Below are 57,671 nucleotides of genomic sequence, written 5' to 3' on the forward strand. Positions count from 1 at the left end.
GAATAATTGTCGTTATAACCGCCTTGATTATAATTGTTATTATTTGCTTTTGGTGCAGAGGCTGAATTATTCCATCCGCCTTGGTTTTGAGCATCATATCCGCCAGCTTGTGCATTACGGCTACCAAGCATTTGTAATACGTCGCCTTGAATTTCTGTTGTGTAACGATCTTGACCATTTTGATCTTGCCATTTACGTGTTCTTAAACGACCTTCAACATAAACTTGTGAACCCTTACGTAAATATTGTCCCACTACTTCGGCTTGACGACGGAAGAATACGATACGGTGCCATTCTGTATTTTCACGGCGTTCGCCTGTATTTTTATCAGTCCAGCTTTCTGTTGTTGCCACGCTGATATTTGCAACGGCATCTCCATTTGGCATGGTACGCATATCAGGATCATTTCCTAAATTTCCCACAATAATCACTTTATTTACACTTGCCATAACTTTCCTCATATTCAAAAATTAACTATGTTCTAAACTTAGAACTTTGTGTTATTTTGCCTGAAATTATAAAAAAGATCATCTAATAAAACTGATATTTTGTACAGTTATCTAAATTATGCGATAATGCTCGAAAATCAGAAATATTTCTCTTTTTATATTTCCTAGCTTAGAAGGGATTTATGCAATATATCGACATTCGTGGTGCAAGAACGCACAATCTTAAAAATATCAATTTAACCTTACCAAGAGATAAATTTATCGTTATTACAGGGCTATCAGGCTCGGGCAAATCGTCCTTGGCATTTGATACCCTTTATGCAGAAGGGCAACGTCGTTATGTTGAATCCCTTTCTGCTTATGCTCGTCAATTTTTATCCTTAATGGAAAAGCCTGATGTGGATCATATTGAAGGGCTATCTCCAGCAATTTCTATTGAGCAAAAATCAACCTCTCACAACCCTCGTTCAACTGTAGGTACAATAACAGAAATTCACGATTATTTGCGATTGTTATTTGCTCGTGTAGGTCAGCCTCGTTGTCCTGATCATGATGTACCATTAGAAGCTCAAACTATTTCACAAATGGTAGATCGTGTGCTTGAAGAGCCAGAAGGCAAACGGTTAATGTTACTTGCTCCAGTCGTGAAAGATCGTAAAGGGGAACACGTAAAACTTTTAGAGAATCTGACTGCTAACGGCTATATTCGTGCAAGAATTGATGGAGAAATATGTGATTTGTCCGATCCACCAAAATTAGAATTACAGAAAAAACATACCATTGAGGTAGTGGTTGATCGGTTTAAAGTCCGTCCTGATGTGGGAACACGTTTGGCTGAATCCTTTGAAACAGCCTTAGATCTTTCTGGATCAACAGCAGTTATTGCCGATATGGACAATCTAAATGCAGAAGAACTCATGTTTTCTGCAAGTTTTGCTTGCCCTTATTGTGGTTATTCAATTACTGAATTAGAACCTCGCTTATTTTCATTTAATAATCCCGCAGGAGCTTGTCCTACTTGTGATGGTTTAGGCGTTCAACAATACTTTGATGAACGTAAGGTCATCCAAAATGGGGAAATCTCTCTTGCCAATGGAGCAATTAAAGGCTGGGATAAACGCAGTTTTTACTATTTTGGTTTATTAAAATCAGTTGCAAAACATTATAAATTTGATATTGAAACACCATTTTGTGATCTACCGAAAAAGATTCAGCATATTATTTTAAATGGCTCGGATGAAGATATTGAGTTTTTATATACGAACGATAGGGGCGATATAGTTAAACGTATTCATCCTTTCGAAGGTATTCTAAATAACATGGCTCGTCGTTATAAAGAAACAGAATCAAATGCGGTGCGGGAAGAATTGGCAAAATATATTAATAATCGCTCTTGTACCGATTGCCAAGGTTCCCGTTTACGTCGAGAGGCCCGTTATGTCTTTATTGACGATACCAACTTACCGATGATTGCAGAGAAAAGTATTGGTGAAGCGCTCGCATTTTTCGAAGAATTAAATCTAACAGGGCAACGAGCAAAAATTGCGGAAAAAGTCCTGAAAGAAATTAAAGAACGTCTGCAATTCTTAGTGAATGTAGGGCTAAATTATCTTTCTCTCTCTCGTTCAGCTGAAACATTATCGGGTGGTGAAGCACAGCGTATCCGTTTAGCGAGCCAAATTGGTGCGGGATTAGTTGGAGTGATGTATGTATTGGATGAACCATCAATTGGGCTTCATCAACGTGATAATGAGCGATTGCTCGATACATTATTACACCTCAGAAATTTAGGTAATACAGTGATTGTGGTTGAACACGATGAAGATGCGATTCGTGCTGCAGACCATATTGTCGATATTGGACCGGGAGCAGGTGTTCACGGTGGACAAGTAATTGCACAAGGTACGGCAGAAGAAATTATGCAATGTGAGGAATCACTTACAGGAAAATTCCTCTCTCAAAAAGAGAGAATTGAGATTCCAAAACAACGTGTTCCTTACGATGAAACTAAATTACTTACCCTAACAGGTGCAAGCGGTAACAATTTAAAAAATGTGAATTTAACCATTCCTGTTGGACTTTTTACATGTATTACTGGAGTATCTGGTTCAGGTAAATCTACCCTTATCAATGATACGTTATTCCCACTTGCACAAAATGTATTAAATCGTGCTGAAAATAGCGATGTTGCACCTTATAAGAGTATTAATGGGCTAGCCCATTTTGACAAGGTAATTGAAATCAACCAAAGCCCGATTGGCCGTACACCTCGCTCAAATCCTGCAACTTATACGGGATTATTTACACCGATTCGTGAATTATTTGCGGGAACACAAGAAGCAAGAGCAAGAGGCTATAATGTTGGTCGATTCAGCTTTAATGTGAAAGGTGGACGTTGTGAGGCGTGCCAAGGCGATGGGGTTATTAAGGTTGAAATGCACTTTTTACCGGATGTTTATGTACCTTGTGATCACTGTAAAGGCAAACGCTATAATCGTGAAACCTTAGAAATTCGCTATAAAGGGAAAACAATTCATCAAGTCTTAGAGATGACCGTAGAAGAAGCTCGCGAATTTTTTGATGCGATCCCTGCACTAGCAAGAAAATTGCAAACATTGATTGACGTTGGATTGTCTTATATTCGACTTGGGCAATCATCTACAACCCTTTCGGGCGGTGAAGCACAGCGTATTAAACTGGCTACGGAGTTGTCTAAACGAGATACAGGTAAAACTTTGTATATTTTAGATGAACCGACAACGGGGCTACATTTTGCGGATATTAAACAATTACTTAAAGTGTTACATCGTTTACGTGATCAAGGTAATACTATTGTTGTGATTGAACATAATTTAGATGTAATTAAAACTGCTGATTGGATTGTTGATTTAGGACCAGAAGGTGGCTCTGGTGGTGGGCAAATTATTGCAACAGGCACACCAGAACAAATTGCTCAAGATAAGAAATCACATACGGCAAGATTTTTAAAACAAATTCTCAAATAAAAACTGAATAAAAATATATTTATGAAAATTAATGTAACTTACCAAAATTCACAAAATATAATAACAGAGTGTGATTATTCATTAACTCAACTAGGCTTTATCAAACATATGGTTACAGCAGGTCAGCATAATGAACCTTTTTTTACAAAATTAATAAGACTACCTGGATTATATTTAACATATATTCATTATATGAAGAAATCTGCATTTTATAATGAAAATCGTTTTTCAGAACCTGATATTTCTTTTTCAGATCCAACTCAAAAATCGCAGTTCTCAAATTTAGCGGGCAGAGCGATAGCTGATTTTCTATCAAAAAAAATAGACAATAGTTCTTTTACGGTAAACTATGAAGCAGCTATGAGAATACAAAAAATGCCTATAAAATGCTCCAGACCAGATCTTTTAGCCTTTAGAAGAACTGATGATGGAAAATTTGAACAATTTGCTCTAGAGGCGAAAGGTTTTTGTAGGCAATCTATATCAGATAAAAAAATGCTAGAACATAAAAAACAAGCAAGCTCTGGTAGTATTCCTGTCGACTTTTCTGTAGCTAGTATCTCATATAATTTATATAACAGTGTAAAATGTAAATACTACGATCCAAAGGAAAATGAATCTGTTTTTGATTCTAAATTATTTCGTATGTTAACTAAGAGTTATTACAATAACATTTTTAAAAATATAAGAAAATATAAACAGCATTTCTATAAAAAGATTAACAATGAAAATTTTTATTGCATAAATATGCTAGATCTTTATAAAAAGATATATCAGGTATACCCGTTACATTCATCTTTACTTTGTTTATTTCGGGAAAGACACTTTTTCTTAATTGTACCAGAAAGATTAGAAGAGTATGCAGAAGGTATGAAAGAGCCGTTATCTACGCTTAAAGGGTTAGATGAAATATATGATAATGAGGGAATCTATATTGATAATGATAGAATAGGTTTAGCTATAGGATAAAAGGAAGACAGCTATGGAATATCAATTTACACACAGTATGCACGGTGTTATTGCAAAATGCTCAATGGATCATGAGGCCTTTGCTCGTTGGTTAAATATTGAAGTTATCGATGATCTAAATTTACTGAATGCTGTATTCGAAGAACTTGAGCTATGTAAAAAATCTTCATTACATGAAACTATTTTTGAAGGCTCAGAATATTCACTGTATATGACCTCGGAGGAAGTTGTTGCAAAAGCAAATAATCTCGAAATTAGCTCCGATGAATTAGATCAAATTGAAGAAGGATTTAATTTCTATAACGAAGAAAGCATCGCTTTTTGTGGCTTAGAAGACTTCGAACAATTTTTACTTGCCTACAAAAAGTTTATTAAAACTTATCATTGATCATATTTAATAAAATATTACACCATACAACCATTTGAATTTATTAATTTATTGAGTTAGATCGCATTTTTATAAGGATAAGTTTGCTAGAATCATCTCAGTTCATTTTTTAAATTTAAACTTTAGCGAGGTTGTATGACTGATATTGCACTGACGGTTAGCCTTCTATCACTAGTTGCTGTTTTAGGACTATGGTTGGGGCAAATTAAAATAAGAGGCGTGAGTTTAGGTATTGGTGGCGTGTTATTTGGGGGAATTATTATTGCCCATTTTATGACACAATATGGTATCGAGCTTGATCCTCATACCTTACACTTTATCCAAGAATTTGGACTGATTCTGTTTGTTTACACTATTGGTATTCAAGTTGGGCCAGGGTTCTTTTCTTCCCTTAAACAATCTGGTCTCAAATTGAATGGGTTTGCTCTTATCTCTGTTGCTATTAGCGGTATTCTTGTCATTTTATTAAATAAATTCTTTGATGTCCCTCTTCCGGCTATTCTAGGCGTTTTTTCTGGTGCAGTAACTAATACGCCATCACTGGGTGCAGGACAACAAATTCTTGAGGAGTTAGGTAGCGACACAACAGTAATGGGGATGGGATATGCGATTGCTTACCCATTTGGGATTATTGGTATTCTACTTTCTATGTGGCTCATTCGCGTTATCTTTAAAATTAGTGTTGATAAAGAGTCTGAAGATTTTGATAACAATAGCACTCATAAAAAGGAAGGATTAACTACATTAAGTGTTCGTGTAAGTAATCCTAATTTGAATGGTTTATTGCTGAGTGAATTGCCTGATTTCGATCGACACGATGTAGTCTACTCTCGCTTAAAAAGAGGAGAAGACCTTTTTGTACCAAAAGTGGATACTCAAATTCAATTAGGAGATGTACTACATCTTGTTGGTGAAAGCCCTGCTCTGAGAAAGATGCTTTTAATTATTGGTGAAGAAACAAATATTTCGCTTTCTACTAAAGGAACCTTATATCGAACCGAACGTGCCGTAGTAACGAATGAAAATGTTTTTGGTAAGAAAATTCGTCAGTTAATGTTAAAAGGGAAATATGATGTTGTAATTACCCGTCTGAATCGTGCTGGGATTGATTTAATTCCTACTGGAGAGATGACATTACAATTTGGAGATGTATTACATCTAGTAGGTCATCAAGAAGATATTGATACCGTCATGTCAATTATAGGTAATGCACAACATAAACTCCAACAAGTTCAAATGTTACCTATCTTTATCGGAATTGGATTAGGGGTATTACTTGGTTCTATTCCAATTTTTGTACCAGGGTTCCCTGTCGCATTAAAACTTGGTTTAGCAGGTGGCCCGCTTGTTGTTGCATTAATCCTTGCTCGTATTGGTAGCTTTGGAAAACTCTATTGGTTTATGCCACCAAGTGCAAACCTTGCATTGCGAGAAATTGGTATCGTATTATTCCTTTCCGTGGTAGGCTGGAAAGCAGGTGGTAATTTCTTTGATACGCTACTCAGTAATGACGGTTTATCATGGATTGGCTATGGTGCATTAATTACCTTTATTCCACTCATGGTTACAGGGATTGTTGCCCGTATCTATGGTAAATTAAACTACCTCACTATTTGTGGATTATTAGCAGGTTCAATGACAGATCCTCCCGCTTTAGCATTTGCTAATGCAATCAAAGAAGGAAGTGGAGCATCAGCTTTATCTTATGCAACTGTTTATCCTTTAGTAATGTTTTGTCGAATTATTTTGCCACAACTACTAGCTATTTTATTATGGACAGCTAGTTAGTAATTTAAGTAGATAAACTGATGTTAGATAGAAAAAGCTTATCTTATAAGATAAGCTTTTTCCTTTTATGATTTCAAATCATTAGCTTGTTGTAAAAGATTACGGCTCTCTCTCAAAAACTGCTCAGAATATTCACCAAACCATTGATGAACTTGTTCAAAAGCATCAATAAACCCTTGTTTATCATTATTTTTAAAGAAAGCTAAACATTGGTCAAAATTTTCTTGTAATGATTCTGCCACAGCTAAATTTTCTGGCTTATCCGAAATAATATCAGCATATAACCTAGCATCTTGAGCAAATAATCGCCCTATCATCGCTAACTCTAAACGATAAATAGGGGATGATAATGCCAATAATTGTTCAAGTTTCACTGGTTGTTGGGATAAATGAACTCCAGAAACAAAGGTAGAAAAATGGCGTAAAGCTTGAATGTAGGTCATTGCATTATCATGCTCTTTGGCATCAATCTCTTCTATTCTCGCCCCCCAAATTTGAATTTGATCTAATAGCCATTGATAGCGATCTTTAAATCTTCCGTGACAACAAGCGGTCACTTGCTTCGCAAAACTTGCAATATCTGGTCCGAACATCGGATGCAAGCCTACTACTGCTCCATTATGAATTTCTAGCATTTTAGCCAATGGTTCTGCTTTAACTGAGGTTAAATCCGCTAAAATCATATTTTCTGTTAAATAGGGTTGTAATGATTCTATAACAGATAGTGTTTTTGCAATTGGCACCGAAATTAGAACAAGATCCGCACCGTTGATAATACTATCTGCCTGTTGCCAATCATCTTGATCGAGCGATTCAACCTGATAGCCTGAGCGAGTAAAATAACCGGTAAAAAGTTGACCTAATTTACCTTTTCCGCCAACAATAACAATTTTATTGATAGCAGAATTGATAGTTTTAAACCCGTGCTTATTTTCGCTAATATAAGATTCTCGCATCACACGACGTAGAATATCTTCGACTAAATCAGCTGGTATTCCTTTTTTTTCTGCTTCTGCTCTACGAGCTTTAATCATTGTAGTTTCACGATCGGGAGCATAAATTGGTAGCCCGTATTGCTGTTTTATCTTTCCAACTTCTGCAACAAGTGATAAACGTTTTTCCAATAAATCTATTAGTTGTTTATCAACAAGATCGATTTGTTCTCTAATTGGCTCTAATGGATTCATCATTTTTTCTTTCACTCATTTGATAGATTTAACATTTCAGTCATTTTGTTCTTCACTTGCTCAACCGTAATTTTATCCATTAAATTAGCTGTTTTAGCTTTAGTTGCCCAAGGTAATTCTTGCCACGGTTTGCCATATTCTTGTAATATCGCCTCTTCATACACCGAAATCACATCGTTAATATGATGATAAGGACCTGTCCTTTTGGGGTTTTGCACCGCATATAGTCCTAAAACCTTAGCACCTTGTGTCGTTGCAATATGAGCTGGCCCAGAATCGGAAGAAATGACTAAATTTGCATAGGACATCAATACTGCCAACTGTTTTAATGAGGTTTTACCAGCTAAATTCAATGTACTTGGAACAGCTTGATGAATCGTATCTGCGACTTGCATTTCATATTCTGAAGGCGAACCGCACAATATAACCTGTAAATTATGCTGTTCTGCGAATTGAGCGATTTTTATATAATTTTGAGGTGACCAATCTCGTTTCACACTACTGGAACAGGCTGCAATAACCAATAGTGGCTTATCTTTTTCAATAAATTGATCAATATACTGCCTATCCTCTTCTGATAAAGCTAATTGCCATTGAGGGTTTAAATCAGTCACACCTATGGCTTTAGCAAATAGCATTAATCCATCTAATACGTGGTAAGTTGTGGTCTTTTCAACCTGTGCATTGGTAAAGAGCCATTGACCCTCTTTAGCTCTTTCTCGATTAAACCCAATTTTTTTCTTAGCTTTAATACCAACGGATAGCAAAGAGGCTCGAATCGCTAATTGCATATTTAATAAGACATCGAACCGCTTGTTACGCAATTGCTTCCATAATGCAAAAATACCTTTAATACCTGATTTTTTATCGTAGGGAATTAAAATCACATTTGGAATACCTTCAATCAACATTGCCTCTACTTTACCTATAATCCAAGTAATTTCAGCATTAGGATATTTTTTTTGAATAGCTTGTACGACTGCTAAAGTATGACAAACATCACCAATTGCAGATAGACGTAAAATACAAATAGAGTATGGCTGATTTTTCATTATGAAACCCTATATGATGATTATAAACACTTAGCAGGCTTTGGAAGCCCTGCAATTTTGGTTGCTTGCTTTGCAGGCCCTTCTGGGAATAGACGTTGTAAATAACGACTATTGCCTTTTTCTACTCCAAATTTTTGAGCTAATGCTTTCACTAACATTCTAATTGCAGGCGAGGTTTTATATTCCTGATAAAAATCTCGCACAAAATACACTATTTCCCATTGAGCTTCTGTTAATTCAAGCCCATCTTTTTGAGCAATGGCGATAGCCACATCTTCAGACCAATCATCAAGATTCTTTAAATATCCAAATTCATCTGTTGGAATTTGTTGATCATTTACTTCAATAAAATTATTCATACTACAAACAAAAATGCCACATTAACTGTGGCATTTTCAGACTCCTAAAAAATTAATCGTCGCTACCTAATACTCCAAAGATTTGTAAGAAGCTAAGGAATAAATTATAAAGCGATACATATAAATCAACTGTCGCACGAATGTAATTTGTTTCACCACCGTGAATAATATTACTTGTCGCAAGTAAAATTGCACCACTAGAAAACACAATAAACAATGCACTAATTGCCAAACTTAAAGCTGGAATCGTTAAGAAAATATTTGCGATTACACCAACAATTAATACAACAAATAACGCAATCATCATGCCTGATAAGAAAGACATATCTTTTTTAGTGGTAAGTACATAAGCAGAACAAGCAAAAAATACAGCCGCAGTTGATCCTAATGCAAGCCCTATCACATCACCTAATCCATGGCTCACATAAGCATTTAAAATTGGACCTAATGTGTAGCCTAAGAATCCAGTCAATGCAAATACACTCACTAAACCCACACCACTATTTGCTGTTGCATTTGTTAAGAACAGTAGTCCATAAAAACCAACTAACATTCCCCACCAAGGTAAAGGTGGTAGATTTAATGACATTGATGCCATTGCAACTACAGCAGAAAACGCTAACGTTAACGCTAATAAAAAGTAAGTATTACGTAATACTTTGTGGGTACTAAGTAGCGACTCACTACGTGCACTCGTTACTAAACGATCTTGCATAAAAACTCCTTAAAGTTTATGTTTTTAATAAAAATTTTTTCCTAAGTTAGCGATAAAATAAAATAAAGTCAATGAGATAGTATACAAGTCAAATAACAAAATTTATGTTCATGTATACATTAGTGTTTTATTTTGTGACAGAGTTCACAAAATGCCAACTAAAGGAACATGTTTTTTATTAAGAAATAGATAAAACTTTATTATTTCATCAATTAATATACAAATTATTCTATTATTTTATTTTTAAACTGCTACAATAGTACAAAAGCACAAGTTAAACTCTCAAGGAGATTATATGAGCAAACAACCATCTATTTTTGGTGGAGCTGCAATCATCGCCAGTGTATGTATTGGAGCAGGAATGTTAGGACTACCTACTTCAGGAGCAGGGGCTTGGACTATCTGGTCTACTATTGCTATAACTTTAACTATGATTGTAATGACTCTATCTGGTTGGTTGTTATTAGAGGCTTATAAACATTACGACACACGTGCATCATTCAATACTGCCACCAAAAATCTATTAGGAAGTGGTGCGAATATCATTAATAATATTTCTGTTTACTTTGCTGGTGGGATATTACTTTATGCTTATACCACTGCATCTGGCGGGATATTGTCAGGTTTAACTGAATCATTCTTTACTTTAGATTCTCGTTATTGGTCTGTTTTGTTTGTGTTGGTCTTTTCATTCCTAGTATGGCATTCAACAAGGATTGTAGATAGAGTTTCCGTCTTACTTGTTATTTTTATGGCGTTAACCTTTATCTTTAGTACCTTTGGATTAACAGCAAATATTGATATAAATACCTTATTCGACACAACAAGTCTTGGCAGTAATGATACAAATTACGGTATTTATGCGATGGGTTTACTCCCTGTAGCCCTTACCTCTTTTGGCTATCATCACTCAGTTGCTACCATGCGTGCTTATTATGGGGAAGAGCGTAAAGCAAAACTCGCTATTTTAGGTGGAACTGTGATTGCTCTAGTTATCTACTTATTATGGGTACTCTCCATTTTTGGTAACTTACCTCGTGATCAATTTGCACCAATTATTGCTCAAGATGGAAATCTTGATGTGCTATTAGCTGCATTAAATAACGTTATTGAATCTGAATCGGTTAAACATACTTTGAATGCCTTTTCTATCGCGGCTATTTTATCTTCATTTATCGGTGTAGGTTTAGGTGTATTTGATTTCTTAGCTGATGTATTCAAATTTGATAACACAAAATCAGGTCGAGCAAAATCATGGGCTGTAACATTTTTACCACCATTGGTATTGTCAGTATTATTTCCGCTAGGATTCTTAAAAGCTATCGGTTATGCAGGTGCTGCAGCCACAATTTGGACTTGTATTATTCCAGGTTTGTTAGCTTATAAATCCCGTAAATTACCTAATGGAGAAAATGGATTCAAAGTAGCGGGCGGTATGTTTACCATTGTATTAGTGATTGTATTTGGAGTTGTCACTGCACTGTTCCACTTCCTTGCAATGTTTAATATGCTTCCAGTATTTAAAGGGTAACTAACAATAAGAAAATAAGGCATAGTAAAATTTTACTATGCCTTTTATTTTGTAAAAATATATTAGAAAGTGACCGCTTACTAAAGCTTACTTATTTAGAGAATGTTGCCCATACAGGCGCATGATCAGATGGTTTTTCCATTGCTCTAATTTCTAAATCAATGCCTGTTTCAACACAATATTGTGCTAATGGGTTTGATGCTAGAACTAAATCAATGCGTAATCCTCGGTTATCATTAAAGCCTTTTGAGCGGTAATCAAACCATGAGAATTTATCGCTTGCTTCTGGATTCATTGCACGGAATGTATCAACTAAGCCATAGCTGTGTAAACGTCCTAGCCATTCACGCTCTTCAGGTAAAAATGAACATTTTCCTTCTCTTAACCAACGTTTGCGATTAGGTTCGCCAATCCCAATATCTAAATCTGTTGGGCTAATATTCATATCACCCATAATTACAATCGGGTTTTCAGGTTGTAATTCGGTTTCTAAATAGTGTTGTAAATCAGCATAGAATTTTTCTTTAGCTGGGAATTTTGTTTCGTGGCTACGATTTTCACCTTGTGGAAAATAGCCATTTAATACGGTTAGTACACCAAAAGGTGTTTCAATATCTGCCATAATCATACGTTTTTGAGCATCAGCATCATCCGTAGGAAAGCCTTTACGCACAGCAAGAGGTTTTTCTTTGGTGAGTAAAGCGACACCATAGTGCCCTTTTTGTCCGTGATGAAAAACGTGGTAGCCCAAATGATCAACTAAACTGTACGGGAAATCTTCATCAGATACTTTAATTTCTTGTAACCCAATGACTTCAGGTTGATGCTTTTCAATAATTGCCTCAAGTTGGTGAGGTCTTGCTCTCAGTCCATTGATATTAAAAGAAATAAATTTCATAGTTTGTCCTTTATAAATAACAAACCGCCTAATACAAGCGGTCTGATTAGTGAAATAATTTACTCAATTGCTTTAAATGCGATCACACCATTTTCAAAATATTCTTGCTGATCTTCATCTTGTACAATAGGCATTGTCGGAATTTCTTCCTTATCAAAAGCAATATCACCTTCAATTCCTTCAATAACAGCACCGTGTTTTATCCCTTTAAAATCAAAAAGTTTTGGATCGCACAGATGTGAAGGTGTAACATTTTGCAATGCACTGAACATTGTTTCAATTCTACCCGGATATTGTCTATCCCAAACCTGTAGCATCTCTTTCACAACTTGGCGTTGTAGGTTCGGTTGTGAGCCACATAAGTTACACGGAATGATAGGGAATCTTTTAGCCACCGCATATTTTTCAATATCTTTTTCTTTACAGTAAGCAAGCGGTCGGATCACGATTTGTTTTCCATCATCACTCATTAATTTTGGTGGCATACTTTTTAATTTTCCACCATAGAACATATTTAAAAATAGTGTTTCGAGCATATCATCTCGGTGATGTCCAAGTGCAATTTTAGTTGCACCTAGCTCTGTAGCGGTACGATATAAAATACCACGACGTAAACGAGAACAAAGCGAGCAAGTCGTTTTTCCTTCTGGAATCTTCTCTTTAACAATACCGTAAGTATTTTCTTCTACAATTTTATATTCTACGCCGATACTATCTAGATATTCAGGCAAAATATGCTCAGGGAAACCCGGTTGTTTTTGATCGAGATTGACTGCAACAATATCAAAATGAATAGGGGCATTAATTCTTAAATTTAATAAAATATCGAGTAAGGTGTAGCTATCTTTCCCACCTGAAAGGCAAACCATAACTTTATCGCCTTCTTCAATCATATTAAAATCAGCAATTGCATTACCGACATTGCGACGTAATCTTTTTTGTAATTTATTAAAATTATAAGTCTGTTTTTTGTCTTTTTGCGTGTGTTGTGACGAGTCTTGATTCATAATGTAAAATCAGTAATGTATAAAATATCGGAAAGTTCGACATAGTAAACTTTTCCCTGTTTTTTTCAAGTTTAAAAGAAGATTAGGATAGAATAATGGATAAACAACGAATTATCGTTGGAATCAGTGGTGCAAGTGGATTTCAATATGGTTTCAAAACTCTTCAACTCTTAAAAGAAATTCCACACATTGAAACTCACCTTGTGATGTCTAAGGGAGCAGAACTCACTCGTCAATATGAAACAGATATTCAAGCAGAGCAATTGACTGCATTAGCTGATGTTATTCATCCCATCCAAAATCTTGGTGCAAGTATTGCCAGTGGATCATTTAAAACCCTTGGTATGATCGTTGCCCCTTGTTCAATGCGAACCTTAGCCTCTATCGCCCATGGAATGAGTGATAACTTATTAACTCGAGCGGCTGATGTGGTGCTTAAAGAAAGGCGTAAGCTTTTATTGATGGTGCGTGAAACACCATTGCACCTTGTCCATTTAGAAAATATGCAAAAAGTTACACAAATGGGCGGAATTATTTTTCCGCCAGTGCCTGCGCTTTATCACCAGCCTAAAAGCGTTGATGAAATTGTTACCCATAGCGTGAGTAGGGCTTTAGATATGTTTGGTATTGATATTGATATTCCACGTTGGGATGGGAAAAAAGGGAAATAATGCAAGCTATACCAGAAATTATTCGAGATTTTATTCATTCACAACACGTTGTGAGTCTAGCATGCTATTATGAAGAATCTATTTGGTGTGCGAATTGTTTTTATGCCTTTGATGAGAACAACAACCGATTAATTATTCTTACAAAAGAAACTACCCAACACGGTCGATTAATGCAATTAAATCCGCGTATTGCAGGCACGATTGCCAAGCAAACCGAGAAAATTACTGAGATTGAAGGGATTCAATTTCTAGCCGAGGCATATTGTTTAACAGATTCTCTAGCAAAAGAAAATGCCCTTGAAATTTATCTTCAAAGGCATCCAATTGCTAAACTTATTCCAAGTAATGTGTGGGAAATTAAATTTACCGAAATTAAGCACACAAACAATAAATTTGCTTTTGCGAATAAGACGTTATGGCGTAAATAATATTCCACTATTCATATGATAAATACTATCAAACATTTTTAGACCACTTAATCTATGAGTAATGACAACTAGCGTTTTATTCTGACAATGTTCAAAAATAACCTTTAAGATTTGTTGCTCTGTATCACGATCTAATCCTTCTGTCGGCTCATCTAATAAAACTAATTCTGCCGAATTGAGTAGTATACGAGCAACGCCTAGTCTACGTTGTTCGCCTCCAGAAAGTGGACGACCACCATCACCAAGCCAAAGATCTAATCCTTCCTTTTCATTCGCTAAATAACTAAGCCCCACTTTACTGAGTACTGTCTGTAATTCATCTTCTGTTGCTTCAGCATTGCCTATCAATAAATTCTCTCTCAGAGTATTACTAAAAATATGAACCCTTTGGGTTAAGGTCACAATATGTTGACGAAGAACGTCTTCTGGATAGTCTTGAATATTGCAAGAATTTAATACAATCTGGCCGCTTGTAGGATCATAATTACGCACTAGTAACTGAAAAATCGTTGATTTGCCACTGCCCGTTTTACCTAAAATTGCTATTTTTTGACCTGCTAAAATTTTAAAAGAGATATCATTTAAAACTGTTTCTTCTCGATTAGGATAAGAAAATTGAACATGCTTAAATGATATAAGCGGTTGGTTATTGGCAATATTTTGCCATTGTTGCTTACCCTCAAATTTAACTAAAGGTGCTTGTTCTGTAATATCGGTTAAACGTTCTGCCGCAGCAATAACCTGACCTAAGTGTAAGAATGCTGTACCAATCGGCATTAAAACTTCTAATGAGGCTAATACACAAAATACAACTAAAGCAATTAATGCACCTTGGTATTCAACATTTGGTAGAGTGACTGCTGTTGCTAAAAGATAAAGAACAATCACGATAAGAAAACCATTAGCCGCAATCAATATTGTGTTTGATAATCCTGCCAACTGGCGTTCTTTTCGTTGAGTTGATATCCACTGACGCTCCGTTTCCTGTAATTTTGAACTTGCTTTATCTAATATACCAAACAGCAGAAACTCAGCATTAAGCTCTATCCATTCAATAAATTGACTACGATAATCTGCTCTGAATTGGATGACTTTTTTACCTAACGTTCTACCCAAATGATAAAAAATAAACGGTAATAACAAGAGTAATACTACTAGAATGCCACAAATAGTCCATGCCAATAGTGATGAAATAAAAGATAGCCCAATCCCCATAAATGCAATGACCATTATCGCACTCACAAAAGGAGAGATTAAGTTTAGATAAAGCGTATCCAATGTATCAACATCGGCCACAAGGCGATTTAACAATTCACTATGACGATACTGAGCTAACTTTGATGGAGTTAATGGAACTAATTTCTGAAAAACGGTAACACGAAGACTAGCAAGTACTCGAAATGTAGCATCGTGCGTAACTAATCGCTCAATATATCGAGAAACTGTTCTTCCTATTGCTAATCCCCTTACACCCGATGAAGGATAGAAGAAATTAAATAAAATACTTGAACCAGCTAAAAAAGCCGCAGATAAAAACCATCCTGATAAACTTAATAGACCAATACTCGCAGTTAAGCTGGTTATAGCCAATACAATACCTAAGATTAATTGGCCTAAATGATGACGATATAACGAAAGAAAAGGAAAAAGAGAACGCATTTTAATTACCTAATAATTCTGCAAAAAAACCTTGAGATTCAAGATCACTAAATTTACCTTGTTGAACAATCTGTCCTTGTTTCATCACCCATATTTCATCACTCTGTCTTAAATCTTCAATACGGTGAGTAATCATTAATGTTGCTCTTTCTTCACTTAATTTTTGGAGGGCTTGAATAACTTGTTGTTCAGATTCACCATCTAAGCTTGCAGTAGGCTCGTCAAGTAATAACAATTCGTAAGGTCTTAATAATGCTCGAGCAATTGCAATACGTTGTGCTTGTCCTCCTGATATTCCCATATTGGCATCTTGTATTTCAGTATCTAAACCTAATCGATATACAAACTCATCCGCTTTAGATTGGTGTAATGCCTCAATAATTTCTGATTCAGAAATCTGCTCCGTACCTAATAAAATATTTTCACGCAAGGATCCTTTAATTAATTGTGGATTTTGTCCAACCCACGCTAGTTTTCCTCGCCATTGTGCAATATTCAAATCACGCAATTCAATACCATTGATTTTGATGCTTCCTTGGTAATCAAGGAATCCTAATAACATATTCATCAATGAAGTTTTACCTGCTCCACTTTGTCCAACTAAAGCAATATGTTGATGTGACTCGATTTTAAATGTTAAAGGTTGAGTCAATACCTTACCTTCTGGCGATAAAATAATACAATTCTCTGCAACAATATGAATAGGCCCATTTGGCATAGTTATTTGCCCAGAACACTGTAAAGCAATTTTTTTACTCAAAAATTGTTCCACACTATCTGCAGCACCAATAGCTGCTGCTTTATCATGATAATAAACACCTAACTCCCGCAGTGGCTGATAAAACTCTGGTGCTAACATCAAGCAGAAAAAACCAATAAATAACGTAACACCCGTATCATAATCACCAAAATCTAACTGTCCCAGATAAACAAATCCAAAATACACAGCAGTAACAGCAATAGATATTGCCGCAAAAAACTCTAACACCGCTGAAGATAAAAATGCCATTTTAAGTACATCCATCGTACTCAAGCGAAACTCTTCTGTGCGTTGGTAAATATGATCTGTTTGTCGTTTGGATTGTCCAAATAAACGAATTGTGTCTAAACCTTTTAAATGATCTAAAAACTGTCCACTTAGACGAGATAATACCCCAATATTTTTTTGGTTGGCTTCAGTGGCTTTAAAACCAACCAATGCCATAAAAATAGGTAACATAGGTAAAGTAAAAAAGAGGATAAGCCCTGCAGCCCAGTTTAATGGAAAGACAAAACAGAGAATAATAAGCGGTATGATTAGAGATAAAAATTGCTGAGGTAAGTATCGAGCGTAAAAATTGTGTAAATTCTCCACTTGCTCCAACATTAATGCAGCCCAGCTTCCAGCTGGTTTATTTTGAATAACCATTGGACCAACAAGCGATAATTTGGTAATAATTTGCTCACGAAGATGAATACGTAATTGTTGACCTGCTTTAAAGCCAACTCTTTCACGCAACCAAAATAAAATTGCTCTCCCCAAAAAACAACCCAACAGTAGAACTAGTAATCCCCAGAATGTTTGAGGAGTATCGTGTTGCACAATCATTTTTTCTAGAATAATTGCTAACACTCCCATTTGGGCAATTAACAGTAATGCACTCAAGGTCCCAAGTATTACATTCAAATAAAGTAATTTTTTAATGATTTTTTGCTGTTCTCTCAACCATTTTTGCAAATACTTTTGCCTGTCTTTACCCATAATATTTCTCTCTAGTTATCCTAGTTAGTTAGATACAGTCAATAAATTTAATCAAATTCAAATTGATACAGCAGATCAACAGCTTGGTTGATGCTAGAAATCCATTGTAGATATAAACTTGGAGCTAAACGATAACGTAATGTTAGCTCTGTAAGTGGTGCAAATATACCTACACCATATTTTACTTTGAACTTAGGAGTCAAATTACCACTAACAACAACTTTAGTATTATCTCCAATACCAGCAGTACTCACACTTAAGTCACTAATACCAAATGCACTGCCTACATCACCAACCGTTTGACTACCTTGTGCTAATCCCATTCCAATTAACGCACCCGCTATTGAATTATTTGAGCCAGCTTCACCACTATTTTCTAATCCTCTTCCTGTTAAAATATAAGACAACACCTGATCTTGTTCCATTGTTGGGTTAGAAAAAACTTTCACTTCTGGCGAATCTGCAATTCCTGTTACTTTCACGCCTGCTGTAATATTAGGATCTTCCATTGCTTCTGGATTACGAATAGCTTCGATATCCAAAGTTGGCTGAGAAGGTAAACCAGTAAAAGAAATTAATCCTTTTCTAATAAGCAAGTCTTGCCCAAATGAAGAAAATTGTCCATCTTTTAAATTAATTTGGCCATATAATCCTAGACCTTTATTTCCTTGTCTTACTTTTAGTAAACCATATAAATCAGTATGTAATCCATAAGCATCTAGTTTTACATCATCACCAATATTGATTGAGATATCAGAATTAATACTCATCCCACCAGCATTACTTGGTAATTGCTTCGATAAAAGTACATTTCTATTTTTATCAGCAGATCGTCTATCCATAATCACTTCATCATCACTAACACTTACCGCACTTTCTGGCAATTCTTTAATTGCGATCCTTGCCCATGGAATGTCAATATTACCTGCTAATAAAAGTTCTTGAGGTGTGACTTTAACTTCAATATCAGGGCTTATTTGCACTTTAGCTATATTTGGAATATCTAATTTAAAATGATCTGCATTAGCATGGATACGTGTATACCATGCATCCAATTGTTGCCAATTAGCATCACCATCCAAAACAAGTTTACTATCTGGAGTTTGCAAATTCCCTGTTAAACTCGACCGACTACCATCAAAGCGTAATGCTAAATTTCCTCCCACCACATCAAAAGGCATAATTTCAGCTCTGGCTTTTAAGTTTGTCAAATCAAGATTGCCATATAATAGAGGCGATAATGCATTGCCACCTAATGTCAATCTTGCATTAATATCCCCTTTTATAACTTCTCCATTGCTCAAAAACGGTTTGATTAAATCTAATGTCAATCCATCAATATTAATATTACCAGACAAGGTTCGTGTAGTAGCAATATCACTCATCATAATATCACTAACTAATCGACCACCTTTTTCTAAACTAAGATCTGTCGATAATTTCAAATTATTGTTTGCTAAATTTACAGCAATTTTCACTGGTTTTAAATTAATTGGAAAATTCTTACCATCTAAGTTTTGAGAAAAATTAATAGCATCAGAAAGTAATTCTACGTTAACTACAATAGGTTGTTCTGTAGACCAGATAGCATCGCCTTTTGCACTAACTACACCCGAAAGTTTACTATTCTTATCTAAATATTTCTGAACAAGAGATAGATTTAGTTTCTTAATATTAAAAGGAACTTTACCACTTTTCCCAACTTTAAAAGATTCTGGGAAACATAAATTCAGTTCTGAACTTTGCCAACAATGAGAAGAAATATTTGCACCTATTTGTGTATTATCATAGGTAATTTGCACAGATTTATCGTTACGTAACTCGCCAATAGGCGTACTCAATTGAACATTTTTTAGTACGCCATCCCAGACTTGAGTTGATCGTTCAAAATTACCTGACAACTCTAAATTTCCTCCAACTGGATTACCTTTAGAAGTCAATGAGAGAGTGTGCTCTTTTTCTGTACCTGATGCCCTTAGATGAACATTACTAAATTTAATATCGTCTTGTTCAAATTGGCCAAGAGTGATATCGATATCTCCCTTGATAATATCATTTGTAGAAACCTCACCTTTAGCAACTAAATTAGCTAAGTTAAGTTGGTTATAACTTAATTTTTTAGTATTTAGGTCTAGATTAAGCGTAGGCGCTGATACATCTCCTTTTAGTATCACATTCCCATTAATATTAGCTTGCAGATGAGGAATTAATCCTTGTAAATTTGGCGCATGAATTTCTGCTGAAAAATCCGATTCTTTACCTAAAACCCCTTGCATTGCAATATTATTATCACCATAAATTAATTGAACTTGGGACACATCTAATAAAGTACTATCATCCGCAGTGATATCCCCTGTTAAACGTAAGTTTTTCTGGAATAAATTTCCATGTAAATTAATATCTGATACCGCCACATTCCACTGTTCACCATATTGGCCTCTTCCAGCATATCCAGATGAATTCAATTCACCTGACAATACCGCTGCCCACTCTGGTAATAATGATTTGGTATTTACCTTATCCAAGTCTACCTGTGACTGCCACTCAATGCCATTTGACCAATCTAATCTACCTGATAAATTTGCCTGCCCATCTAGCACATTAAGATTTAATTGAGTTAGGTTGAATTTTGTTAATTCTCCACTACCATTGATATTAATTTTACTTGATGGAATATTCATGCCTTTAAGAGCAACATTGGTATCTAATTGATAGCTCAGTAAATCCCCAGCCAATAAAAGATCAAGATCCTTAATCAATAGAGGCTTATCTTCTTTTTTAACAACAAAAGGATATTGAATTTGTGAGCTTACTATATGCAAATCTAGAGGTGTTTTAGGTTCAGCAAGTTTAACTAAACCTTGTACATTAATATTGGCAGCACCAGAGGTATTAATATCTAGCGCAGTTTCTCCAAACAACTCTCCACCTAATTTAGCAGTCACCTGACTTGCGGGAATAATCGTCTTACCAAACTCTAATTGTGGAGATTTTCCATGGATATTCCAATCGAGTGGATAATTATCTGCTAAAGTTAATTTTCCTTGCCCACTCACATCTCCTTTATCTGTTTTAATCTCCAATTGTTTTAATTCAACAGATTGTGTATCTGATTTAGCGATTAAATCAACAGAATGTATATTGATAAGCGAAATGGGGTCAACAAAATCACCAGAATCATTTTTTACTTTTCTAGAAAGAGAAACATCTGTAATTTTGAAAGAGGGGATATCAAAATTTAGCGGAAGTTCAATTGGCTCGGACTTAGTTAATAAAGGCTTCGAAAGAATATTCTCTAATTCATCCCAATTAATATTTTCTCGCTGAACTTTTACATTTTCTTCCTCAGAATCGACCGCTTGTGGAGGTAATGAAAGAGATAGCCCACTTAACTCTGTAGGTAAAATAGAAAGATCTTTACCTTTTCCTTCTACACCAGATTCAAAGTGAGATAATGTCATATCCATATCATCAACTTTAAGTGAGATATTATCCAACGCAACTCTTTTTAAAGCGATGGATGGAAGTTCAAAATTGCTATTATCTTTTTCTTTTTCTGGCTGTTCATGTTGGGGTAATTTACTTGTATCAACGATGATATTCGTATCGGAAAGCGAAATATTTTCAATACAAGCTTTACCTTCAAGTAAACAAGAAAAACCAATATTAGCTTGTGCTTCACCAACATTAACCTGTACGCCATCAGTAACAAATTTTGTATCAGTTAAGATTAATCCATCTTGTAAGCTACCGCTTACATTACCAATATCCAATTGATCCAATGATTTTGAAACCCATTCCAAAGCAAAGCGTTGCCCTGCTCCTGTCGATAAAAAAAGGATAGGAGCAATCAAAATGATAAAAATGAAAAGTAGCACCCAACGAAAACAACGCCATTTACTTTTTTTCTTTGGTTTTATTTGTTTATTGATTTTATCAGAAGAGATATTTTCTGACGACAAATCTTCTTTCTTTTGTGGAGTTGTATTTTCTTTCATCTAATAAATACCCATATCCAACGAAATTATTATAATTCTGAACCTATGCCAATATAAAATTGAACACCTTTTTTATCACTACTTGGACTTTTCACTGGTGTTGCTATATCAAGCTTAATTGACCCAATAGGCGATGCCCATCTTACGCCAACACCAACACCAGAATGTAATTCACTCATAGAATAACTTTTAGCTGCTAAACCCGTATCATAAAAAGTTGCAGCCCACCAATTCGGATAAACTTGATATTGATACTCAGCTGTTGCTGTCGCCAGATGCGAGCCACCTATTAACTTGCCTGATGAATTACGTGGAGAAATATCTTTATAACCAAATCCTCTTACACTACGATCTCCTCCTGCAAAATAGCGTAATATAGGTGGGATACGATCAAACTCACCTGTTTTTAAATATCCAATTTCACCTCGTAGATAAATACGATGGTTATTTTTAAAAGTTCTAATCCAAACCGTAGAAGCCTTAATCGTATAAAAGTTGACATCAGATCCCCAAATTTTATTACCCCAGTTTACAGTCAAATGCTGAGCATCACCCCATAATGGAAATCTACTTCCATCAGTTCTTGTACGATTTATAGATGCAGTTGAGTACAACAAAAATGTTTTATTTCTCTCATCATCACCTTGTTTAAACGAATCATAACGAGCCTTTGCACCTAAAGAAAATGCCCATCCAGTTTCATGATTCCAAAAACGTTGGACTCCAAGATGAGCACCCGTAAATTCAGTATCATTAAGATCCTCTCGTTCTGCCCCTGCAGTAATTTCATAAAAATAATCAATCGGCTGCTCTTTTACTGGAATTTTATACCCAAATTCAATTTGTTGCTCAGGTTTTGATACATGCAATGATGTCTCAATACTATGTCCACGATTATTAATCCATGGTTTTTGCCAACGCATTTGGAATCGAGGCCCCACGTCACTTTCATAACCTATTCCTAATTCAACATTATTTTTCTTTCGAGGTTGAAGTAATACATTGAGAGCAACATTTTTTTGTTCACTATCTATTGCTGGCTCAACAAGTACTGAATTGAACCAGTTGCTTGAGGAAAAATCGCTAGAAAGTTTAGAAAGATCATTTATATAATAATAATCTCCTTGTTTGATACGTAATATATTACGCAGATAATCCTCGCGAATCTGTGAGTTTTTAAATGAGATATCCCCATAGCGATAACGCACACCACTTTGATAAGCTAATCGCCAGTCAGCAACATGCTCTGAAGGATAGACTTCTAATCGATGAACGCTCCATTCTGCATCAAAATATCCTTTTGAAGATGCCAATTTTTCCATACTTCCTTTAAAATCATCATAAGTCTGATGATTTAATATCTCTCCTTTAGGTGGAATCTCACTATCAATTAATTGAATAAAGTCCTTATCATCTTTTGCCATCCCTGATAACTGAACATCTCTTTGATCTAGTTTAACAGGCTCATCTAATGTAATATTTAACATCAATAAATCCTTTTGAGGTCGAGGACGAGGAATGATGGAAAAATGATACTTAGTATTATAATACCCCTTTGCTCTGAGCGCTTTATCAACCTTATTCTGCACGAGAGACTGGTAACGTTCAGAACCATCTGCTTCATCATTACTTAATTGAGATAAATAAATCCTAATATTAGTTGATAAATCTTTATCCTTAACTCCTTCAATTTTAAGTAACACTGTCTGCTCAGCACTTATGCTTGAAGAAAAGAACGTAGTCATACAAAAACTAATCACAGAAACTTTTTTTATTTTACTCACAATAGAATATTGTATTTTCATAAACTTTTACTCTTTAGGTAATCCTCTCAGCATCGGAACTGACTCAAAAGGTGGAACAGATGTTGATGCAGGTTCTACATCAAACAAAGTAATAAAAGGTCTCTTAGGCTCTATTTTTTCATTTCTCCATAATGTGCCTATCTTCACTAATTCAATATCACTAGGTAAATGAGCTATCCCTTTTTTTAGTACACTAATACTGTTTTTTCTAGGGTGGCCTATCATGATAGCCAAACCATGTTTTCTAGCATAATTGATTGCGCTATTAAATTGGTGTTGTACATCAGATAACTCATCACTATTATCTAAAAAAATATTCCGCTCCAATGCATTTACTCCAAATTCTTTAGCTACTTTATAAGCTACACTATCTCCTACTGTCTTACTATCGAGAAAAAATAATTGTTGCGAAGAAAGTACCTTCATTAAATATTCCATCGTTTTCCTATCTGATGTTGCTCCACTCCCCATATGATTATTTAATCCAATTGCATAAGGTACTCTAACTCTAGAAAATTCAACTAAATGTTTTATTTTATCTTCATTCATTCCAACAGTTAATGCGCCCGCTTCAACAAGAACAGCGCTATTCTTTGGTTGCATAGGTAAATGAATTAAAATATCACGCCCTTGTTCAAAAGCTTTTTTTGCTCTATCAGCAGCATGAGGAGCTGAAGGGATAATAGCAATATTAACTTCTTTTGGTAATTCATAAATTGCCAAATCTTCTTTATTTCGATAACCAATATCATCAATAACAATTGCTAATTGACCAGCTAATACTGATGGAGAAATAAATACGATAATTTGTAAAAAAACGACATAAACTAACTGCTTATAATTTATTTTGTTCATTTATTTAACCCAATTTAAAGGATTGACTGCCACTCCTTTACGACGAATAGCAAAATAAAGGGCTGATCGATCTTGCCCTCCTGAATTTCCGACATAAGCGATAGTCTGTCCCGCCTTCACACGACTATCTTTTTTAACTGCAATTGATTGGTTGTACCCATAGAATGACATATATCCCTTACCATGATCAATTGCCACTAACTGGCCATAACCTTGTAACCAGCTTGCTAAAACAACTCTTCCATCTGTAATAGCTTTAACTGGGGTACCTGTTTTGGCTTCGATCACTATTGCATCCCATTTAAGTTCACCAATCTGAGGTGAGCCAAAATGATTCACAATCTTGCCATTAATTGGCATATTATATTTTCCCGATAAACCCGAACCAGCTCTAACTTGTTGTTTTTCTTGCTCTGTTGCTTTAGGTTTACCTTCACTTTTCTTCTTTTTATCTAGCAGAGCAATTTCTTGTTGTTCTTTTTTCTCAGCCTCTTTCATCGCTTGCTCAATTTGGCGGCGTAATATTGCTTCATTATTTTTAAGTACTTGTAAACGGTTCTTATCAGCAACTAATGTTTTATCAATTGATCTAATAGTACTTTCTCGCTTAGCTTTCGTTTTTTTCAATTCACTTTCTTGCTTCTTCTGTTCAGATAATTGGGCTTGCTGAGCTGCTTGTTGAGCATTAAGATCATCTCGACGAGTTTTTAATTCTGACTGAATACGATGTAATTCATTAATTGCATCAATTCTCACTTTATTAATGTGTTCATAATAAGCCCCCATTCTGTCTGCATCCTTAGCTGGTTTAGAAAATAAACGCTCTAGAGTAGAAGGATGAATTCCTGAACGGTAAGCCGAATCTAATTGCTCTTGTAACTTCTCTTTTTGTTGTAATTCCTGTTGCTCTAATTTTTGAATTTCTTGCTCTGTTGTTTTAATTGTCTTACGAATCTCGCTAATATTACTTTCAATCTTCTTTAAATTAGTGTCAATTTGGCCAATTTGAAGTTCTTGTTTTTTTAATGTTGACTGTAATGAATCCCGTTCTTTTTGTTGTTGATTAATTTTCTGTTGTTGCTGATTAATTTGCTTCTGTAATTGTGATAAATCTGCACTATAAGCAATACCACTACTAGCACCAAATAAACATAATAAAAGAGAGTAACTATATTTGAACTTCATCACATTCACAAAAAATCCTTTAATAAAATAAAAACACGTAATACCAATAATAATTTCTATATCTATAGATAGAAAACGTTAAGCAAAATTAAATATTAATAAAATAATTTGAGGAGAAAGCACACAAGCATATTATAGTCGTGTGCTCTTTTAATTAATTGATATTAAATGCCTCTTGATAAGGAATGATACCTTTACTCAATAGCTTATCTAAACCGCTACTATAATTATTACCCAAACGTAATTCGAAATTAATACCAAATCGGTTATCATAATAAACATCATTAATTGAATCAGATTTTCCTTGTGGCGTCGCAATTAAATGACGAGCAGTATAAAGCGATACATTCCAACAACATGAACTGTATGTTACCCCAAATTGACTTTCTACTGACTTTTGTAATGCTATATCATGATAATGGGAAATCATAAAACTCACATTATCATTAAGTTGCCATCCAATAACAGCACCAAGTTGCTTAATATCTTGATTATAACGATTAGTTCCTAAATTTTGATCGATATAATTTTCACTTGCATATCTATAATTTAATTGAACAAGATTATTTTGTGATGGTTTATATTGTAACGACATATTAGCCAATGCTGTTTCATTCAATGTTGTGTCATACTGATAACTACCTCGCCAATTCCAATCTTTATGGAACTTCCAATTGGATTCTAATGACCAAGACGATGAACTATGAAATGTTCTATTTCTACTAGAATCATCTATCTTAGAAGAACTTAAATAATAAATTTGTCCAGCACTAAAATTAAATATCTCTAACCCTGTTTCATCATCAAAGAAGCGAGTTGTACCACCGACGGTAATTTGGTTTGCTGATGAAATTCTATCAAGCCCACTGTAACGACGATCATTAAATAAAGCAAAATAGTCTTGTTGTAATAATGCAGAATCATAACCCAAACCAACTGTATCTCTATCTTGAGAACCAATATCTTTTTGATTTTTATATGGACGATATAGATATTGTACCTGAGGTTCCAATACTTGAGTAAATCCTGCAACCAGTTGCTTTTCCGATTCTAGCGTTGTTTTTAAATCTAATTTAAATTGAGGCAATACACGAGTAATATGTTTTTTAATGTCGCTTGCATCCTCTGCTTTCCCCTTTTTTTGTAAATAATGTGTTGTATATAATTTAGTTTCTATATTTAAACTACCTAAATTATTTACAAAAGGAAAATTGATAGTAGGTTCAACATGAAAACGCCATGCTGTAGGCATACTATGACTATCATTATCAAATCGGCTAACTTGCCCAAAAAATGAGAAATCACCATTTTTAATTAGATCGTTCTTGTAATAATGAAAATCGATCTGAGGAAAAACCCGATAAGGTTTTATACCTGAATTATCAAATGTTTGAAAACGCTTAGCCATAATAGATAAATTATAATTTGGTTGGTAATAGCCAAGCTTAAAATTTTGTGTAGCATAACCATCAGTTCTACTCCCATACTCTGAATCAAAGTCAGCGAAATAACGATTATCACTTACACGTGTGTAATCTGCAGAAAAACGCCAATGGGTTAAAAAATTTGCTTGATGTTGCCAAAATAATAGATGGCGAGATTTATTTTTATCAACCCAATCAGATAATCTATCTTTTTTCATATATTCGGCTGCGACCTTACCTTCACCAAAAGTCGTAAGATATCGAAACTCTGGACTCAACTGCCATCCTCTACGAGTATAGTAAGTTGGTGTTAATGTCGCATCTAAATTTGGAGCAATATTCCAATAAATTGGTTGAGAATAAAAATATCCTTCTCGACTAGAATGACCTACGCTCGGAATTAATAGACCTGAACGACGGCGGTCACCAATTGGGAATTGGATGTATGGAAAGTAAAATATTGGTACACCACCAATTTTAAAACGAGCATGCCATAATTCAGCATATTCATCTGACACATGTTGAATCATCTCATTGGCTTCTATTGACCAAGATTCATCATTTGGTAAACACGAAGTAAAAGTAGCATTTCTCATGACTCGTTTGTCATCTTCTACTGCAACATCTTCTGCGGTTCCTCGTCCTTGACGGCCCACTAATTGATAATCTGCATTATTAAAATTAGCATCTTTACTCAGTAAATTAAGTGTTGCATTAGTACCCTTTGCATTAATCAAATTATCTTGATAATTAAAATTACCATTCAAATAAGCAATTCGAGATTGCTTATCTCGTTGCTCAACTTTTACCTCATCCGCTAATACCATTCTCATACCCTGCTTGATACTTACATCACCAGTATAAGTTGCATCTGTGGGCTGATTAATTAAAGCTCGATCTGCTTCAATATAGATGGGTAATTGAGTTTGATCGCCAGTTTGTACAATTTCACCTCGAAATTGAGGTACGCCAGCTAAACATTGAGCCATAAGGTCAGCCATGGCATTATTGCTATAAAAAGCACCAATGATTGACATGGTAAGGAGACTATAATGGTGTTGTTTCATAACATTGTCCTGTCATTAATAACGTATAAAGTATTAAAATCCATTTATCTAACCGCTCATATAAAGCAGTTCATATTAAATAATTCTTGAAAACTGTTGTCTTTTAGCCTGTTGTCTTGAATAAATATCAAAGCACATGCAAATATTACGAATAAGTAAACGTCCTCGAGATGTCACTGAAATAGATTTTGAATCAATTTCTAATAGCCCATCTCTTGCTAAAGGTGCTAATAAAGATAAATCCTCAGCAAAATATTTTTTAAAATCAATTCCATAAATCTTTTCAACTTTTGCGTACTCTAATTGAAAATTACAAATTAACGCTTTAATGACATCTCTCCTTAAGCAGTCATCTTTAGTCATTACCAACCCTTTATGCAAAGCAATGCCTCTATTCTCAACTTCAGTGTAATATTGTTTTAATTCTTTATGATTTTGAGCATAACTATCACCAAGTAAACTGATAGCAGAAACCCCCATACCTAACAGATCAGCATCTTCTTGTGTAGTGTATCCTTGGAAATTACGATGTAAAACACCATTCTTTTGAGCAACCGCTAATTCATCAGTCGGTTTTGCGAAATGATCCATACCAATAAATTGATAACCAGAATTACTCAAAGTTTCGATTGTTTTCTGTAGGATTTCTAACTTTGTTTCAGGCTTAGGTAACATTTCATCTTTAATTTTTATTTGAGCTGCGAAGCGACTAGGTAAGTGCGCATAGTTAAATATACTCATTCTATCTGGATTAAGCTCAACAACCTTTTGTAGGGTAAACATAAAGCTATCAACTGTTTGATTAGGTAATCCATAAATTAAATCGATATTGGTTGAAACAAACTTTAACTCTTGGGCACGTTTCATCAATGCAAAAATAAAGTCTTCATCTTGCTCTCTATTTACTAATTTTTGTACTTCTTTATTGAAATCTTGGATACCCATGCTAATACGATTAAATCCAATCTCTCGCAGATGATCTAGCATACTTAATTCGATTTCACGCGGATCCATCTCAATACTAATTTCAGCTTGTTCACTGATATTAAAGTGTTTTCTGAGCATAGCCATCAAGCGTAAAGATTGATCTTCATCTAAATAAGTTGGTGTCCCCCCCCCCCAATGTATTTGAGTCACTATTCTATTTTCAAAAAGAGGAGCTCTATAACGAATTTCTTTTTCTAGATAATCCAAATACGTATCCACTTTATGCTTGTGTCGAGTAATAATCTTATTGCATGCACAAAAATAACAAAGCTTATGGCAAAAAGGAATATGAACATACAGAGATAACGGTTTATTTGGATATTGAGCTGCTGCAATCTTAAAATCATCGTCATTATACGATTCGTTAAACTCCAATGCAGTCGGATAAGAAGTATAACGAGGGCCTGATTGATTATATTTCTGAATAAGATTCAGATCCCAAATAATTTCTGACATATAGATAACCTACTTCAATACTTTTTTAAATTGTTCAATCTCGATTATGAGCTGATATAATTCAATTTTAATTTTTTCTTCTAATTCTACTTCTTTAGATTCTCTTTCTAAATCAAGCTTCATTCTCTCGTTACGTTTTAATTGTTTTCGTGCATCCAAAATAGGCATATCTTCAACAACTTGATATAGCTCCCACATTGCTGGAAAATTTTTCAGTGATTTTCCTAATACATCAAGCAAAGGTTTTAAACGTAATACACCTTCAGAAAGATCACATTGATCACTTAGCATCGCTTTAGCAATAATCTCAATGCTTTCACTAACCTTATAATAACGTTCATGTTGAGCCAGCTTTAGTTTGTTCTTATTCTGATTTAATTTCATGAATAAACTAATAGCATAACCTGCCATTGAAACAACAATCAAAACTGCTAATACGATTAAAAAAAATCTAAACATAATTATTCACGAAATTTATTAATATCTAATGTTTCAAATTGACGTAATAAATCTTCTTCGCTCTCTTCTTCATCTTGAATACCCAGTTCTTCCATTAATTGATGAACTCGATCTAAACATTCATCTACAAATTTTTGATCATTAGCAGATAATCTTTTACCCGTCTCTAAATCATCTAAAAGTTGATTTAGGCACTCATTATTTTCTAATTGTTCTAATTCGATTTCTGGCAAAAGTGGTGCTTTTTTTGGAATAATGTCTACCTTAGGAATAACCTTACCCTTTTCTGGTTTATTCACAAACTCGACCATAAGTGGCACTTTTTTACGACTACCAATGCGCGGATCTTTTATCTCTTTTCCCATTCCTTTTTTTTGTTCAGAACCATCATTAAAACGCGATCCAGAAGGTAATCCTTTATGTTTTTTTTTCTTCTTTTCTTCTCTTGATTGAAGATCTAATTCATAACGAGTTGGTTTACGTTTTTTTGTGGTAGGATGAACAATCTCCAACGATTTATCTGCTTTCCTAATCGGCATAACATCTGTTATACGACGTGTTTTTTTTGTACGACTCATAGTCTCTTTATAGTAGTAATGAAAATAGTGATCGATTGTATCATTAACTAAGAGGAATGAAAAACGAGGAATAATGAATACTGTAAGCGATGAGATCTCTCAATTTATTTACTGTTTATAAAATTGACTACTTATCAATGTATAAACAATTATTCCACTTCTCTTCTCCATATCAATGTTGCCATTCTCCCTGTTTTACCATCTCGACGATAAGAAAAGAAAGATTGACTCTCACTATAAGTGCAATGTTCGCCACCCGTAATATCAGTAATACCTAATTTATTCAACCGTTGCTGAGCTAATTGGTAAATATTACAAAGGAACTTACCGCTTGCAGTTTTATCTTCAACAAAAGCAAGATTTGCCTTTGAATCAACCGCACAAAACTGCTCCCTGACTTCATTACCAACCTGAAAAATAGAAGGCCCAATGGCAGGTCCAAACCATGCGGAAATATTTGGAGGAGATGATTTAAACTTCGCAACTGTTTCTTCTAATACACCATCACATAAACCTCGCCAACCTGCATGAGCAGCTGCAATTTCTGTGCCATCTTTACTGCAAAATAGTACTGGCAAACAATCAGCTGTCATCACTAAACAAACTTGGTTGGGCTGATCAGTGTAAACCGCATCAGCTTCTAAATCATTACCCTCGTATGGTAAAGTGAGGACTTTGGTGCTGTGGGTTTGAGTTAAGAAAGTAGGAAAATGAGGCAATTGAGCCTGCTCTACTAACTGTTTTCTATTCATTAGAACAGACTCTGGTATATCTCCAACATGATCACCTAAATTAAAGCTATCAAAAGGTAGCTCACTAACGCCTCCTTCTCTCAATGTGGTTAATGCTTGAATATTCGTTGGAACGGACCAAGTTGGAATAATATACTTCATACATTCTCCTATTTTCTTAGAGCGATTGCTTCAATTTCAATACCCACGTCTTTTGGTAAACGTGCAACTTCTACACAAGAGCGTGCTGGAAATGTTTCATGTTTATTTTCAATAAAGAAGGCTTCATATTCTGCATTCACTTTATTAAAGTCATTCAGATCTTTTAAAAATATTGTAATTTTTACAATATCACCTACTGTTAAACCAGCTTGGATGATAATTGCTTTGATATTTTCTAACGATTGGCGAGTTTGTTTTTCAATCTCTGCTGCCACTCCACCTGTTTTAGGGTCAACAGGAATTTGCCCTGATGTAAAAACTAAATTACCTAAATCAACCGCTTGTACATAAGGTCCTATTGCTTTAGGCGCATTTTCAGTATGAATAACTTTTGACATATAATTCTCCTTAATTTCAATATAGATGCATAATAAAGACAAAAGCTAGTTTGAAAGGTTTTACCTCATTTGTAAATAGCCTATAATCATCAATAATTTTTACAAAAAAATGAGCAAATCTTACCGCTTGCAAGGAATATTTATGAGCATTACTGTTACAGAAATTGTATTACATCAACTCCACCAAACTAGTGATGAGCCACCACAATTAACTACTGTATTACGAGATAATTTACTCACCATTACACCTGAAGTAGAACAGATGATGCTACAACTTCATCAAGCCTACCAAGGTAAATCCAAAGCTTATGGTGTCTTCAAGTCCGAATCAGTATTTGCTCAACAACTTAATCGATTACTAGAACAAGAAACTGATTTTTTACCTTTTAGCCATAGTAGTGCAAAAATGCTGGCCTCTGAACTAGGAAAATATACTTTTGCATCGGGTGGTACATTTATTTTGTGCCGCTATACTTTTCTAGCAACTGAATATTTATTTGTTGCATTGATTGATAGTCGTAGCTCAATGCTTGTGGATGATAAATTAGATATTAAACGTACTGAATATTTAGAAATTAACCAATACGATATAGCTTGCCGTATCAATTTGACTGAATTAAAAATGAATGCAAAATCTAATCGTTATTTAACTTTTATAAAAGGGCGAGTAGGTAGAAAAGTAGCAGACTTTTTTATGGATTTTCTTTCCGCAGAAGAAGGCCTCAATCCGCAATTACAAAACCAAACATTATTACAGGCAGTGAGTGATTATTGTGAACAAGGTGAACTTGATAAATCACAAACTCAAGCGGTAAAAAAACAAGTATTCGATTATTGTAAAGAACAAATTAATACAGGTGAAGAAATTACATTACAAGAGCTTTCCGCTACTATTCCAACCTTAAATGACAAGGATTTTGCGACCTTTACCTCTACTCAAGAATATGGATTAGAAGAAACGATTCCGCCTGTACGCAACACACTCAAAACGCTGACTAAATATTCTGGTTCAGGGAAAGGTGTTACCCTAACATTTGATGCAGATTTATTGAATCAGCGCATTATTTGGGATGAACTAAACGATACATTAACTATCAAAGGACTACCTGCAAATTTACGCGATCAGCTAATGCGTAATAAATAATGGTATTTTTCAAGCTCTTTCGGTATGATCGAACCAATTATTTGAAACCAAAGGTTATGTAACTATGAAAATGAAATCACTTGTAGCAGTACTGCTTCTTTCTTTAGGCATCAGTGCTTGTTCTACTTTAGAAAAAGTTGTTTATCGTATTGATGTTCCGCAAGGTAACTATTTAGAACAAGATAAAATTGACCTATTAAAAGTTGGGATGAATAAAGAGCAAGTGCATTACGTCCTCGGAACACCTTTACTCAATAATATGTTCGAAAAAGACCGTTGGGATTATGTATTTATAAAACGTGAAGGACACAATGATCCTATTCAACATCTTCTACAAATTTACTTCGACTCAAAAGGCTTAGTCAAAGAAATTAAATTAGACAGTCCCATTACTGATGAGCAAGAAAAGCAGAATTCTGGATGGTTTTCTGGGTGGTTTTAAGTCACAAGATGATATAACTATTCCCGAATATATTTAATAAATATATTCGGGAATTTAAATCAATAATCTAACTCATCTTTATACATTAAATAATCTGCTTTAAGTGCTTCAATTAACTCAATAAAGTCATCTGGAAGTGAGGCATGCCATTCCATTAACTCCCCTGTAATAGGATGTTCTAGACGTAACATTGCAGCATGAAGGGCTTGTCGTTTAAAATTCCTTAATACAGAAAGGAACTCTTCACTTGCTCCTTTTGGGGGTCTCGGGCGTCCACCATAAAGTTGATCACCGAGTAATGGATGAGCAATATGAGCCATATGCACACGAATTTGGTGTGTACGTCCAGTTTCTAATCTTAAACGTAAACGAGTGTAGTTGCGAAAACGTTCCATAATACGATAATGAGTTACCGCAGGTTTACCCATTGGATGAACAGACATTGCAATACGTTTAGTGGGATGTCTTGCCATTGGCTCATCTACTTTGCCTCCCTGCGTCATCACCCCACTTGCAACAGCTTCGTATTCTCGTGTGATCTTACGTTTTTGTAATGCGGTAACTAAATGTGTTTGAGCAGGAACAGTTTTGGCCACAACCATAAGTCCTGTTGTATCTTTATCTAAGCGATGCACAATACCCGCTCTAGGAACTTCTGCTATTTGAGGATAATAATGCAATAAAGCATTAAGAATGGTACCATTTGGATTGCCTGCACCAGGATGAACTACAAGATCTTTAGGTTTATTAATCACCAAAATATCATCATCTTCATACACAATATTTAAAGGAATATCTTCTGGCTCAAAACGAATTTCATCTTCAAGCTCAGCTTGCACTTCAACTAGTTCTCCGCCAAAGACCTTCTCTCTTGGTTTATTAATGATTTTACCATTTACACTTACTTGATTATTTTCTATCCAAACTTTTAAACGAGAACGTGAATAATCAGGAAATAGCTGTGCTATTGCTTGATCGAGTCTTACTCCCAATAGATCATTGGTTACTTCTGCTTGTAAAGTAATTTTTTGAGTCATTATATATAAAATTCCAACTAAGGTTTTGTTATTAAGTAATATTTAATAAGATGAATAGTACCATTTTTTATATAAACTTTGTGAATAATAGTGAGTTAAACTTAATAAATTTTATTCAAAACAATTCTATAGACTTAACTCAAATTAGACTACTTGTTGTAAAGCCATTTTTAACTCATTTAGATAAAATATTAAATTATGATTTTCTTATTAAGTGATGTCCGATAGAATAGTACTACTTTTTACATGAACTTTGCGAACAATAGTAAGTCAGATTCGGTTACATTGACTTTTACCCGCAAACACTTTTATAGGTACATTATTATGCGCAAATTAACGCCACTTCTTTCTCTTGCTCTTGCGAGTTTAGTTATAGCAGGATGCTCAAGTTCTGAAACTAATGAATTTGAAGGTATTCCTGCCCAAGATCTTTACAATCAAGGACAAACCTATTTACAAGATGGCGATTATAATAATGCTATCCGTTACTTAGATGCGATTGATGTTCGAGGACAAGAGGGTGCTTATGGTGAACAAATACAGTTAAGTATGATTTATGCTCAATATAAATCAGGCGAGTATTATAAGGCGTTAGATGCCGCCGAGCGATTTGCAAGAACCTATCCTGATAGTGCCTCTATGGATTATGTTTTTTATCTTGCAGGTTTGAGTAATGCTCGTTTGAGCGATAATTGGATTCAAGACTTTTTTAAAGTTAATGATTCAAAACGTGCAATGGATAATGTTCGTAATGCTTATGGTAATTTCCAAACCATTGTACAGCATTATCCTCAAAGTCAATACGTTCAAGATGCTCAGAATTGGATGGTTTATTTAAAAAATCGTTTAGCAGAACATGAGTTTGGGATTGTTAAATTTTATATGAAGAGAGATGCTTATGTAGCAGCCGCTAACCGTATACAAGAGCTAATACGCCTTTATCCTGACAGTAAAGCTGCACATGATGCATTACCATTGTTACAAGAATCTTTTGAAAAAATGAAGATTGCTGATTCAGCACAAAAAGTTGCACAAATGATCGAAGCGGATAAAGATCAAGATTTCCCTAAAATAGTAAAACCATCTTATAGTGCACAATTCTAAACCTACCATGTACTAAACCTTTTTTATGCTATGGGGGCGAATAATGCCCCTATACCCTTTATGAATGAGTAAACAGAATGAAAATTTTAGGTATTGAAACCTCATGTGATGAAACTGGGGTTGCTATTTTTGATGAAGATAATGGACTTATTGCTAATCAACTATATAGTCAAATCGAAATGCATGCCGATTATGGCGGTGTTGTGCCAGAGTTGGCATCTCGCGATCATATCCGCAAAACATTACCACTCATTCAAGCAGCATTAAAAGAAGCTAATCTAACCGCTTCTGATATTGATGGTATTGCCTATACTTCAGGTCCAGGACTAATAGGGGCTTTATTAGTAGGTTCAACTATTGCTCGTTCCCTTGCTTATGCATGGAATATACCAGCTCTTGGAGTTAATCATATGGAAGGACATTTATTAGCTCCTATGTTAGAGGAAACCCCTCCAGAATTTCCATTTATTGCATTATTAGTTTCGGGTGGGCATACTCAACTCGTCAAAGTAGATAACATTGGAGAATATGAATTATTAGGTGAATCCATTGATGATGCTGCAGGAGAAGCGTTTGATAAAACGGCAAAATTATTAGGGTTAGATTATCCAGGAGGTGCTGCTCTCGCTAAATTAGCTGAGCAAGGAAACCCTGATAGATTTACTTTCCCTCGACCAATGACAGATAGACCAGGGCTTGATTTTAGTTTCTCTGGGCTAAAAACGTTTGCAGCAAATACCATTAATACCCACTCAGATAATGAAGGGCATCTAGATGAGCAAACTCGTTGTGATATTGCTTATGCATTCCAAGATGCTGTTATTGATACGTTACTTATAAAATGTCGTAGAGCATTACAACAAACAGGTTATAACCGTTTAGTTATTGCGGGTGGAGTTAGTGCAAATAAAAAATTGAGAGCTGATTTAGCAGAGTTAATGAAAAAACAAGGAGGAAAAGTCTTCTATCCTAGACCTCAATTCTGCACAGATAATGGGGCAATGATTGCTTATGCAGGTTTTATGCGATTAAAAAATAATGAGTATAGCGATCTATCTATCAATGTTAAACCTCGTTGGCCAATCACAGAGTTACCAAGTATTTTTGCTTAGTAACTTTATCTTTTTTAAACGATCACTATAAAAATATCTTCTATTATAGTGATCTTTTTTGCTCCAAAATTTTTTAAAAGCAAGCTTAAGATCTTTTCTTTATCAATTAAAATAATAACAAATGCCTTGTATCTCAATACTCAATCTACTTAATTTTAATCAAAAATTAAATAGATCTATATGAGTTTTGCACAGCCTGAAATTGTCAAGATATAAATACATAATTTTTTTTATTATTTTTGATAGCGATCTCTAGAAAAATATTAACTTATTGATTTTAAATGAAAAGTTATTTTACAGCCAATTTTTATAATATTGCCAAGAGTCTAGAGTTCATCAAGGATCTGAGCATTTAGAAAAAAGTTACTCACAAAGTTATCCACAGATTTTGTGGATAGAAAAATAGGACAAAAATCCTATTTTTTTCTCGATTTAATGAATAACAACGGTGGACGATGTCTAAGATCCTTAAATTCATTATGCCACTGGGGAAGATCTTGCAACATTGGCTCTTCAACTTTTTCAATCATAAATCCAGATTCGATGAGTTGATTACATAATGTAGCAAAAGTACGATGATAGGTTTTAAAAGATTGTTTAAACCAATTTCTATCTCGCTCCCCTTCTTCGCGATAATAATTAAGTCGATAAGCGACTTGCTGCTTATTTTCATCTTTTTCCCAGCGGTTCCCTTCTCTAAAACAGGTTGTTATCGGATGTTCTTGGGAGAAAATAAGTTGCCCATTGGAAACTAATTTTTTTGAAATTTTATTAAGTAATGCAGGGAAATCCTCAATATAATGGAAAGCAAAAGAGCTAGTAATAAAATCAAATTCTTCTTCCACAATTTGATCGAGATCTTCCATAGGCAAACAATAGAAGTTATAAGCGGTCGGATCTTGATGATGTTTTGCAAATGTATCCTTTGCTTCGGCTAGCATCGATTCTGATAGATCTAGTCCAACAACTAATTTAGCTCCTAACTCTAGATAATGATCTAAATGAGCACCTACCCCACAACCAAGGTCTAGCACTTTCTTACCTTTTAAATTAGGCAATAATGAAAACATCGTTGGTTTTTCGATGATTTCATTCACACTAATTGGATTTTCTCGCAATTTGAGATAACGTTCGAAAAAAATAGGGTTATCGTAAATACTTTTTTGCATCTGTTACAACCTATTGTTTTTCTAAGTTTGCCATCTTCGCAATAAGCCATTTTATGCCTTGATTAACGAAAGCAATCTGTAAACGAGTTTGCTCACCACTCCCTTCAACATTAACAATGGTGCCAATACCAAATTTAGCGTGTTTTACTTTTTGCCCCATCTTCCATTCATTTTGAACCATAGAGCTGATACTAGCGGTCGGTTTCACCTGTTTATTTGCAAAAAACGTTGCAGGACGATTAATATTGCCACGCAATCTAACTTCTCGAATATGTTTTTCTGGCAATTCTGCAATAAAACGTGAAGGTAAGTGACGCTCTTCTTTACCATACAATCGACGACTTTCCGCATAGCTTAAGGTTAATTTTCGTTTTGCTCGAGTAATACCAACGTAAGCTAGACGACGTTCTTCTTGTAAACGCCCTTCATCAAAACTCATTCCACTTGGGAAAATACCTTCTTCTACCCCGACAATAAACACACGAGGAAACTCCAAACCTTTAGCAGAGTGCAATGTCATTAATTCCACATAATCTTGATGTGGGGAAGCCTGTGTTTCACCAGCTTCTAGCGATGCGTGGGTTAAGAAAGCGGTTAGATCGCTCATATCTTCTGCTTCTTCAGGTTTTACAAACTCTTTAGTCGCACTGACTAGCTCCGCCAAGTTTTCGATTCTCACTTCCCCTTTTTCGCCTTTTTCTTGCTTATACATTTCATATAAGCCTGATTTTTTAATCACAAAATCAGTTTGTTCAGATAATGACATTTGTTCGGTTTCTTGCTCAAGGGCATTGATGAGCTCCACAAAACGTAATAAAGCAGAGGCGGCTCTGCCAGATAAATTTTCATCTTGCACACCAATTTGAATGGCTTGCCAAAGGGTAACTTGGCGAGTACGAGTCAATTGACGCAATGTTTCTAAGGTACGATCACCAATCCCTCTTGGTGGAGTATTGATAACACGTTCAAAGGCGGCGTCATCTTGGCGATTAGAGATTAAACGTAAATAAGCTAATGCATCTTTGATTTCTTGACGTTCGAAGAATCGCATACCGCCATAGATACGGTAAGGGATGTTGGCTTGAATTAAGGCTTCTTCAATGACACGTGATTGGCTATTACTACGATAAAGTATCGCACATTGATTCAATTCACCTTCATCTTCTTTCCATTGCTTAATTTGTGAAGCGACAAATCGAGCTTCATCTAATTCATTAAAGGCACAATAAATATCAACGGGATCACCATCGCCACTATCCGTCCATAAATTTTTACCTAATCGATTATCGTTATTTGAAATCAATCCATTTGCTGCATTTAAGATATTACCCGTTGAACGATAATTCTGCTCTAGTCGAATAGTTTGTGCATTTGGGTAATCTTCTAAAAAGCGTTGAATATTCTCAACTTGCGCCCCACGCCAACCATAAATAGATTGATCATCATCACCCACAATCATTACCTTGCCTGTTTCGCCTGCGAGTAGTCGAATCAGATCATATTGGATATTATTGGTATCTTGAAACTCATCGATCAAAATTTGCTGAAAGCGTTGTTGATAGCGTTGGAGGATATGCGGATTATTTTTCAATAATTCATAAGTGCGGATCAGCAATTCAGCAAAGTCTAATAACCCTGCTCGATCACAAGCATCTTGATAGATTTGATAGATTTGCACTAATTTTTTTGTATTTTGATCTTCAGAATGATCGATATCTTTCGCTCTTAAGCCTTTATCTTTTTGTGCATTGATAAACCAGCCCACTTGTTTTGGAGGGAAATGTTTTTCATCAATATTGTGTAATTTTAAGAGACGTTTGATTAGGCGATTCTGATCTTCACTATCCATAATTTGAAAATCTTGAGGAAGATTGGCATCCAAATAGTGAGAGCGTAGCAAGCGATTGGCGATGCTATGGAAAGTGCCTACCCACATTCCAAATAGACGATGATGTGTAGATTGAGATAAGGTATGTTCAATACGATGTCGCATTTCAGCGGCAGCTTTATTAGTAAAAGTTACCGCTAAAATGTTGGATTCTGGAATATTCTCTACACCGATAAGCCAAGCGATACGATGTGTCAGCACGCGAGTTTTACCACTCCCTGCCCCAGCTAGTACTAAATAATTTCCATTAGGTGCAGCAACTGCTTCTCGTTGTTTATCGTTTAAGCCATCAAGTAATAAAGAAAAGTCCATCGTTATATCTCTGTTGTTTATGAATACCTTGCTCATTCAAACAAGGTATTTTAATAATGTTTTTTTATACAGTAGAGACTATTATAACGACAAAAATCTAAATTAACAGTAAGTTTATCTCAATGATAATTGAAATATTACCGCTTCAGCTTGGCAACTAAAATTGAATACCGAATGTAGCAAATATCCTTGTTCAACTTGCTTGATTTCACTTTGAATATCACAAGGTTCGCTTTCGATATTACGTGCTTTGTCAATTAACCCTTTTAAGGTTTTTTGCGCTTCTTCTTCATTTGTGTAGGTATTTTCAACGATAACTTGGCTTTCTTCATTATCAAACATCGCTGTATCTTTTGGTTTGCACCCATATTTACAACTTTCTACTTGATCACTTAATGTTTTTGTCATAATCCATTTCCTTTCATAATTCACTACGAATAGTCTATCAAATTATTAAGTAGCAAATATTGAGTCAGAACAAGATTTAACTTTATTATAAAAATCAGGTAGAGTAGGCTCATTTTGTCGATCATAATAATTCAAATATGCTACGTCGATTTATCCAACTCTCTGCGTGGATGATTTATCTCATCATCATAATGCTATACGGCTTTAGCCTGTGGGCATTGTTTGAATATCGCACCAATGAAACCTATTGGTCATTTAGCGAAGTATTTCAAATTCTCAAACAAAGTCTATTACAAGCTAGCCTTTCTGCTATTTTATCGACATTTCTCGGCATATTACTCGCTCGTAGCTTGTTCTATTTAGATTTTTGGGGCAAATCTTTTCTGTATAAAATTATCTCTTTTGCTTGGGCATTACCTTCATTAGTCGTCATTTTTGCCGTTATTGGCGTGTGGGGAAATGCAGGATGGATTGCTCAATTTGTACAATTCCTTGGCTTTGAGTGGGATTTTCAACTCTACGGCTTACAAGGTATTTTACTCGCCCATCTCTTTTTCAATATTCCCTTGGCAACTAAGTATTATTTAGAAGGGTTGCATCTTATTCCAAGCAATCAACACCAATTGGCTTCACAACTAAATTTAACGGGATGGCATTATTTTAAAATTGTTGAGTGGCCAACGCTCAAAAGCATCCTACCTTATACCTATACCAACATTTTCCTCGTATGTTTTACTAGTTTCCCGATTGTATTGATGTTAGGTGGAGGACCAAAATATAGCACTTTAGAAGTTGCAATTTATCAAGCGGTCACTTTCGAGTTTGATTTTGCAAAAGCGGTGATGCTGATTATGGCACAAATTGTTGTCGGCATTGGTTTACAAATTGTGATGGATATTGCAACCAAATTTACCTTTACACATTCCCGTGATGAATCACAACCAAGTGGCATCATCTGGAAAGTTCGTATGACGGGGATAAAAAAATGGGTATTGCAAGCAATCCTTATTATTATTGCCACCTCAATTGTTGTACCATTATTAAATGTGATTTGGGTTGGAATCTCGGTGGGTGATTTCTTCACTCGCTTAAGTAGCCTATTATTATGGAAATCAGCCCTGTTCTCACTAATATTAAGCCTAATTTCATCCTTTATCGTTATTTTAATTGCTTACGTCATTGCCTTAGAGGCTCGTCAGCTCGCATACCGAAATAAAAAACTAGGGCAAAGTATCTTATCTAGCGTAGCAACCTATCCATTAATAATGCCTGTTTTTATGCTTGCGGTTGGATTATTTCTATTATTGATGAATGTAGAACTAAATACGTTTGACTTATTAATTTTGGTCGGAATCTGTAACGGGCTAATGTTATTGCCGTACATCTACCGCTTAATTTTTTCAGCGATGTGGAAATCACTAGTTTCTCACGATAAATTAGCTACAAGCTTAGGTTTAAAAGGCTTAAAACGTTGGTGGATTGTGGAAAAGTATTACCTAATCCGACCGCTTAGAAATGCTTTTGCTTTGTCTATGGCATCAAGTTTAGGAAGTTTTTCTGTGATCGCTTTCTTTGGAAGCCCCGACTTTAGTACCTTACCTTATTTACTTTATCAACAGCTAGGAAGTTATCGAATGGAAGATGCCTCAGTAACAGCACTAATACTGATGCTGTTTGCCTTTTTACCTTTTGTATTGATTGAACAAAAAGAGAATACCCAATGATTAATTTAAATGTAGAGTTTGATTACCCTGATTTCCCCATGCAATTCAATTTACAGGTAAAAAAAGGTGAACGAGTTGCCATTGTCGGCGAAAGTGGTGCGGGAAAAAGTACCTTACTTAATTTGATTGCTGGATTTGAACAAGCTGATCGTGGAGAATTATGGCTAAATGGCGAAAATCATTTTTCCACAGAGCCAGCACTTCGCCCTGTATCTATGCTATTCCAAGATAATAACCTTTTTCCCTATTTAACTGTTCAACAAAATATTGGATTGGCACTCATATCCAGTTTAAAGCTAAATACTCAACAGCAAAAACAAGTTACTGAAATTGCCAATAAAATGGGAATCGGAGATTATCTTTCCCGTCGTGCTGATTCTCTTTCAGGTGGACAAAAACAACGGGTAGCGCTTGCTAGAACATTGTTAAGAGATAAACCAATTCTATTGCTTGATGAACCTTTTTCTGCTCTTGATCCTTTACGTAGACAAGAATTACAACAGTTAGTCAAAGAGATCTGTGAAGAACAAAACCTAACATTATTGATGGTGACCCACCAACTTGATGAAGTCAAAAATTTATTTGATACAGTCATCACTTTAGAACAAGGAAAAATAAAAAATTGACTCAATATTAAAAATCAATAAATTAAGTATATATTACCTTCATTTTATGATTAAGAATGTATTGATTACCTAGTCAAAGAGTTCTTTTTTTAGTAGTATTGGAAAATTAATATCTTTTCAAAATAACAAGAGGTTATCGTGCCAAGTCGTGATTATGCAGTACGCAAAAAAAATAAAAAAAGTGGCAATAAACTGATTATTTTATTGGCTATTATCTTTCTGGCCGTTATTAGTGGGATCGCATTATGGTTATTACAAAAAAGTAGCCCACCAAAATCAGTCCACTTAACTCAGCAAGTACAAACAAATACAAATACGAAACATGAGTTACCTAGTCGGCCAGAAGAAGTCTATAGTTATATCCGAGACCTAGAAACTCGAGAAGTTCCTGTTGATAAAAACTCTACTCTTGCAAAATTAACCAAAGAACAAGAAGAACAAATCATCAAACAACGAGAACTAGAACAGCGTAAACTTGAACAATTATCACAACAAACTCAACCAAAACAAGCTAAACCTGAGTCTGCTTTAATGGAAAATAATACACAAGTAACGAGAAATAGTATTGATAAAAAAATCCTTGAAGAGAAAAAACAAATGGAAGCAAAAAAACAACGTGAGTTAGCTGTTCAAAAAGAGAAAGAAAAGGAAAAACAACAACAAATTGTGACAGCTAAACCAGCCTCTACATTATCAACTCAACAAAAATCATCTTCAGTTCAATATGGCTTACAATGTGGAGCTTTTAAAAATAAAGCTCAAGCAGAAAACATGCAGGCTCGTTTAGCTATGGCTGGTTATAATGCAAGGATTAACAGTAGTGCTGAATGGAATCGTGTTGTAGTTGGCCCAATTGGTGATAGAGCTACGGCATCAGCTGCATTATCTAATGCAAGAAGTGTAGCTGAATGTTTAATCGTTCGTATGTAAGAATAATAGCAAGATAAATCAATTTAAAAATTATTTAGCAACATTTCCGATCTATTGAGCATACTAATCGTATAAATATTATTATAGATAAAAGAGGAAACGTTACTCATTTTATACTAGCGGTTTAGGGAAAATTAAGCTCATTTAAATTGTATAATACACTTGTACTAGAGTTTAATATGGGTAGTGCTTAACAAGATCTTTTATGTTTGCCGAACTTGTTGAAGAAGCACAGAAAAATGTTGGCAAACATCCTAATATTGATTTACTGCTTAAAGTTGTAAAGCATAACCTAAATTATCGATTACAACCGATAAGTAAGTAACCATTTATCTTCATTGTTAAGGATACATTATGAAATCAAGTACATTAAAACTCTCTACACTTACAATTTGTGCAACTTTAGCCTTATCAGGCTGTGTTGCAACAAATCAAGATTCTGGCGAGGCTGTTTTACAACAACAATCTGTTTTAGGGATTAACTGGGTTCAGGAATCTGGCGAATACCAAGCATTAGCTCATCAAGCATTTAATACTGCAAAATTTACATTTGATCATGCAAAAGTAGCAAAAGGTAAAAAGAAAGCTGTTGTTGTTGATCTTGATGAAACAATGATAGATAACAGTCCTAATGCTGGCTGGCAAGTTAAAAATAATAAAGGATTTGATAGTGCAGCTTGGACTCGCTGGGTAAATGCAAAACAAGCTAAAGCAATTCCTGGAGCTATTGAGTTTAATAACTACGTTAATAATCATAAAGGAACCGTATTTTATGTCTCAAATCGTAAAGATAATGATGAAAAGAAAAGTACAGTAGAGAATTTAAAACAGCTTGGTTTCCAAGGCGTGAATGAGCAAACCCTTTATTTGAAAAAAGATAAATCAAATAAATCTGAACGCTTTGAAGAAATTGAAAAACAAGGCTATCAAATTGTTCTTTACATTGGAGATAACCTAAATGACTTTGGTGATGCTACTTACCATAAAACTAATGCTGAACGTCGCTCTTTTGTAAAATCAAATAGTAAATTATTTGGTAGTAAATTCATCATATTACCTAACCCAAACTATGGTGATTGGGAAAGTGCTATTTTTAACTATGATTACAGCCGTACACCAGAACAAAAAGCTAAAGCAAGAATGGATGCTATCAATGCTTGGGATGGCAAATAAAATCCTAAATATAATTTTATCATTCTAGTTAAGAAGGGAGCAAAAGCTCTCTTCTTTTTTGCCTAATTATTTTTAAAAAGCTTGATCTTTTTTTAATAGGCAGTATTATCTCGTCCTTATTTTTTTACATTGGGTTCCCTCACCCCAATCAACTCAGCAAATAAAAAGGAAAGAAAATGAATATTTTTGCTTACTTTTCTGATCGCCAGAAACGTCGATCTTTAGTGTTACTTTCACTTTTTCACATCTTCATCATTACTATCAGTAATTATTTAGTTCAAATTACTTTTGAGATAGATATTCCATTTACCGATTCAGTAATCCCAACTACCTGGGGAACCTTTACCTTTCCATTTGTATTTTTAGCAACGGATTTAACTGTTCGAGTATTTGGTGCAGACTTAGCAAGAAAAATTATTTTGGTTGTAATGATCCCTGCTTTAATTGTGAGTTATCTTGTGTCAGTCCTGTTTTTTGAAGGTCAATTTCAAGGTTTTGCGACACTCACTGAATTTAATACTTTTGTATTTCGTATTGCTTTTGCTAGCTTTGTTGCTTATATAGTCGGGCAGTTAATGGATATTTTTGTTTTTAATCGCTTACGTCAAGGAAAACAATGGTGGTTAGCGCCTGCAAGTTCTACTGTTTTTGGTAGTCTTGTTGATACTTTTGTATTCTTCGCCGTCGCATTTTATCAAAGCGATGACAGTTATATGGCTGATCATTGGTTCACTATTGGTTCAGTTGATTATTCATTCAAATTATTTGTTAGTTTAATTCTTTTCTTACCATTATATGGTGTATTACTTAATTTATTGATTAATAAGTTAAAATTATCTATAAAATAACATGGTACAAGCGGTAAGTTATCGTAAAACTTTTGCAATAACTGACCGCTTAATTATCCTCCGTGAATTATCACTTCAAAAAGAGTATAATCTCCTAACAATTAATTTTACTAAAAGAGATGGTTTTAATAATGAGTAATATTCCAATTAGATCCGAAGCTGAGATCGAAAAATTACGTATCGCTTGTAAATTAGCATCAGATGTTCTCATCATGATTGAGCCTTATGTAAAAGAAGGAGTTACAACTGGCGAGCTTGATCGAATTTGTCACGAATATATTGAGAAAGAACAGCAGGCTATTCCGGCTTGTCTTGGTTATCATGGTTTCCCAAAAGCGACCTGTATTTCACTTAATGAAGTTGTGTGTCACGGCATTCCTAGCGATGGCAAAAAATTAAAGAAAGGCGATATTATCAATATTGATGTCACAGTAATTAAAGATGGTTACTACGGCGATAATTCAAAAATGTATGTGGTGGGCGAACCAAGCATTAGAGATAAACGACTTATTGAGGTAACACAAGAATCACTCTATAAAGCCTTACATATCGTTAAACCGGGTATTCGTCTTAATGAAATAGGTAAAGTGATTCAACAATATGTTGAAAAAGAAGGTTTTTCTGTGGTACGAGAGTACTGTGGACATGGCGTGGGCGATGAATTTCATTGTGATCCTCAAGTATTGCACTACTATGCAGATGATGGTGGTATTGTATTACAAGAAGGTATGGTATTTACCATTGAACCGATGATCAATGCAGGTAAAAAAGAAGTTCGTTTAATGAATGATGGCTGGACGGTAAAAACCAAAGATCGTAGTCATTCTGCGCAATTTGAACATGAACTTGTAGTCACTAAAGATGGTTGCGAAATTATGACCATTCGTGATGAAGAAATTGAGTCAGGGCGTATTCAACGTTTTATGAAAAATAGCTAATAGCGTTATTCTATTTACACATAAAAAGCACCCTACTGGGTGCTTTTTCATATTAATAAAATATTCAATTATAAACTTTCAGTGAAAGTACGAGTGATAACATCACGTTGTTGTTCTGGTGTTAATGAGTTAAAACGAACAGCATAACCAGATACACGAATTGTTAATTGTGGATATTTTTCTGGATGTTTAACTGCATCTTCTAATGTTTCACGACGTAAAACGTTTACGTTTAAGTGTTGACCACCTTCTACTTTAATAGTTGGTGCGATATTTACTGGTACTTCACGGTATGCAATTTCACCTAATTCACTGATTGCAACAATTTGGTCTTCTTTAAAATCACCTTTTGCAACTAAACAACGAGCTTCATTTTTTTCATCATCTAACAACCAAAAAGAATTTAATAAGTTGTTATTTGCAGATTCTGTAATTTGTACACCTTTAATCATGTTTGACTCCTAGTAGGTCTATGTTGATATTATAAAAAAATTTTAATTATTCAAAAATTTTTGAATATTTTACTCTATGGATAAAAAAAAGCGAGAAATATTTGTTTATTTTTCACAAAAAGTTATTTTTGTACAAAAAATATACTTTAAAAGTATGGTATGATAATACCAAAGTAATGATTCTTAATTTAATAGAGATAACAATGGAAACATGGAAAGAAGCAATAGGGGATGAAAAATCCCAACCTTATTTTGAAAATATATTACGTTATGTACATACTGAAAGAGTAAAAGGAAAAATTATCTATCCGCCACAGAATGAGGTTTTTAGTGCTTTTTCACTTACTGAATTTGCCGACGTCAAAGTCGTTATTCTTGGACAAGATCCTTATCATGGGCCAAATCAAGCTCATGGACTCTCTTTTTCGGTCAAACCTGGTATTACTCCTCCACCTTCTCTTATGAATATTTACAAGGAACTCTCACAAGATATTCATTTTGAGATCCCAAAACATGGCTATCTTATCGAATGGGCAAAGCAAGGTGTGTTGATGCTTAATACTGTACTCACGGTCGAGCAAGGTAAAGCCCATTCTCATGCAAATATAGGATGGGAAACCTTTACAGATAAAGTCATCCATCAGCTTAACGAACAGCGTGAAAATCTTGTATTTTTACTCTGGGGAAGTCATGCTCAGAAAAAAGGACAATTCATTTATCGTAATAAACATTTGGTGCTAACTGCACCACATCCATCACCACTATCTGCTCATCGAGGCTTCTTCGGATGTCAGCACTTTTCAAAGACCAATCATTATTTAATGGAAAAAGGAATAAAAGAGATTAATTGGCAACTACCTTTAGAAGTATAAGCGGTGAGATCATTATATTATTTTGCAAAAGGCACTAACTCATGGAGTTTTGTGCCTTTTTATCACTGTTTACTATTCAGTATAACTCAATGGACGCAAATCTAATTTATCCATCAAAACTCTATCTTTATCTTCTTCAGGATTTTCGGTTGTTAATAATTTATCCCCATAGAAAATAGAATTTGCTCCCGCCATAAAACAAAATGCTTGCATAGATTCAGGCATTTCACCTCGACCTGCTGATAAACGAACAAAACTTCTCGGCATAGTGATTCTCGCCACAGCAATTGTTCTCACAAATTCAGTCCAATCTAAATCTTCAGCATCAGCCAAAGGCGTTCCTTCTACTTTAACTAATTGATTTATTGGTACGCTTTCTGGTTGAGGATCTAAGTTAGCTAAACTAGCAATTAAGCCTGCACGTTCTGGACGAGTTTCATTCATACCAACAATACCACCACAACACACTTTTAATCCGGCATTGCGCACTTTTCCTAACGTATCCATACGATCATCATGCCCACGAGTGTGAATAATTTGATCGTAACGTTCAGGATCCGTATCTAAGTTATGGTTGTAATAATCTAAACCTGCTTGTTTTAGATCTTCAGCCATACCTTCTTCTAGCATACCAAAAGTACCACAGGTTTCTAATCCTAATGCTTTAACAGCAGAAACGATACTAGAAACGGTTTCAATATCTTTTGGCTTCGGACCTCGCCAAGCTGCCCCCATACAGAAACGACTTGCACCTCTGGCCTTAGCTATTTTGGCTTTCTCAACAATCTCTTCAACATCAAGCATAGTTTGACGAGTTAGACCTGTGTCATAACGAGCTGATTGAGGACAATATTCGCAATCTTCAGGGCAACCACCAGTTTTTATCGACAGTAAAGTCGATAACTGAATTTCTTGTGGATTAAAATTTTCACGATGAACTTGTGCGGCTTTAAAGATTAAATCCATAAAAGGCATTTCAAATAGTTCTTCAACTTCACATTTCCGCCAATACTGAGCTGTCGGGTGAGGCGTAAGTTCACTCTTTGCTTTCAAACGTAAATTATAAGTTGTCATTGCCTATCCTTATTAAGCGCCGATACACTCAATCAGTTTTTACTACGGTATCGAGTATGTTGTTTTACTGCCTTACGAATTTGTCTTGCACTAGTACGGCGACGGTTTTTGGTCACATCTACTTTTGTTTCTGTTTCCGCTGGTAAGCCGACCAGATCTCTAAGATAATTAACTTGTTCAAGGTTCATTTCTTCCCAACCACCTCTTGGTAAGCTTTTTTCTAGTTTGATATTACCATAGCGAATACGAATTAAACGGCTGACTTGAATACCTTGTGATTCCCACAAGCGGCGAACTTCACGATTACGACCTTCAGTTAGTGTTACATCAAACCATTGATTTAATCCTGTTCCACCCACAACCTTTAATTGTTTAAAGCTTGCTGGCCCATCTTCTAACTGAACGCCTTTGCGTAAACGCTGTAACATCGCATCATCGACTTCACCAAATACCCTTACTGAATATTCACGCTCAACTTCGCGACTTGGGTGCATTAAGCGGTTTGCAAGCTCACCATCTGTTGTAAAGAGTAACAATCCTGACGTATTGATATCTAAACGTCCTACAGCAATCCAACGAGAACCAACAATACGCGGTAAACGATCAAAAACTGTTGCTCGACCTTCTGGATCTGAGCGAGTACACAGTTCCCCTTCAGGCTTATAATACATTAGTACACGGCAGACTTCTTTTTGAGCCGCTGTTAAATTAATTAAATGCCCATCAATACGGATTTTTGTACTTGAACTGATTTGAATACGATCACCTAATGTGGCGACTTTACCATCTACGCTGACACGACCTTGAGCAATTACTTGTTCGATTTCTCGACGAGAACCTTGCCCTGCTCGTGCCAGTACTTTTTGTAGTTTTTCACCTAATACTTTTGGTGTTTTACGATTCTCTGCAGATTTAGCATTATCTGATGGTTTCACTACTCTATCAGTCTGTTTCACCAATGGCTTTCTTGCTGAAGTATTTTTTGTTTGCAAATTTTTTGCTTGAACCGACCGCTTATCTGTTGTTGGTTTCTGAAATGTTGTCATTAAAATTCCTTATGTCGCTTTCACAAGCGTCTATGAATATGTTATGGATTTAATCTCATAACATATTAATTAAAAGGGGTTATATCCCCTGATCCTTGACGGATAATCTCTGGACTATCTCCAGTTAAATCAATTACTGTCGTTGGTGAAGGACCTAAATGGCCACCATGGATGATTAAATCTACCTGATGTTCTAAATATTCTCGAATTTGATCGGGATCTGATTGTGTCACCTCTTCATTAGGTAACATCAATGAACAGGATAAAATAGGCTCACCCAATCCATCGATTAATGCTAAAGCAATCGCATTATCAGGTACTCGAATACCTATTGTTTTTCGTTTAGTGAGTAATCGTCTTGGTACTTCTTTTGTTGCGGGAAGAATAAAAGTATAAGGATTCGGTACGTTATTCTTAATCAATCGATATGATTGATTCGTCACTAATGCGTAAGACGAAAGCTCTGATAAATCACTACATACCAACGTAAAATTATGGTTTTCAGGTAACTTACGAATAGCAACGATTCGATCCATTGCTTGTTTATTCCCTAAAGCACAACCAAGTGCGTAACCAGAATCTGTTGGATAAACTATTACCCCGCCCTTTTTAATAATATCAACGGATTGATTAATTAAACGAGTTTGGGGATTTTCTGGATGTATATAAAAGAACTGGCTCATTATACTTCTCGCATAAAAAAATTACTCAATGATAAAATTATACCCCATCTTCTAAAATTATCAGAAAAAAGATGAGGTATAGATAATATTACTCCACGGAGGAATCATTAAAACGTTCTATATGAGCACCTAATTGACGAAGTTTATCTTCGATATTTTCATAACCACGATCAATATGATAAATACGATCAACGATAGTTTCACCTTGAGCAATGCAACCTGCAAGCACCAGACTTATTGATGCTCTAAGATCTGTTGCCATTACTTGCGCGGAAGAAAGCTTCTCAACACCACGACAGATAGCAGTATTCCCTTCGATTTCTGCTTTTGCACCCATACGAATTAATTCAGGAATGTGCATAAAGCGATTTTCAAAAATAGTTTCAGTAATCTTACTTGTTCCATCAGCTATCGTATTAAGTAAAGTAAATTGAGCTTGCATATCAGTAGGAAAACCAGGGTGAGGCATTGTTCTAATATTAACTGCTTTAGGTCTCATTCTATGTGAATCTAAGGTAATCGTATCCTCAGAAACTTCAACGTCCATGCCTGCTTCTCTTAATTTTTCAATTACTGCATCTAATGTATCAGCTTTAGTTCCTTTACAGGTGATTTTGCCACCAGAAATAGCTGCAGCAATTAAAAATGTACCTGTTTCAATACGATCTGGCACGATATGATGTTCACAACCACCTAATTTTTCAACACCTTCAATGGTGATAACATCTGAACCTGCACCAGTAATTTTAGCACCTAGTTTATTAAGGAAATCTGCGGTATCCACAACTTCTGGTTCTCTCGCCGCATTTTCAATCACAGTCGTCCCATTTGCTAATGTTGCAGCCATCATCACTGAAAGTGTTGCGCCTACGCTTACTTTCTCCATCACAACTCTTGCGCCAGATAAACGTTCTGCGACTTCTGCTTTAACATAGCCTTCATCCAAGGTGATTTTAGCACCCATCTTTTCCAATCCAGAGATGTGCATATCTACCGGTCTTGCACCAATAGTACAACCGCCAGGTAAAGAAACTTGTCCGTGGTGGAAACGAGTAAGTAAAGGTGCTAATGCCCAAATTGAAGCACGCATTGTTTTCACCAATTCATAGGGCGCTACATAATTATTTATATGACGAGCATCTATATGAACTGTATTACCTTCGCATTCAATTTCAACACCTAATTGACGAAGAATTTTAAAGGTCGTATCAACATCTCTCAATTTAGGAACATTCGTAAGTACAACAGGCTCTTCAGCTAAAATTGCTGCAAATAAAATAGGTAGTGCTGCGTTTTTTGCACCAGAAATATTAACAGTTCCATTTAAACTAAATGGCCCATGAACACGAAATTTTTCCATATTGATTCCTTAATAAAATAGACAAAAATTGAAAATAAAATATAACTAACAAGCGGTGAGTTGCTGCCCAAAGTTTGTTCATATATTTCATCTTCAATTTTTAATAAATTAACCAGCTAAATTGAGTAGGCGTTCTCTTTTCCACTGATCAGTGGTAAATGTTTTTATTGTTAGTGCATGAATAGCATTAGTTGCAAAGTACTCATGAAGGGGAGAATAAATCATCTGCTGTTGCTTTACTTTAGATAAACTTGCAAAAGCATCACTCACTGCAATTACGCCATAATGTGAGTTTTCACCTTGCACATAAATCTCATCAAGGGATAACTTTTTTCTTAAAATATCTTCAATTTCTTTAGGTTCCATTAATTTTTCCCACTTGGTGCGTTACAGTATAAAAAAGTACCTAACCAATCAGATAAATCAAATAAATCTGCCAAGTTTTTGACACAATTTGATGTATTGATAATACAACTGGTACTATGTTGATTGTAATGATTTAACAATTCAGTAAATAAGGTAAAACCAGCTGAATCCATGTGATCTAATAGTTTTAAATCCCAATATATATGCTGATTTGGTTTTGGGGTAAATAAAGAATCACGCTTATCCCATAATGGCATCAGCGTGTCTCTAGTTAAAGTACCAATTAACTGAATAATCAAACTATCATTATTTTGCTGGATTTTCCATTTTAATGAATTTTGATCTGTCATACTATACTATTTGCTTAATTTAATTGGTTGTCTCGCAGATTGCTCTATTTGTGCAGTAAGCGCATCAATACCTTTCTGACGCAAAATGCCACTCCATTCATTCTGCTTAGTTGCAACCATACTTACGCCTTCAGCAGCCATATCATAAGCTTGCCATTCACCTGTTTTACTATTTTTTCTCCATTTAAAATCTAGTTTAATTGGTTGATTATTTCCTTGTTGTAATACATTAACACGAATACTAACAATTGATTTATTATTAAGTGGTTTTTCATTCTCAATCTGAATTTTCTGATCACTATACTGAGTCAATACTTGAGCATAAGATTGCTCAACAAATTCACCAAATGCTTTAAAGAAAGCTTCACGTTGAGAGTTATTTGCTGAAGATAGGTTTTTTCCTAGCACAAGTTGCCCTGCATATTTTATATGAATATGTGGTATTAAATCATTACGTACAATAGTACGAAGATAATTAGGATCACGTTGAATTTTATTTTGGTTAGATTTAATATCACCAAAAAGCTTATCCGCAGTTTGTTGCATCAAAGTATACGGATTACTTTCAGCTGAAGCTGAGGCAGAAACTAATGCTGAAATAGCAACAATGCTTGCTACAATTATATTTTTAAGACCTTTTATCATCTTTAAACTCCACATAAGAAAAATATTCTCGTTATATTAATGAATTCATAATATACACAAAGTATACTAAGCTAGTTTTTAAACAACTAGTAAGTCAACAATTTACCAAGATTCTTTTTTATTTAAATCTGAGTTATCTGACTGTTTATCACCGTATAAGAATTGCCCAATTAAATCCTCTAATACCAGCGCTGAGTTGGTATCAACAAATGAGTCACCTTCTTTTAATATAGAAGTTTCACCTTCCATTGTAAATCCAATATTTAAAGCAACATATTGCTCACCTAGCAATCCAGAAGTTTTAATTGAAAGAGAACTTGTATCCGGAATATTATCAAATTCTTCCTCAATCGCTAATGAAACCTTTGGTGTATATGTTTGGGGATCCAATTGAATATTTGAAACTCTCCCAACAACAACCCCACCAACCTTAACTGGAGCACGAACCTTTAGGCCCCCAATATTATCAAAAGTTGCGTAAAGAGTGTAAGTTTGGGGAGAATAAAATCCTTGTACATTAGCAACTCTTAATCCTAAAAAGACTAAAGCAGCAAAACCTAAAACAACAAATAATCCAACCCAAAACTCATATTTAATTGATTGACGCATATTTCTCCCTTACTCATCAATACCTAAAATGCAAGCAACCACATTTTATTACTAATTTACAAATTTTATATTTTAGCTCTTTTAAATTAACTACCAAACATTAATGCAGTTAAAATAAAATCTAACCCTAATACAGTAAGTGATGCATTCACTACTGTTCTTGTTGTAGCTTGACTAATTCCTTCTGATGTTGGTAGTGAATCATAACCATTAAATAGTGCAATCCAAATTACTGCAAAGGCAAAAACGATACTTTTTATAAAACCATTTGTAAGATCATCTAATACAACAGTATGTTGCATTACTGACCAGAAACTACCAGAATCAACACCTTTCCAATCAACACCAACTAATGCCCCCCCCCAAATACCTATTGCTGTAAAAATAATTGCCAATATCGGCATGGAAATAATACCAGCCCAAAACCGAGGAGCTATAATACGGCGAAGTGGATCAATTGCCATCATTTCTAAACTAGAGAGCTGCTCTGTTGCTTTCATTAAGCCTATTTCCGCCGTTAATGCAGAGCCGGCTCGTCCAGCAAATAATAATGCTGTAACTACTGGACCTAATTCTCTTAAAAGAGATAAAGAAACTAACTGTCCTAAACTGGTTTCAGCCGAAAAGCCAACTAATACAACATAGCCTTGCAGACCTAAAACCATACCAATAAACAGTCCTGATAACATAATAATCAATAAAGACTGAACGCCGACTGCATATAATTGCTTAATAAGTAAAGGAGAATGCTTACGAAACTCTGGTTTACCAATTAAAGCACCAACAAGAAGAAAAGTTGCTCGCCCAAAAGTACGAATTGAATCAAGAATAAATTTGCCTATTGACGAAATGATATTTGTCATTGAAATAACTCCTCAGCATAATCCTTTGCAGGATAATGAAATCGTACTGGACCATCAGCATTACCTGAGAGGAACTGTACTACCTGAGGATCTTGGCTTTTAACCAATTCGTCCGCAGTTCCTTCTGCCACCACTCTCTTATCGGCCACAATATAAGCATAATCGGCAATACTTAGCACTTCAGTTACATCATGTGAAACAATAATTGAAGTCAAATTCAACGCATGATTCATTTTTTTAATTAAAGTAACAATAACACCCATACTAATTGGATCTTGTCCAGTAAATGGCTCATCATACATAATGAGATCAGGATCTAAAGCAATTGCTCGAGCAAGTGCTGCTCGACGAGCCATGCCACCAGATAACTCAGAGGGCATCAAATTAGCAGCACCTCGAAGTCCAACGGCTTCAAGCTTCATTAAAACAAGCTTTCTAATCAGTTTTTCTGGTAGCTTAGTATGTTCTCTAATAGGAAAGGCAACATTATCAAATGTGGAAAGATCCGTAAACAATGCTCCAGATTGAAACAACATCCCCATTCTTTTACGTATTTGATAAAGTTCTTTATTTGAAGCACGACATATATCTTGCCCATCAAATAGAATTTGCCCTGATTCAGGTTCAATTTGTCCACCAATTAAACGTAGTAAAGTTGTTTTACCAATCCCTGAAGGTCCCATAATTGCGGTAATTTTACCTTTTTGTACTTTTAAATTTAATTTATCATAAATAATTTTTTCCCCTCTTCTGAAGGTTAAATCTTTTATTTCTACTAGGTTTTTTATATCACACATTTGGTACTCATACTCCACAAGATGGCTCTGAATCTTCTATGAAGAGGGATATAAAGTCAATTTATTTTAATTAATTTGACAAAAATTGAAAAAGATAAGGTTACTTGATAATAGCTAATTATATGTAACCCATTCTACGAGTCGATTTAGACTTCTTAAAACTCAAGAAATTCATTCTAATTTCTCTCCATCTTTTTTATGTTTCTTGATAAGATGTATTGATTCAGAATAAAAATATAAATAATATTATGGCATTAATTGAATATACTCCACCAACCACGCCTTGGCTTGATGAAATTTATCGAGATAATCATATTTTAGTAATCAATAAACCAAGTGGATTACTTTCTGTACCGGGGAATCGTCCCGAATATCAAGATAGTGCGATGACCCGAATCAAACAAAAATATGGATTTACTGAACCAGCGCATCGTCTAGATATGGCAACCAGTGGAATATTACTTTTTGCATTAAGTAAACAAGCAGAAAAGGAATTAAAACGCCAATTTCGAGAAAGAGAACCAAAAAAATTCTATCAAGCGATTGTATGGGGAAGATTAGGCAATCATGTAGGTGAAGCTGGTCAAATTAGTTTCCCTTTAATTTGTGATTGGGAAAATCGACCACGTCAAAAAATTTGTTTCGAAAGAGGAAAGCAAGCGGTCACTTTCTATGAAATTCTTGCACATTATCCAAATAATACAACAAGAGTAAAATTAACACCTTATACTGGACGATCTCATCAACTTAGAGTACATTGTCTAGCCCTCGGTCATCCCATTTTAGGTGACAAATTTTATGCAAATCCGCTTGCTAAAAGTTTAGCTCCTAGACTTTATTTACATGCTCAATCTTTAACAATTACCCACCCTATCACAGGGAAACCTATGACATTTGAATCTAAACCAGAATTCTAAAATAAAAACGAGATATTATATGGAATTACATTTAAATCATTATAAAGAAAATACGAAAAAATTATTTAGACTAGCTACTCCCATCTTTATTTCTCAATTAGCTGTATCGGGAATGGGACTATCTGATATTATCATGGCAGGATTAGTTAGCGATGCTGATGTATCTGCTATTGCTGTGAGTAATTCAATTTATTTTCCACTCTTTTTATTTGTATTGGGAGTGCTAAATGCTATTACACCAACTGTATCTTATCTTAATGGCTCTAATCAACGCCATTTAATTGCACATCAAATTCGCCAAGGAGTTTGGTTAGTGTTTGTTTTAAGTATTCCTCTACTTGCAGTATACTTGAATAGCGATCTCATTTTGGAATCAATGAAAACTCCAGCAGAATTTGCGAATAAAGCCTATTCTTACTTATCTATCATTAGTATAGGGCTTATTCCTGCATTATTATCCATCAATTTACGTTGTCTTAATGATGGTTTATCTAACCCTAAACCAGCTATGCTGATTATGTTTACAGGCTTACTGTTTAATATTCCTTTAAATTATATATTTATTTTTGGCAAATTTGGGTTACCCGCATTAGGTGCTATCGGCTGTGGTGTATCAACAGCAATAATAAATTGGATAATGTTTAGTTTGATGGTAACGTATTGTTACACTAATAAATCCCAAAAAGATATACAACTATTTGCAAAGTGGATTGAGTTTCCTGAGTGGGCAACAATCGTAAAATTATTAAAATTAGGGATTCCAATCGGATTCTCTTTATTTACTGAAGTCATGTTATTTTCAACATCTTCGTTAATTATGTCTAGACTGG

55 protein-coding genes (1 of these 55 running past the window's edge) are annotated in these 57,671 nt (G+C 34.9%); 21 read left to right on the plus strand and 34 right to left on the minus strand.

All coding sequences use genetic code 11. From position 1 onward, the window contains the following. The coding region (ssb, locus tag Q1J40_RS01780) for a single-stranded DNA-binding protein (protein WP_301098319.1) at positions 1–449 on the minus strand (449 nt) is incomplete at its 3' end. 182 nt (positions 450–631) lie between these two features. On the opposite strand from ssb, the gene uvrA reads away from it, so the two are divergent. The 4 genes from uvrA (at position 632) to Q1J40_RS01800 (ending at position 6,599) form a co-directional block, all read left to right on the plus strand. Beyond that, a complete protein-coding gene (uvrA, locus tag Q1J40_RS01785) occupies positions 632–3,454 on the plus strand; it encodes an excinuclease ABC subunit UvrA (protein WP_301098320.1) in 2,823 nt (940 codons plus the stop codon). 21 nt (positions 3,455–3,475) lie between these two features. After that, positions 3,476–4,423, plus strand: coding sequence for a hypothetical protein (locus tag Q1J40_RS01790; protein ID WP_301098321.1), 948 nt, complete (start codon positions 3,476–3,478; stop codon positions 4,421–4,423). 13 nt (positions 4,424–4,436) lie between these two features. Beyond that, positions 4,437–4,811: a YacL family protein gene (locus Q1J40_RS01795; RefSeq protein ID WP_301098322.1), complete on the plus strand. Its 375-nt coding sequence runs from the start codon at positions 4,437–4,439 to the stop codon at positions 4,809–4,811. Positions 4,812–4,946: 135 nt separating this feature from the next. Next, positions 4,947–6,599, plus strand: a complete 1,653-nt coding sequence (locus Q1J40_RS01800) for a putative transporter (RefSeq protein WP_301098323.1) — start codon at positions 4,947–4,949, stop codon at positions 6,597–6,599. Positions 6,600–6,664: 65 nt separating this feature from the next. Here the strand turns inward: Q1J40_RS01800 and tyrA are convergent, their stop codons facing one another. The 4 genes from tyrA to Q1J40_RS01820 are packed head-to-tail and all read right to left on the minus strand — an operon-like array spanning position 6,665 to position 9,912. Further along, complete coding sequence (gene tyrA / locus Q1J40_RS01805; protein ID WP_301098374.1) at positions 6,665–7,786, minus strand: bifunctional chorismate mutase/prephenate dehydrogenase; 1,122 nt, start codon at positions 7,784–7,786, stop codon at positions 6,665–6,667. An 11-nt stretch (positions 7,787–7,797) separates the two neighbouring features. After that, positions 7,798–8,838: a glycosyltransferase family 9 protein gene (locus Q1J40_RS01810; protein WP_301098324.1), complete on the minus strand. Its 1,041-nt coding sequence runs from the start codon at positions 8,836–8,838 to the stop codon at positions 7,798–7,800. A 20-nt stretch (positions 8,839–8,858) separates the two neighbouring features. Continuing rightward, on the minus strand, positions 8,859–9,197 hold the full coding sequence (locus tag Q1J40_RS01815) for a TusE/DsrC/DsvC family sulfur relay protein (protein WP_301098325.1): 339 nt from the start codon (positions 9,195–9,197) through the stop codon (positions 8,859–8,861). A 52-nt stretch (positions 9,198–9,249) separates the two neighbouring features. Continuing rightward, entirely contained in the window at positions 9,250–9,912 is a 663-nt protein-coding gene (locus Q1J40_RS01820; RefSeq protein WP_301098326.1) for a Bax inhibitor-1 family protein, read from the minus strand. A 295-nt stretch (positions 9,913–10,207) separates the two neighbouring features. Between Q1J40_RS01820 and Q1J40_RS01825 the strand changes: the two genes are divergently transcribed. Further along, a complete protein-coding gene (locus Q1J40_RS01825; protein ID WP_301098327.1) occupies positions 10,208–11,443 on the plus strand; it encodes an aromatic amino acid transporter in 1,236 nt (411 codons plus the stop codon). Between the two features lie 91 nt (positions 11,444–11,534). Here the strand turns inward: Q1J40_RS01825 and xthA are convergent, their stop codons facing one another. Both xthA and ttcA read right to left on the minus strand, forming a co-directional pair. Beyond that, positions 11,535–12,341, minus strand: a complete 807-nt coding sequence (xthA, locus tag Q1J40_RS01830; protein ID WP_301098328.1) for an exodeoxyribonuclease III — start codon at positions 12,339–12,341, stop codon at positions 11,535–11,537. A 59-nt stretch (positions 12,342–12,400) separates the two neighbouring features. Continuing rightward, entirely contained in the window at positions 12,401–13,348 is a 948-nt protein-coding gene (gene ttcA / locus Q1J40_RS01835; RefSeq protein WP_301098329.1) for a tRNA 2-thiocytidine(32) synthetase TtcA, read from the minus strand. Positions 13,349–13,443: 95 nt separating this feature from the next. Between ttcA and Q1J40_RS01840 the strand changes: the two genes are divergently transcribed. Both Q1J40_RS01840 and Q1J40_RS01845 read left to right on the plus strand, forming a co-directional pair. Continuing rightward, positions 13,444–14,019: a UbiX family flavin prenyltransferase gene (locus tag Q1J40_RS01840; RefSeq protein WP_301098330.1), complete on the plus strand. Its 576-nt coding sequence runs from the start codon at positions 13,444–13,446 to the stop codon at positions 14,017–14,019. Continuing rightward, complete coding sequence (locus Q1J40_RS01845) at positions 14,016–14,447, plus strand: PNPOx family protein (RefSeq protein WP_301098375.1); 432 nt, start codon at positions 14,016–14,018, stop codon at positions 14,445–14,447. Before Q1J40_RS01840 ends, Q1J40_RS01845 begins: the two co-directional genes overlap by 4 nt. Here Q1J40_RS01845 and cydC read toward each other — a convergent pair. From cydC to Q1J40_RS01905, 12 genes are all read right to left on the minus strand, one after another. Continuing rightward, a complete protein-coding gene (gene cydC / locus Q1J40_RS01850; protein ID WP_301098331.1) occupies positions 14,433–16,106 on the minus strand; it encodes a heme ABC transporter ATP-binding protein/permease CydC in 1,674 nt (557 codons plus the stop codon). The genes Q1J40_RS01845 and cydC overlap by 15 nt on opposite strands. A gap of 1 nt (position 16,107) precedes the next feature. Then, on the minus strand, positions 16,108–17,847 hold the full coding sequence (gene cydD / locus Q1J40_RS01855; RefSeq protein ID WP_301098332.1) for a heme ABC transporter permease/ATP-binding protein CydD: 1,740 nt from the start codon (positions 17,845–17,847) through the stop codon (positions 16,108–16,110). A 47-nt stretch (positions 17,848–17,894) separates the two neighbouring features. After that, on the minus strand, positions 17,895–21,845 hold the full coding sequence (gene tamB / locus Q1J40_RS01860) for an autotransporter assembly complex protein TamB (protein ID WP_301098333.1): 3,951 nt from the start codon (positions 21,843–21,845) through the stop codon (positions 17,895–17,897). Between the two features lie 29 nt (positions 21,846–21,874). Beyond that, entirely contained in the window at positions 21,875–23,590 is a 1,716-nt protein-coding gene (tamA, locus tag Q1J40_RS01865; RefSeq protein ID WP_301098376.1) for an autotransporter assembly complex protein TamA, read from the minus strand. Between the two features lie 66 nt (positions 23,591–23,656). After that, the gene (locus Q1J40_RS01870) at positions 23,657–24,505 is read right to left on the minus strand and encodes a divergent polysaccharide deacetylase family protein (RefSeq protein ID WP_301098334.1); all 849 of its coding nucleotides are present in this window, start codon (positions 24,503–24,505) and stop codon (positions 23,657–23,659) included. Further along, positions 24,506–25,690: a murein hydrolase activator EnvC gene (gene envC / locus Q1J40_RS01875; protein ID WP_301098335.1), complete on the minus strand. Its 1,185-nt coding sequence runs from the start codon at positions 25,688–25,690 to the stop codon at positions 24,506–24,508. 154 nt (positions 25,691–25,844) lie between these two features. After that, on the minus strand, positions 25,845–28,181 hold the full coding sequence (gene lptD, locus Q1J40_RS01880; protein ID WP_301098336.1) for an LPS assembly protein LptD: 2,337 nt from the start codon (positions 28,179–28,181) through the stop codon (positions 25,845–25,847). Positions 28,182–28,256: 75 nt separating this feature from the next. Continuing rightward, positions 28,257–29,624, minus strand: a complete 1,368-nt coding sequence (gene hemN / locus Q1J40_RS01885) for an oxygen-independent coproporphyrinogen III oxidase (protein ID WP_301098337.1) — start codon at positions 29,622–29,624, stop codon at positions 28,257–28,259. A gap of 9 nt (positions 29,625–29,633) precedes the next feature. After that, the gene (locus tag Q1J40_RS01890; protein ID WP_301098338.1) at positions 29,634–30,083 is read right to left on the minus strand and encodes a DUF2489 domain-containing protein; all 450 of its coding nucleotides are present in this window, start codon (positions 30,081–30,083) and stop codon (positions 29,634–29,636) included. Positions 30,084–30,085: 2 nt separating this feature from the next. After that, the gene (yihI, locus tag Q1J40_RS01895) at positions 30,086–30,661 is read right to left on the minus strand and encodes a Der GTPase-activating protein YihI (protein WP_301098339.1); all 576 of its coding nucleotides are present in this window, start codon (positions 30,659–30,661) and stop codon (positions 30,086–30,088) included. Positions 30,662–30,810: 149 nt separating this feature from the next. Further along, complete coding sequence (gene pgeF / locus Q1J40_RS01900) at positions 30,811–31,554, minus strand: peptidoglycan editing factor PgeF (RefSeq protein WP_301098340.1); 744 nt, start codon at positions 31,552–31,554, stop codon at positions 30,811–30,813. 8 nt (positions 31,555–31,562) lie between these two features. After that, positions 31,563–31,952, minus strand: coding sequence for a RidA family protein (locus Q1J40_RS01905; RefSeq protein ID WP_301098341.1), 390 nt, complete (start codon positions 31,950–31,952; stop codon positions 31,563–31,565). A 142-nt stretch (positions 31,953–32,094) separates the two neighbouring features. Here Q1J40_RS01905 and yejK point away from each other — a divergent pair, with 142 nt between their 5' ends. Both yejK and bamE read left to right on the plus strand, forming a co-directional pair. Continuing rightward, entirely contained in the window at positions 32,095–33,096 is a 1,002-nt protein-coding gene (gene yejK, locus Q1J40_RS01910) for a nucleoid-associated protein YejK (protein WP_301098342.1), read from the plus strand. 64 nt (positions 33,097–33,160) lie between these two features. Further along, positions 33,161–33,538, plus strand: coding sequence for an outer membrane protein assembly factor BamE (gene bamE, locus Q1J40_RS01915; protein ID WP_301098343.1), 378 nt, complete (start codon positions 33,161–33,163; stop codon positions 33,536–33,538). Between the two features lie 59 nt (positions 33,539–33,597). Here bamE and rluD read toward each other — a convergent pair whose 3' ends face one another. Then, positions 33,598–34,575 (minus strand): 23S rRNA pseudouridine(1911/1915/1917) synthase RluD, encoded by a 978-nt coding sequence (rluD, locus tag Q1J40_RS01920; protein ID WP_301098344.1) that lies wholly within the window; start codon positions 34,573–34,575, stop codon positions 33,598–33,600. A 324-nt stretch (positions 34,576–34,899) separates the two neighbouring features. Between rluD and Q1J40_RS01925 the strand changes: the two genes are divergently transcribed. Then, on the plus strand, positions 34,900–35,679 hold the full coding sequence (locus Q1J40_RS01925) for an outer membrane protein assembly factor BamD (protein ID WP_301098345.1): 780 nt from the start codon (positions 34,900–34,902) through the stop codon (positions 35,677–35,679). A gap of 77 nt (positions 35,680–35,756) precedes the next feature. Next, a complete protein-coding gene (tsaD, locus tag Q1J40_RS01930; protein WP_301098346.1) occupies positions 35,757–36,791 on the plus strand; it encodes a tRNA (adenosine(37)-N6)-threonylcarbamoyltransferase complex transferase subunit TsaD in 1,035 nt (344 codons plus the stop codon). A 416-nt stretch (positions 36,792–37,207) separates the two neighbouring features. Here tsaD and Q1J40_RS01935 read toward each other — a convergent pair whose 3' ends face one another. From Q1J40_RS01935 to Q1J40_RS01945, 3 genes are all read right to left on the minus strand, one after another. Beyond that, the gene (locus Q1J40_RS01935) at positions 37,208–37,960 is read right to left on the minus strand and encodes a class I SAM-dependent methyltransferase (protein WP_301098347.1); all 753 of its coding nucleotides are present in this window, start codon (positions 37,958–37,960) and stop codon (positions 37,208–37,210) included. A 10-nt stretch (positions 37,961–37,970) separates the two neighbouring features. Beyond that, complete coding sequence (uvrD, locus tag Q1J40_RS01940) at positions 37,971–40,160, minus strand: DNA helicase II (protein WP_301098348.1); 2,190 nt, start codon at positions 40,158–40,160, stop codon at positions 37,971–37,973. Positions 40,161–40,274: 114 nt separating this feature from the next. Then, complete coding sequence (locus Q1J40_RS01945) at positions 40,275–40,568, minus strand: YfcZ/YiiS family protein (protein WP_301098349.1); 294 nt, start codon at positions 40,566–40,568, stop codon at positions 40,275–40,277. Positions 40,569–40,705: 137 nt separating this feature from the next. On the opposite strand from Q1J40_RS01945, the gene thiP reads away from it, so the two are divergent. The 7 genes from thiP to map all read left to right on the plus strand — a co-directional run bounded on the left by thiP (position 40,706) and on the right by map (position 46,807). Further along, a complete protein-coding gene (thiP, locus tag Q1J40_RS01950; RefSeq protein WP_301098350.1) occupies positions 40,706–42,292 on the plus strand; it encodes a thiamine/thiamine pyrophosphate ABC transporter permease ThiP in 1,587 nt (528 codons plus the stop codon). Further along, positions 42,289–42,918 (plus strand): thiamine ABC transporter ATP-binding protein, encoded by a 630-nt coding sequence (gene thiQ, locus Q1J40_RS01955; RefSeq protein ID WP_301098351.1) that lies wholly within the window; start codon positions 42,289–42,291, stop codon positions 42,916–42,918. The genes thiP and thiQ overlap by 4 nt, the downstream gene beginning before the upstream one ends. Before the next feature lie 138 nt (positions 42,919–43,056). After that, a complete protein-coding gene (gene ftsN, locus Q1J40_RS01960) occupies positions 43,057–43,848 on the plus strand; it encodes a cell division protein FtsN (RefSeq protein WP_301098352.1) in 792 nt (263 codons plus the stop codon). Positions 43,849–44,053: 205 nt separating this feature from the next. Beyond that, positions 44,054–44,173, plus strand: a complete 120-nt coding sequence (locus tag Q1J40_RS01965) for a DUF2322 family protein (protein ID WP_301098353.1) — start codon at positions 44,054–44,056, stop codon at positions 44,171–44,173. A gap of 29 nt (positions 44,174–44,202) precedes the next feature. Beyond that, complete coding sequence (locus Q1J40_RS01970) at positions 44,203–45,021, plus strand: 5'-nucleotidase, lipoprotein e(P4) family (RefSeq protein WP_301098354.1); 819 nt, start codon at positions 44,203–44,205, stop codon at positions 45,019–45,021. Positions 45,022–45,197: 176 nt separating this feature from the next. Beyond that, positions 45,198–45,869, plus strand: a complete 672-nt coding sequence (locus Q1J40_RS01975) for a 7-cyano-7-deazaguanine/7-aminomethyl-7-deazaguanine transporter (RefSeq protein ID WP_301098355.1) — start codon at positions 45,198–45,200, stop codon at positions 45,867–45,869. Between the two features lie 131 nt (positions 45,870–46,000). Continuing rightward, the gene (gene map, locus Q1J40_RS01980; protein WP_301098356.1) at positions 46,001–46,807 is read left to right on the plus strand and encodes a type I methionyl aminopeptidase; all 807 of its coding nucleotides are present in this window, start codon (positions 46,001–46,003) and stop codon (positions 46,805–46,807) included. A 68-nt stretch (positions 46,808–46,875) separates the two neighbouring features. Here the strand turns inward: map and grcA are convergent, their stop codons facing one another. After that, positions 46,876–47,259: an autonomous glycyl radical cofactor GrcA gene (gene grcA / locus Q1J40_RS01985; RefSeq protein ID WP_301098357.1), complete on the minus strand. Its 384-nt coding sequence runs from the start codon at positions 47,257–47,259 to the stop codon at positions 46,876–46,878. Between the two features lie 176 nt (positions 47,260–47,435). Between grcA and ung the strand changes: the two genes are divergently transcribed. Then, the gene (gene ung / locus Q1J40_RS01990; RefSeq protein WP_301098358.1) at positions 47,436–48,131 is read left to right on the plus strand and encodes a uracil-DNA glycosylase; all 696 of its coding nucleotides are present in this window, start codon (positions 47,436–47,438) and stop codon (positions 48,129–48,131) included. Positions 48,132–48,203: 72 nt separating this feature from the next. On the opposite strand, the gene bioB is transcribed toward ung, so the two are convergent. From bioB to mlaF, 10 genes are all read right to left on the minus strand, one after another. Beyond that, a complete protein-coding gene (gene bioB / locus Q1J40_RS01995) occupies positions 48,204–49,205 on the minus strand; it encodes a biotin synthase BioB (protein WP_301098359.1) in 1,002 nt (333 codons plus the stop codon). Between the two features lie 32 nt (positions 49,206–49,237). Beyond that, complete coding sequence (rluB, locus tag Q1J40_RS02000) at positions 49,238–50,251, minus strand: 23S rRNA pseudouridine(2605) synthase RluB (RefSeq protein ID WP_301098360.1); 1,014 nt, start codon at positions 50,249–50,251, stop codon at positions 49,238–49,240. 65 nt (positions 50,252–50,316) lie between these two features. After that, positions 50,317–50,934, minus strand: coding sequence for an L-threonylcarbamoyladenylate synthase (locus tag Q1J40_RS02005; protein WP_301098361.1), 618 nt, complete (start codon positions 50,932–50,934; stop codon positions 50,317–50,319). An 88-nt stretch (positions 50,935–51,022) separates the two neighbouring features. Further along, on the minus strand, positions 51,023–52,294 hold the full coding sequence (murA, locus tag Q1J40_RS02010) for a UDP-N-acetylglucosamine 1-carboxyvinyltransferase (RefSeq protein WP_301098362.1): 1,272 nt from the start codon (positions 52,292–52,294) through the stop codon (positions 51,023–51,025). Positions 52,295–52,402: 108 nt separating this feature from the next. Further along, positions 52,403–52,660 (minus strand): BolA family protein, encoded by a 258-nt coding sequence (locus Q1J40_RS02015; protein ID WP_301098363.1) that lies wholly within the window; start codon positions 52,658–52,660, stop codon positions 52,403–52,405. Continuing rightward, entirely contained in the window at positions 52,660–53,010 is a 351-nt protein-coding gene (locus tag Q1J40_RS02020; protein ID WP_301098364.1) for an STAS domain-containing protein, read from the minus strand. The genes Q1J40_RS02015 and Q1J40_RS02020 overlap by 1 nt, the downstream gene beginning before the upstream one ends. A gap of 6 nt (positions 53,011–53,016) precedes the next feature. Beyond that, on the minus strand, positions 53,017–53,655 hold the full coding sequence (gene mlaC, locus Q1J40_RS02025; protein ID WP_301098365.1) for a phospholipid-binding protein MlaC: 639 nt from the start codon (positions 53,653–53,655) through the stop codon (positions 53,017–53,019). A 102-nt stretch (positions 53,656–53,757) separates the two neighbouring features. Beyond that, complete coding sequence (gene mlaD, locus Q1J40_RS02030) at positions 53,758–54,264, minus strand: outer membrane lipid asymmetry maintenance protein MlaD (RefSeq protein ID WP_301098366.1); 507 nt, start codon at positions 54,262–54,264, stop codon at positions 53,758–53,760. Positions 54,265–54,350: 86 nt separating this feature from the next. Then, entirely contained in the window at positions 54,351–55,127 is a 777-nt protein-coding gene (mlaE, locus tag Q1J40_RS02035; RefSeq protein ID WP_301098367.1) for a lipid asymmetry maintenance ABC transporter permease subunit MlaE, read from the minus strand. Next, on the minus strand, positions 55,124–55,924 hold the full coding sequence (gene mlaF / locus Q1J40_RS02040) for a phospholipid ABC transporter ATP-binding protein MlaF (RefSeq protein WP_301098368.1): 801 nt from the start codon (positions 55,922–55,924) through the stop codon (positions 55,124–55,126). Before mlaF ends, mlaE begins: the two co-directional genes overlap by 4 nt. Positions 55,925–56,172: 248 nt before the next feature. Here mlaF and rluA point away from each other — a divergent pair, with 248 nt between their 5' ends. Both rluA and Q1J40_RS02050 read left to right on the plus strand, forming a co-directional pair. Then, positions 56,173–56,841: a bifunctional tRNA pseudouridine(32) synthase/23S rRNA pseudouridine(746) synthase RluA gene (gene rluA, locus Q1J40_RS02045; RefSeq protein ID WP_301098369.1), complete on the plus strand. Its 669-nt coding sequence runs from the start codon at positions 56,173–56,175 to the stop codon at positions 56,839–56,841. 19 nt (positions 56,842–56,860) lie between these two features. Further along, on the plus strand, positions 56,861–57,671 hold the 5' portion of the coding sequence (locus Q1J40_RS02050) for an MATE family efflux transporter (protein WP_301098370.1). It continues 581 nt past the right edge of the window; the window shows 811 of its 1,392 coding nt (coding positions 1–811); the start codon lies at positions 56,861–56,863; its stop codon lies beyond the right edge, outside the window.

Origin of the sequence: Otariodibacter sp. (genome assembly GCF_029256985.1) — a bacterium.
Classification (GTDB): Bacteria; Pseudomonadota; Gammaproteobacteria; order Enterobacterales; family Pasteurellaceae; genus Otariodibacter.

What these genes read in the sequence shown, in the direction of transcription:
- uvrA (WP_301098320.1), top strand. Translation starts at nt 632, where the DNA reads ATGCAATATATCGACATTCGTGGTGCAAGAACGCACAATCTTAAAAAT.
- Q1J40_RS01790 (WP_301098321.1), top strand. Translation starts at nt 3,476, where the DNA reads ATGAAAATTAATGTAACTTACCAAAATTCACAAAATATAATAACAGAG.
- Q1J40_RS01795 (WP_301098322.1), top strand. Translation starts at nt 4,437, where the DNA reads ATGGAATATCAATTTACACACAGTATGCACGGTGTTATTGCAAAATGC.
- Q1J40_RS01800 (WP_301098323.1), top strand. Translation starts at nt 4,947, where the DNA reads ATGACTGATATTGCACTGACGGTTAGCCTTCTATCACTAGTTGCTGTT.
- tyrA (WP_301098374.1), bottom strand. Translation starts at nt 7,786, where the DNA reads ATGAATCCATTAGAGCCAATTAGAGAACAAATCGATCTTGTTGATAAA.
- Q1J40_RS01810 (WP_301098324.1), bottom strand. Translation starts at nt 8,838, where the DNA reads ATGAAAAATCAGCCATACTCTATTTGTATTTTACGTCTATCTGCAATT.
- Q1J40_RS01815 (WP_301098325.1), bottom strand. Translation starts at nt 9,197, where the DNA reads ATGAATAATTTTATTGAAGTAAATGATCAACAAATTCCAACAGATGAA.
- Q1J40_RS01820 (WP_301098326.1), bottom strand. Translation starts at nt 9,912, where the DNA reads ATGCAAGATCGTTTAGTAACGAGTGCACGTAGTGAGTCGCTACTTAGT.
- Q1J40_RS01825 (WP_301098327.1), top strand. Translation starts at nt 10,208, where the DNA reads ATGAGCAAACAACCATCTATTTTTGGTGGAGCTGCAATCATCGCCAGT.
- xthA (WP_301098328.1), bottom strand. Translation starts at nt 12,341, where the DNA reads ATGAAATTTATTTCTTTTAATATCAATGGACTGAGAGCAAGACCTCAC.
- ttcA (WP_301098329.1), bottom strand. Translation starts at nt 13,348, where the DNA reads ATGAATCAAGACTCGTCACAACACACGCAAAAAGACAAAAAACAGACT.
- Q1J40_RS01840 (WP_301098330.1), top strand. Translation starts at nt 13,444, where the DNA reads ATGGATAAACAACGAATTATCGTTGGAATCAGTGGTGCAAGTGGATTT.
- cydC (WP_301098331.1), bottom strand. Translation starts at nt 16,106, where the DNA reads ATGCGTTCTCTTTTTCCTTTTCTTTCGTTATATCGTCATCATTTAGGC.
- cydD (WP_301098332.1), bottom strand. Translation starts at nt 17,847, where the DNA reads ATGGGTAAAGACAGGCAAAAGTATTTGCAAAAATGGTTGAGAGAACAG.
- tamB (WP_301098333.1), bottom strand. Translation starts at nt 21,845, where the DNA reads ATGAAAGAAAATACAACTCCACAAAAGAAAGAAGATTTGTCGTCAGAA.
- tamA (WP_301098376.1), bottom strand. Translation starts at nt 23,590, where the DNA reads ATGACTACGTTCTTTTCTTCAAGCATAAGTGCTGAGCAGACAGTGTTA.
- Q1J40_RS01870 (WP_301098334.1), bottom strand. Translation starts at nt 24,505, where the DNA reads ATGAACAAAATAAATTATAAGCAGTTAGTTTATGTCGTTTTTTTACAA.
- envC (WP_301098335.1), bottom strand. Translation starts at nt 25,690, where the DNA reads ATGAAGTTCAAATATAGTTACTCTCTTTTATTATGTTTATTTGGTGCT.
- lptD (WP_301098336.1), bottom strand. Translation starts at nt 28,181, where the DNA reads ATGAAACAACACCATTATAGTCTCCTTACCATGTCAATCATTGGTGCT.
- hemN (WP_301098337.1), bottom strand. Translation starts at nt 29,624, where the DNA reads ATGTCAGAAATTATTTGGGATCTGAATCTTATTCAGAAATATAATCAA.
- Q1J40_RS01890 (WP_301098338.1), bottom strand. Translation starts at nt 30,083, where the DNA reads ATGTTTAGATTTTTTTTAATCGTATTAGCAGTTTTGATTGTTGTTTCA.
- yihI (WP_301098339.1), bottom strand. Translation starts at nt 30,661, where the DNA reads ATGAGTCGTACAAAAAAAACACGTCGTATAACAGATGTTATGCCGATT.
- pgeF (WP_301098340.1), bottom strand. Translation starts at nt 31,554, where the DNA reads ATGAAGTATATTATTCCAACTTGGTCCGTTCCAACGAATATTCAAGCA.
- Q1J40_RS01905 (WP_301098341.1), bottom strand. Translation starts at nt 31,952, where the DNA reads ATGTCAAAAGTTATTCATACTGAAAATGCGCCTAAAGCAATAGGACCT.
- yejK (WP_301098342.1), top strand. Translation starts at nt 32,095, where the DNA reads ATGAGCATTACTGTTACAGAAATTGTATTACATCAACTCCACCAAACT.
- bamE (WP_301098343.1), top strand. Translation starts at nt 33,161, where the DNA reads ATGAAAATGAAATCACTTGTAGCAGTACTGCTTCTTTCTTTAGGCATC.
- rluD (WP_301098344.1), bottom strand. Translation starts at nt 34,575, where the DNA reads ATGACTCAAAAAATTACTTTACAAGCAGAAGTAACCAATGATCTATTG.
- Q1J40_RS01925 (WP_301098345.1), top strand. Translation starts at nt 34,900, where the DNA reads ATGCGCAAATTAACGCCACTTCTTTCTCTTGCTCTTGCGAGTTTAGTT.
- tsaD (WP_301098346.1), top strand. Translation starts at nt 35,757, where the DNA reads ATGAAAATTTTAGGTATTGAAACCTCATGTGATGAAACTGGGGTTGCT.
- Q1J40_RS01935 (WP_301098347.1), bottom strand. Translation starts at nt 37,960, where the DNA reads ATGCAAAAAAGTATTTACGATAACCCTATTTTTTTCGAACGTTATCTC.
- uvrD (WP_301098348.1), bottom strand. Translation starts at nt 40,160, where the DNA reads ATGGACTTTTCTTTATTACTTGATGGCTTAAACGATAAACAACGAGAA.
- Q1J40_RS01945 (WP_301098349.1), bottom strand. Translation starts at nt 40,568, where the DNA reads ATGACAAAAACATTAAGTGATCAAGTAGAAAGTTGTAAATATGGGTGC.
- thiP (WP_301098350.1), top strand. Translation starts at nt 40,706, where the DNA reads ATGCTACGTCGATTTATCCAACTCTCTGCGTGGATGATTTATCTCATC.
- thiQ (WP_301098351.1), top strand. Translation starts at nt 42,289, where the DNA reads ATGATTAATTTAAATGTAGAGTTTGATTACCCTGATTTCCCCATGCAA.
- Q1J40_RS01965 (WP_301098353.1), top strand. Translation starts at nt 44,054, where the DNA reads ATGTTTGCCGAACTTGTTGAAGAAGCACAGAAAAATGTTGGCAAACAT.
- Q1J40_RS01970 (WP_301098354.1), top strand. Translation starts at nt 44,203, where the DNA reads ATGAAATCAAGTACATTAAAACTCTCTACACTTACAATTTGTGCAACT.
- Q1J40_RS01975 (WP_301098355.1), top strand. Translation starts at nt 45,198, where the DNA reads ATGAATATTTTTGCTTACTTTTCTGATCGCCAGAAACGTCGATCTTTA.
- map (WP_301098356.1), top strand. Translation starts at nt 46,001, where the DNA reads ATGAGTAATATTCCAATTAGATCCGAAGCTGAGATCGAAAAATTACGT.
- grcA (WP_301098357.1), bottom strand. Translation starts at nt 47,259, where the DNA reads ATGATTAAAGGTGTACAAATTACAGAATCTGCAAATAACAACTTATTA.
- ung (WP_301098358.1), top strand. Translation starts at nt 47,436, where the DNA reads ATGATTCTTAATTTAATAGAGATAACAATGGAAACATGGAAAGAAGCA.
- bioB (WP_301098359.1), bottom strand. Translation starts at nt 49,205, where the DNA reads ATGACAACTTATAATTTACGTTTGAAAGCAAAGAGTGAACTTACGCCT.
- rluB (WP_301098360.1), bottom strand. Translation starts at nt 50,251, where the DNA reads ATGACAACATTTCAGAAACCAACAACAGATAAGCGGTCGGTTCAAGCA.
- Q1J40_RS02005 (WP_301098361.1), bottom strand. Translation starts at nt 50,934, where the DNA reads ATGAGCCAGTTCTTTTATATACATCCAGAAAATCCCCAAACTCGTTTA.
- murA (WP_301098362.1), bottom strand. Translation starts at nt 52,294, where the DNA reads ATGGAAAAATTTCGTGTTCATGGGCCATTTAGTTTAAATGGAACTGTT.
- Q1J40_RS02015 (WP_301098363.1), bottom strand. Translation starts at nt 52,660, where the DNA reads ATGGAACCTAAAGAAATTGAAGATATTTTAAGAAAAAAGTTATCCCTT.
- Q1J40_RS02020 (WP_301098364.1), bottom strand. Translation starts at nt 53,010, where the DNA reads ATGACAGATCAAAATTCATTAAAATGGAAAATCCAGCAAAATAATGAT.
- mlaC (WP_301098365.1), bottom strand. Translation starts at nt 53,655, where the DNA reads ATGATAAAAGGTCTTAAAAATATAATTGTAGCAAGCATTGTTGCTATT.
- mlaD (WP_301098366.1), bottom strand. Translation starts at nt 54,264, where the DNA reads ATGCGTCAATCAATTAAATATGAGTTTTGGGTTGGATTATTTGTTGTT.
- mlaE (WP_301098367.1), bottom strand. Translation starts at nt 55,127, where the DNA reads ATGACAAATATCATTTCGTCAATAGGCAAATTTATTCTTGATTCAATT.
- mlaF (WP_301098368.1), bottom strand. Translation starts at nt 55,924, where the DNA reads ATGTGTGATATAAAAAACCTAGTAGAAATAAAAGATTTAACCTTCAGA.
- rluA (WP_301098369.1), top strand. Translation starts at nt 56,173, where the DNA reads ATGGCATTAATTGAATATACTCCACCAACCACGCCTTGGCTTGATGAA.